The 48,884-nt window shown below is 57.3% G+C and carries 40 protein-coding genes, 1 tRNA gene and 1 pseudogene (1 of these 42 only partly in view); 30 read left to right on the forward strand and 12 right to left on the reverse strand.

What is annotated here, in order from left to right; genetic code table 11:
• From BM225_RS02425 to BM225_RS02460, 8 genes are all read left to right on the forward strand, one after another.
• A protein-coding gene (locus BM225_RS02425) for an SAM-dependent methyltransferase (protein WP_072706373.1) crosses the window boundary here: on the forward strand, nucleotides 1-56 show its end. It extends 1,153 nt beyond the left edge of the window; the window shows 56 of its 1,209 coding nt (coding positions 1,154-1,209); the start codon falls outside the window, past its left edge; its stop codon occupies nucleotides 54-56.
• Nucleotides 57-58: 2 nt separating this feature from the next.
• Entirely contained in the window at nucleotides 59-499 is a 441-nt protein-coding gene (locus BM225_RS02430) for a TrgA family protein (protein WP_072706374.1), read from the forward strand.
• A gap of 3 nt (nucleotides 500-502) precedes the next feature.
• Nucleotides 503-1,621, forward strand: coding sequence for an NUDIX domain-containing protein (locus BM225_RS02435; RefSeq protein WP_072706375.1), 1,119 nt, complete (start codon nucleotides 503-505; stop codon nucleotides 1,619-1,621).
• Between the two features lie 54 nt (nucleotides 1,622-1,675).
• A complete protein-coding gene (locus BM225_RS02440) occupies nucleotides 1,676-2,710 on the forward strand; it encodes a cysteine synthase A (protein ID WP_072706387.1) in 1,035 nt (344 codons plus the stop codon).
• Complete coding sequence (locus BM225_RS02445; RefSeq protein WP_143095338.1) at nucleotides 2,691-5,078, forward strand: DUF3772 domain-containing protein; 2,388 nt, start codon at nucleotides 2,691-2,693, stop codon at nucleotides 5,076-5,078. The genes BM225_RS02440 and BM225_RS02445 overlap by 20 nt, the downstream gene beginning before the upstream one ends.
• Nucleotides 5,075-5,791 (forward strand): alanyl-tRNA editing protein, encoded by a 717-nt coding sequence (locus BM225_RS02450; protein WP_072706377.1) that lies wholly within the window; start codon nucleotides 5,075-5,077, stop codon nucleotides 5,789-5,791. The genes BM225_RS02445 and BM225_RS02450 overlap by 4 nt, the downstream gene beginning before the upstream one ends.
• Before the next feature lie 47 nt (nucleotides 5,792-5,838).
• Nucleotides 5,839-5,928 (forward strand) — tRNA-Ser (locus BM225_RS02455).
• A 420-nt stretch (nucleotides 5,929-6,348) separates the two neighbouring features.
• The gene (locus BM225_RS02460) at nucleotides 6,349-9,249 is read left to right on the forward strand and encodes a family 16 glycosylhydrolase (RefSeq protein ID WP_092463755.1); all 2,901 of its coding nucleotides are present in this window, start codon (nucleotides 6,349-6,351) and stop codon (nucleotides 9,247-9,249) included.
• 49 nt (nucleotides 9,250-9,298) lie between these two features.
• On the opposite strand, the gene BM225_RS02465 is transcribed toward BM225_RS02460, so the two are convergent.
• Nucleotides 9,299-10,171 (reverse strand): sulfotransferase family protein, encoded by an 873-nt coding sequence (locus BM225_RS02465; protein WP_072706388.1) that lies wholly within the window; start codon nucleotides 10,169-10,171, stop codon nucleotides 9,299-9,301.
• Nucleotides 10,172-10,223: 52 nt separating this feature from the next.
• Nucleotides 10,224-12,059, reverse strand: a complete 1,836-nt coding sequence (locus tag BM225_RS02470; protein ID WP_072706389.1) for a glycoside hydrolase family 16 protein — start codon at nucleotides 12,057-12,059, stop codon at nucleotides 10,224-10,226.
• A gap of 494 nt (nucleotides 12,060-12,553) precedes the next feature.
• Here BM225_RS02470 and BM225_RS02475 point away from each other — a divergent pair, with 494 nt between their 5' ends.
• The 8 genes from BM225_RS02475 to BM225_RS02510 all read left to right on the forward strand — a co-directional run bounded on the left by BM225_RS02475 (nucleotide 12,554) and on the right by BM225_RS02510 (nucleotide 22,345).
• Nucleotides 12,554-13,741, forward strand: a complete 1,188-nt coding sequence (locus BM225_RS02475; protein WP_072706390.1) for a lipopolysaccharide biosynthesis protein — start codon at nucleotides 12,554-12,556, stop codon at nucleotides 13,739-13,741.
• Between the two features lie 262 nt (nucleotides 13,742-14,003).
• The gene (locus BM225_RS02480; protein ID WP_072706391.1) at nucleotides 14,004-16,262 is read left to right on the forward strand and encodes a GumC family protein; all 2,259 of its coding nucleotides are present in this window, start codon (nucleotides 14,004-14,006) and stop codon (nucleotides 16,260-16,262) included.
• 56 nt (nucleotides 16,263-16,318) lie between these two features.
• Nucleotides 16,319-17,368, forward strand: coding sequence for an acyltransferase family protein (locus BM225_RS02485; protein WP_177218562.1), 1,050 nt, complete (start codon nucleotides 16,319-16,321; stop codon nucleotides 17,366-17,368).
• A complete protein-coding gene (locus BM225_RS02490; RefSeq protein WP_072706393.1) occupies nucleotides 17,358-18,536 on the forward strand; it encodes a glycosyltransferase in 1,179 nt (392 codons plus the stop codon). The genes BM225_RS02485 and BM225_RS02490 overlap by 11 nt, the downstream gene beginning before the upstream one ends.
• Nucleotides 18,533-19,558 carry a glycosyltransferase family 2 protein gene (locus BM225_RS02495; protein WP_072706394.1) on the forward strand — a complete coding sequence of 342 codons (1,026 nt, stop codon included), beginning with the start codon at nucleotides 18,533-18,535 and terminating at the stop codon, nucleotides 19,556-19,558. The genes BM225_RS02490 and BM225_RS02495 overlap by 4 nt, the downstream gene beginning before the upstream one ends.
• Nucleotides 19,555-20,442 (forward strand): glycosyltransferase family 2 protein, encoded by an 888-nt coding sequence (locus tag BM225_RS02500; protein ID WP_083595671.1) that lies wholly within the window; start codon nucleotides 19,555-19,557, stop codon nucleotides 20,440-20,442. Before BM225_RS02495 ends, BM225_RS02500 begins: the two co-directional genes overlap by 4 nt.
• A 1-nt stretch (nucleotide 20,443) precedes the next feature.
• Nucleotides 20,444-21,493 (forward strand): acyltransferase family protein, encoded by a 1,050-nt coding sequence (locus BM225_RS02505; RefSeq protein WP_072706396.1) that lies wholly within the window; start codon nucleotides 20,444-20,446, stop codon nucleotides 21,491-21,493.
• Between the two features lie 9 nt (nucleotides 21,494-21,502).
• On the forward strand, nucleotides 21,503-22,345 hold the full coding sequence (locus BM225_RS02510; RefSeq protein ID WP_072706397.1) for a sulfotransferase family protein: 843 nt from the start codon (nucleotides 21,503-21,505) through the stop codon (nucleotides 22,343-22,345).
• 66 nt (nucleotides 22,346-22,411) lie between these two features.
• Here BM225_RS02510 and BM225_RS02515 read toward each other — a convergent pair whose 3' ends face one another.
• The 5 genes from BM225_RS02515 to BM225_RS02535 form a co-directional block, all read right to left on the reverse strand.
• The gene (locus BM225_RS02515; RefSeq protein ID WP_072706398.1) at nucleotides 22,412-23,608 is read right to left on the reverse strand and encodes a polysaccharide biosynthesis/export family protein; all 1,197 of its coding nucleotides are present in this window, start codon (nucleotides 23,606-23,608) and stop codon (nucleotides 22,412-22,414) included.
• A 14-nt stretch (nucleotides 23,609-23,622) separates the two neighbouring features.
• On the reverse strand, nucleotides 23,623-24,990 hold the full coding sequence (locus BM225_RS02520; RefSeq protein ID WP_072706399.1) for an O-antigen ligase family protein: 1,368 nt from the start codon (nucleotides 24,988-24,990) through the stop codon (nucleotides 23,623-23,625).
• Complete coding sequence (locus BM225_RS02525) at nucleotides 24,987-25,871, reverse strand: sulfotransferase family 2 domain-containing protein (protein WP_072706400.1); 885 nt, start codon at nucleotides 25,869-25,871, stop codon at nucleotides 24,987-24,989. The genes BM225_RS02520 and BM225_RS02525 overlap by 4 nt, the downstream gene beginning before the upstream one ends.
• Before the next feature lie 33 nt (nucleotides 25,872-25,904).
• On the reverse strand, nucleotides 25,905-27,908 hold the full coding sequence (locus BM225_RS02530; protein WP_143095340.1) for an acyltransferase family protein: 2,004 nt from the start codon (nucleotides 27,906-27,908) through the stop codon (nucleotides 25,905-25,907).
• 199 nt (nucleotides 27,909-28,107) lie between these two features.
• Nucleotides 28,108-28,656 carry a calcium-binding protein gene (locus BM225_RS02535; RefSeq protein ID WP_072706402.1) on the reverse strand — a complete coding sequence of 183 codons (549 nt, stop codon included), beginning with the start codon at nucleotides 28,654-28,656 and terminating at the stop codon, nucleotides 28,108-28,110.
• A gap of 989 nt (nucleotides 28,657-29,645) precedes the next feature.
• Here BM225_RS02535 and BM225_RS02540 point away from each other — a divergent pair.
• From BM225_RS02540 to BM225_RS02555, 4 genes are all read left to right on the forward strand, one after another.
• Nucleotides 29,646-30,380, forward strand: coding sequence for a dienelactone hydrolase family protein (locus BM225_RS02540; RefSeq protein ID WP_072706403.1), 735 nt, complete (start codon nucleotides 29,646-29,648; stop codon nucleotides 30,378-30,380).
• 54 nt (nucleotides 30,381-30,434) lie between these two features.
• Nucleotides 30,435-30,974, forward strand: coding sequence for a histidine phosphatase family protein (locus BM225_RS02545; protein ID WP_072706404.1), 540 nt, complete (start codon nucleotides 30,435-30,437; stop codon nucleotides 30,972-30,974).
• 85 nt (nucleotides 30,975-31,059) lie between these two features.
• On the forward strand, nucleotides 31,060-32,796 hold the full coding sequence (locus BM225_RS02550) for a hypothetical protein (protein ID WP_072706405.1): 1,737 nt from the start codon (nucleotides 31,060-31,062) through the stop codon (nucleotides 32,794-32,796).
• Nucleotides 32,797-32,913: 117 nt separating this feature from the next.
• Complete coding sequence (locus BM225_RS02555) at nucleotides 32,914-33,774, forward strand: aldo/keto reductase (protein ID WP_218157039.1); 861 nt, start codon at nucleotides 32,914-32,916, stop codon at nucleotides 33,772-33,774.
• Nucleotides 33,775-33,885: 111 nt separating this feature from the next.
• Here the strand turns inward: BM225_RS02555 and BM225_RS02560 are convergent, their stop codons facing one another.
• Genes BM225_RS02560 through BM225_RS02570 form a run of 3 tightly spaced genes read right to left on the reverse strand, consistent with a single transcriptional unit; the run spans nucleotide 33,886 to nucleotide 36,984 of the window.
• A complete protein-coding gene (locus BM225_RS02560; RefSeq protein ID WP_245780396.1) occupies nucleotides 33,886-34,314 on the reverse strand; it encodes a cyclophilin-like fold protein in 429 nt (142 codons plus the stop codon).
• Between the two features lie 40 nt (nucleotides 34,315-34,354).
• Complete coding sequence (locus tag BM225_RS02565) at nucleotides 34,355-36,535, reverse strand: xanthine dehydrogenase family protein molybdopterin-binding subunit (RefSeq protein ID WP_072706406.1); 2,181 nt, start codon at nucleotides 36,533-36,535, stop codon at nucleotides 34,355-34,357.
• Between the two features lie 2 nt (nucleotides 36,536-36,537).
• Nucleotides 36,538-36,984, reverse strand: coding sequence for a (2Fe-2S)-binding protein (locus BM225_RS02570; protein WP_072706407.1), 447 nt, complete (start codon nucleotides 36,982-36,984; stop codon nucleotides 36,538-36,540).
• 383 nt (nucleotides 36,985-37,367) lie between these two features.
• Between BM225_RS02570 and BM225_RS02575 the strand changes: the two genes are divergently transcribed.
• The 4 genes from BM225_RS02575 (at nucleotide 37,368) to BM225_RS02590 (ending at nucleotide 40,252) form a co-directional block, all read left to right on the forward strand.
• Entirely contained in the window at nucleotides 37,368-38,297 is a 930-nt protein-coding gene (locus tag BM225_RS02575; RefSeq protein WP_245780397.1) for a LysR family transcriptional regulator, read from the forward strand.
• 99 nt (nucleotides 38,298-38,396) lie between these two features.
• A complete protein-coding gene (locus BM225_RS02580; RefSeq protein ID WP_072706408.1) occupies nucleotides 38,397-39,158 on the forward strand; it encodes a carboxymuconolactone decarboxylase family protein in 762 nt (253 codons plus the stop codon).
• 50 nt (nucleotides 39,159-39,208) lie between these two features.
• A complete protein-coding gene (locus BM225_RS02585; RefSeq protein ID WP_072706409.1) occupies nucleotides 39,209-39,841 on the forward strand; it encodes an NADPH-dependent F420 reductase in 633 nt (210 codons plus the stop codon).
• A 12-nt stretch (nucleotides 39,842-39,853) separates the two neighbouring features.
• A complete protein-coding gene (locus BM225_RS02590) occupies nucleotides 39,854-40,252 on the forward strand; it encodes a (R)-mandelonitrile lyase (protein WP_072706410.1) in 399 nt (132 codons plus the stop codon).
• 45 nt (nucleotides 40,253-40,297) lie between these two features.
• On the opposite strand, the gene BM225_RS02595 is transcribed toward BM225_RS02590, so the two are convergent.
• Nucleotides 40,298-40,771: a DUF2938 domain-containing protein gene (locus BM225_RS02595; RefSeq protein WP_072706411.1), complete on the reverse strand. Its 474-nt coding sequence runs from the start codon at nucleotides 40,769-40,771 to the stop codon at nucleotides 40,298-40,300.
• A 61-nt stretch (nucleotides 40,772-40,832) separates the two neighbouring features.
• Nucleotides 40,833-41,768, reverse strand: coding sequence for a LysR family transcriptional regulator (locus BM225_RS02600; RefSeq protein WP_177218563.1), 936 nt, complete (start codon nucleotides 41,766-41,768; stop codon nucleotides 40,833-40,835).
• Nucleotides 41,769-41,915: 147 nt separating this feature from the next.
• Here BM225_RS02600 and chvE point away from each other — a divergent pair, with 147 nt between their 5' ends.
• The 6 genes and pseudogenes from chvE to BM225_RS02630 all read left to right on the forward strand — a co-directional run.
• Nucleotides 41,916-42,977, forward strand: a complete 1,062-nt coding sequence (gene chvE / locus BM225_RS02605; protein WP_072706413.1) for a multiple monosaccharide ABC transporter substrate-binding protein — start codon at nucleotides 41,916-41,918, stop codon at nucleotides 42,975-42,977.
• Nucleotides 42,978-43,059: 82 nt separating this feature from the next.
• The gene (mmsA, locus tag BM225_RS02610; RefSeq protein ID WP_072706414.1) at nucleotides 43,060-44,577 is read left to right on the forward strand and encodes a multiple monosaccharide ABC transporter ATP-binding protein; all 1,518 of its coding nucleotides are present in this window, start codon (nucleotides 43,060-43,062) and stop codon (nucleotides 44,575-44,577) included.
• A gap of 12 nt (nucleotides 44,578-44,589) precedes the next feature.
• Nucleotides 44,590-45,801, forward strand: a complete 1,212-nt coding sequence (gene mmsB, locus BM225_RS02615; RefSeq protein WP_072706415.1) for a multiple monosaccharide ABC transporter permease — start codon at nucleotides 44,590-44,592, stop codon at nucleotides 45,799-45,801.
• A 4-nt stretch (nucleotides 45,802-45,805) separates the two neighbouring features.
• Nucleotides 45,806-46,771 (forward strand): AraD1 family protein, encoded by a 966-nt coding sequence (gene araD1 / locus BM225_RS02620; protein WP_072706416.1) that lies wholly within the window; start codon nucleotides 45,806-45,808, stop codon nucleotides 46,769-46,771.
• Between the two features lie 18 nt (nucleotides 46,772-46,789).
• Nucleotides 46,790-48,538, forward strand: a complete 1,749-nt coding sequence (gene araD, locus BM225_RS02625; RefSeq protein ID WP_072706417.1) for an L-arabinonate dehydratase — start codon at nucleotides 46,790-46,792, stop codon at nucleotides 48,536-48,538.
• 116 nt (nucleotides 48,539-48,654) lie between these two features.
• Nucleotides 48,655-48,884, forward strand: a pseudogene (locus BM225_RS02630) (aldehyde dehydrogenase (NADP(+))); the annotation flags it as partial.

The raw sequence follows: 48,884 nt of genomic DNA on the forward strand, positions 1-48,884 counted from the left end.
CGTTCAAAGGCGGTATTTGCGATGTAACGCAAATGACAATCGAAAGACCTGCTTAAAAATGCCTACCGCGTCCCGCCTGATTGCAGCACTTCTGATGGCAGGGACGGGTATCATTCTGGCGCTTGAGTTGCGCGAGCTGCGGGACAGCTTGCGCTTCTATCCATTCTTTATCGAGTTTAACGCTTTGCTCGGGGCAGTCATCGGTTGGAAACTGGTCGGCGCGCGCGTTGGACATGGATGGGCACGGGCCGCAGCCACAGGGATTAGCGGCGGCTTCGTGACCCTGATCCTTGTCGTATTCGGATTGGCATTTCGGGAAATGCTAAATCGATCGTTTCGAAAATTCTACGATCATGCTTTAGAGGCCATTCTAGCCGCAGTGAAAATTGGAATAACCGACTTGTTGGCGATTTCTGCGACTGCGATGATCTTGCCCGTGATTATGGGGGCAGTGTTGTCCGGTTTGGGGGCCGAAGCCGCAGAGCGCCGCTGGAGATAAAAAATGAACGACTTTTTCGTTTATGGCACGCTGCGCCATAAACCCCTTCTCGATCTGGTAGCAGGCGCCCCGGTCGAGGCCACCCCCGCACGTATTTCGGGCTTTGCCGTATATTGGGCGGCGGGCGAAAGCTTCCCCATGATTACTGCCGAAGAGGGTGGCCAAGCCGAGGGCCTGTTGCTGCGCAATCTCACAGGCATTCAGCGCGATCGACTGGACTATTACGAACTGGCTTTCGGGTATCAGCGCGCAGATGTCTGCGTTGACGCCGGAACGGGCCATGAGATGGCGTCATGTTACATCGCCGCGCGGCAGCTCTATTCCCAAGGTGAACCGTTTGATTTGGACGCATGGGGCGGAAAATGGGCCCCGACGTCCATGCGTGCAGCCGAAGAGGTCATGATGTCTTTTGGCAACGAGGACCCGCGCGATGTTGGGGCACGCTTTGGAACCATCAGGATGCGCGCCGCAAGCTATGCCAATGCGCAGGCTGATCCCAGCGCGCTGACCCCGTCTGGCCTGACAGCGCAGAATGTGATCAGCCATCGCCGCATGATCCCCTATGCGAACTATTTTGCGGTGGATGAGCATGACCTGTCGTTTCAACGCCATGATGGGTCCCCCAGCGAAGTGGTGAACCGTGCGACGTTTATGGCGGCAGATGCGGTAATTGTGCTGCCCTATGATCCGGTGCGGGACCGCGTTTTGCTGGTCGAACAATTCCGTGCAGGACCTTATTTTCGTGGTGATCCGCATTGTTGGGCGCTGGAACCTGTCGCAGGCCGTATCGATCCGGGCGAAACTGCGATCGAAGCTGCCGAGCGCGAAACCCGCGAGGAAGCACGGCTGGAGATGTCGCGCCTGATTCCGGTGAATCGCGGATATCCATCGCCCGGATGTTCCAGCGAGTATTACCACCTGTTTGTTGGCCTTGCGGACCTGCCCGATGACATCGTTGGCGTCGGCGGCGAAGAAACCGAGGCAGAGGATATCCGGACCCATCTTTTCAGCTACACAGAGCTGATGGAGATGGTCGACAACGACCGGATTAGCACCCAGCCGACCTGCCTTTTGGCGCTTTGGTTATCACGGGCACGCGACGGATTGCGCCAGACGGGTTGAGTTCGCCCACAGACACCCATATTCATGTCGCTGTAACACGAGAAAGGGCGCATGATGCGAATTGCACAGGATCTGGCCGGAGCCATCGGGAACACCCCTCTGATCAAGCTGAAGAAGGCCAGCGAAGAGACCGGGTGCACGATTCTGGGCAAATGTGAGTTCATGAACCCCGGTCAGTCGGTCAAGGACCGCGCGGCGCTTTACATCATCAAGGATGCGCTGGAAAAAGGCCTGCTGGAGCCCGGTGGCACCATTGTCGAGGGCACAGCCGGTAACACCGGTATTGGTCTGGCGCTGGTTGGCGCGTCTATGGGCTTCCGCACCGTGATCGTCATCCCGGAGACCCAGTCTCAGGAAAAGAAGGACATGATCCGCTTGGCGGGCGCAGAACTGGTGCAGGTGCCCGCAGCGCCTTATCGCAACCCGAACAACTACGTACGCTACTCGGGCCGTCTGGCCGAGGAACTGGCGAAGTCCGAAAAGCACGGTGCGATCTGGGCCAACCAGTTCGACAACGTCGCGAACAAGCGCGCCCACGTGGAAACCACCGGTCCCGAAATCTGGGAACAGACCGGCGGCAAAGTGGACGGTTTCGTCTGCGCTGTCGGCTCTGGTGGAACTCTGGCGGGCGTGGCAGAGGCTCTGCAGCCCAAAGGTGTCAAAATCGGTCTGGCTGATCCCATGGGCGCGGCGCTCTATAGCTTCTACACCAGCGGCGAGTTGAGGTCCGAAGGTGGCTCGATCACCGAAGGCATCGGCCAGGGGCGCATTACCGCGAACCTCGAAGGGTTCACCCCCGACATGGCCTACCAGATCCCCGACGAAGAGGCGCTGCCGATCGTCTTTGATACCCTGTCCGAAGAGGGCCTGTGCCTTGGCGGCAGCTCCGGCATTAACATCGCCGGCGCGATCCGCATGGCCAAGGAGATGGGACCGGGCCACACCATCGTGACCATCCTGTGTGACTATGGCACCCGCTACCAGTCGAAGCTGTTCAATCCCAGCTTCCTCAAGGAAAAGGGTCTGCCTGTCCCAGATTGGATGACCGTCGGCCCCAAGAGCATCCCGGGTGTCTTTGTTGACAACTAAGGCCTTTACGATGTTGCGGCGGCTCCTCTGGGCCGCCGTTTTCTTGACACTGGTTCCCTTTGCGGCACTCGCGCAGGCCGACAGGGTAGACTACAGCGCATGGAACGATCTGACCCAAGAGGTCGAGGCCGAGATCGAGGCCGAGCCGCACGATGTGGACGCGCTTGAAACCTTGCGCGGCCGGATCTCTGATTTCCGAAATCAGTTCCAAACCGCCCAAGACGCAAATAGCGAGCGCATTGATACACTCAAGGCGCAGATTAGCGCCTTGGGCGAACCTCCAGCCGAGGGCGAGACCGAGCCCCAAGCCATCGCAGAGCGTCGCGAGGACTTGAATGACCAGCTGCAAGAGGCTGAAGTTCCACGCGTAAAAGCGGATGAGGCTTACCGCCAGGCGGATGGCTTGATCGCTGAAATCGACCGCATCATTCGCCGCGAACAAGCAGAGCGGCTGTTCTCCTTGGGGCCCACGCCGCTTAATCCCGTGATGTGGAACGAGACCAGCAAAGCGCTGATCCGCTATGGCAGCGCGCTGGTCCAAGAGGTGCGCGATGTCTTTGCGGACAGCAACCGCCTGAATGACGCGCGCGAAGATGTTCTTCCTGCGATCTTGTTCATTATCGTCGGAGTTCTGTTTCTGACCCGTGCGCCCGACTGGATCGAGGCGCTGGTCACAACGATTTGGCATCGGATCAGACGTGGGCCAGGTGTGTGGAGCCTACTCATCTCGCTCGGCAAAGTGATTGTGCCGGTGCTTGGGGTGGCCATGATCGTCTCTGGCTTGCAGGTGCTGCAGCTGACAGGCGAGCGGGGGGCCGCACTGCTGTCGGACATGCTACTTTATGTGGGCGTGATCATGTTTGCGGGCTGGCTGTCTGGGCTGCTGTTCCCTGACGGGGATTTCCGTGCCATCACTTCGATCCCTCAGGAAAAGCGCAAAAAAGTGCGGCGCAGTGGCACCCTGCTTGGGGTATGCCTCGCGGCGGATTTGTTGGTGAACGACGTCTCCAACCGAGAGGAATTCTCGGTCGGGGTGACGGCCGTTCTGATTTTCCCGATCCTGCTGGTGACGGCTTTTACGCTGCTGCATCTGGTGAATACCCTACGCCACAGCATGAAAGGCGAGTCCGAGGAGAGCGATGGGACGGCATCAAACGTCGCGCAGATATCTCTTCGGATCATGGGTTTAGCGGCCATTCTTGCACCGATCATCGCAGCAGTGGGCTACCGGAACGCGGCCGAAGGTCTGCTGTATCCGATGGTCGGCTCGCTTGCGCTGTATGGCATCTACGTGGTTCTGCAGCAGTTCATACGTGATCTGTATGCGATGCTCTCGACGCAGCCCGAAAGCGCCGATGACGCGCTGCTACCGGTGCTCTTGGGATACCTGCTGGCGCTTGGTCTGCTACCGGTTCTGGCGCTGATTTGGGGCGCGCGGATCTCGGATCTGACCGAGCTCTGGGCACGTTTTCGAGCAGGCTATACGGTCGGCGATACCAATATCTCGCCCACGGATTTCATCAGCTTTGCCGTGGTTTTTGTCATCGGCTACGGCCTGACACGCCTGCTGCAACGGGCACTGAAAACCTCGATCCTGCCGAAAACCCGTCTCGACCTAGGGGGTCGAAACGCAATGGTGTCCGGCATGGGCTATGTCGGGGTGTTTATTGCGGCAATGGCGGCGGTTGGCGCAGCTGGGATTGACCTGTCGAACCTTGCGATCGTCGCGGGTGCGCTGTCAGTTGGTATCGGTTTTGGTCTGCAAAATATCGTTTCGAACTTTGTGTCGGGCATCATCCTGCTGATCGAACGCCCGATTTCCGAGGGGGATTGGATCGAGGTCGGCGGCGAGATGGGCTATGTCCGCTCTATCTCTGTTCGCTCAACGCGGATCGAGACCTTTGACCGTACGGATGTGATCGTCCCGAACTCGGATCTAGTCAGCGGCAAGGTCACGAACTGGACGCGTGGCAATACGATTGGTCGTGTGATTGTTCCGGTCGGCGTGGCCTATGGCAGTGACACACACAAAGTCGAAGAAATCTTGATGGATATTGCCAAAGAACATCCAATGGTTCTGCTACAACCACCGCCTTTCATCTATTTCAAGGGGTTCGGGGATAGCTCGATGGACTTTGAGATCCGTGCGATCATTCGCGATGTGAACTGGGTGCTCAACGTGAGTTCAGACTTCAACCACGCCATTGCCAAGCGCTTTGCAGAAGAGCAGATCGAAATTCCGTTCCCGCAGCGCGACTTGTGGATGCGTGGAGCCCCCAGCGCGCAGCCTGTTCCGACCGATGACACACCAACACACCAACCGGCAGCGGGCCTGCCGGACGTTTCTGACAATGGAGCTGATGAATGACCGATCCTCTGTTCCGCGACGACTCGTATTTGCGCTCGGCTGATGGCAATGTAACCCGCCTGACGGACGAAGGCGGAATTGTGCTGGACCAAACCGTGTTTTACCCCACAGGCGGCGGCCAACCCGGAGACAGCGGAACACTTGTGTGGGACGGGGGCAGGATCGAGATCGCGACCACCATCAAGGGCGAGGGGGATGAGATCATCCTTGTCCCCGGAGAGCCTGCGCCTTTGCCCTCCGTTGGCTCTGTGGTTCGTCAGGAATTGGATTGGGAACGGCGGCACCATCACATGCGAGTGCACACAGCGCTGCACCTGTTGTCTGTTGTGGTGCCGTTGCCCGTCACGGGGGGCTCTATCTCCGAAGAAAAGGGGCGTCTCGACTTTGACATGGAAGAGGCGCCCGAGGACAAGCAAGCGATTCAGGATGCCTTGAACGCCTTGGTTGATCGGGATCTCATGGTGACCACCCAATGGATCAGCGACGAAGATCTGGACGCGAATCCCGGTTTGATTAAGACCATGTCGGTCAAACCACCGCGCGGGACCGGGCGCGTGCGCCTGGTCAGGATTGGCGACACGACCGAACAAGTTGATCTACAGCCCTGCGGCGGCACCCACGTGCGCTCGACCTCAGAGATCGGATCTGTCCGGATTGGCAAGGTCGAGAAAAAAGGTCGCCAGAACCGGCGGATAAACCTGCATATTGACTGAAATTCGGTGTTGCAGCCGCTGAATGTGTGGATATAAGGGTCCGCACTGGACAGTTGGCCGAGTGGTCGAAGGCGCACGCCTGGAAAGTGTGTAGGCGGGGAACCGTCTCGAGGGTTCGAATCCCTCACTGTCCGCCATACCTCCCTACCTCTGAGCTCTGCTGTGTTGGTTGCATGCTCTTCTGCGCTGTCAGTGTAGAACTTCACTTGAAAAATGACGTCCTCACCCCGCCAGAATGCTGTGCACTCTGATGGTATTATTTGTTATTTAATTCGAATTTCGAACAGTTTTGCAAATACGTCCAATCAAGCCCTTTCATTTTTATTTGTATCAAATTAATACTAATAATTGATTTGATCGTTGAATCGGTTCAATTGTTTATTTTGATTGACGCAACCTGAATTTCCCAGGCTTTTATCAAAAATCATGCCCTAGGGCTGAAATCGTGCAGACTAGCGTTAGATGCGTGGCTGCTCAGGGTTACGCTTCGATTTGATGCCAGAGTGCCATTTTATTGTTTTTAATAAAGAAATTAAAACATCTGAAACAGGATTGATATGCTGATTACCGGAACCAGCGAGCGTGACACTCTCAGGGCAGAGGAAGAGGGCGTCGTTGTAGATGCGCTTGGCGGGAATGATTTCATCTTTAATAACGTGGCAGGCACAACGCTGATCGGCGGCGCGGGAAACGATCACTATCGTTTGTATAATGGCGATACGACAATCATCGAAGAGCTCAACGGCGGCTATGATGTCATCTGGGCCTATGATCATGTGGTGATGCCCGACAATGTCGAGGCTTTGGAATTCAAACGGACGTCGAATTGGTACACGATCCAAGGGAACGCGCTCGACAATAGCATCATCGCAGGGGCAGGCGACCAAGCCATCGCTGGTGGTGCTGGCGATGATACCATGACGGGCGGCGAAGGGCGCGATCAGTTCTCGTTCTCTTTGGAAGACGGGCACGACATCATCACGGATTTTGCAGTAGGTGAGGATATTCTCACTTTCTGGGATATGGGGGTAGATCAGTTCTCGGACTTGATAGCGTTGGCCTCAGACACGACGGACGGGCTTTTGTTTACCTTTTCTGCCGAGCAATCGGTTCTGCTAGAAGGGGTCACTTCGGATAGCTTCTCTGAAGCGGACGTTCTGGTTGAAACGCTGGATCCCGCGCGTTTCGAGAATGCTGAGATCGTGTTCGAGGATAACTTTGATAGCGAGGCATCGTTGACCAGTGGCCTCTGGACGACGACACCTGCGAACGGTCATCCAGTGACCAATGCGATCGCACGTGGGAACCGGTTCCAGCAGTATGTCGATGCTGACTCGACCACAAGCGACGGCACTCCGATCAACGTGAACCCGTTCAGCGTCGAGGATGGTGTTCTGTCGATCACTGCGACACGGACGCCCGAAGCCCTGCAGGATCAGATCGAGGAGGAATGGCTCTCAGGAAGCCTGGAGACCCACGGAACCTTTGAACAAACCTACGGATATTTCGAGGTCCGCGCCAAAACGCCTGCGGGGCAAGGGCTTTGGCCGGCCTTCTGGTTTGTGCCGTCTGACTACACTTGGCCCCCGGAGTCTGACGTTCTTGAGGCGCTTGGGAGCTTGCCCAATGTGTATCGTGCAGCGACCCACGGGGAACTCTGGGGGGATAAGGTCACGATGGCGGATTCGTGGCTTGTCCCAGATACCAGCGAGTCGTTTCACACCTATGGGGTTCTCTGGACACCGGAAAAGCTGGTCTACACCTTTGATGGAAAGGTCATGCTCGAAACACCTACGCCAGCGAGCATGCACAAACCTCATTCGTTGCACCTAAACCTAGCTTTGGGCGGATGGGACGGCGACCCCGACGAAACGACACCAGATGGGGCCTCGTTCGACGTTGATTACGTAAGAGTTTGGGACATTCCTGAACTGGCAGAACAAGCGGCCAATACCGACATGAGCGCTTACGGCGATCTGGAGAATGGCATCCTTTATACCAGCGAATTTGGTGAGACTGATTTGTATGGCGATGACGTCGTGCGCGCTTCTCAAGGAGAGCCCGACCTGACGCTGACTGTGGACGGCCAGAGCACTCTGGTCGGCACCGCAGACGCAAATGTCTTGACCGGCAACCATCAAGGTACGGTATTTAACGGACTGGCAGGACATGACAAAATCGTCGCTTTTGGTGGTGCGGATTACCTAATTGGCGAATCTGGAGACGACACCCTTGATGGGGGCCAAGGGGCGGACACGCTGGTTGGCGGCGCAGGGGACGATACCTACATTCTGCGCGCGGGTGACGGTGGAGATGCCCCATCAGCCGAGCTGATCATTGAGACCGCGGGCGAAGGCATCGACCAGATCGTTTTTGCAGATCTAAGGCCAGATGATGTCCGCAGCTACATCGATTGGGCGCGTTGGCATATCGTGGTTGATGGTGCGGATGGTCCCGAGTACTTTTCGGTCAAGGTCACACCCGGACTCGGGGGGCACGATGTCGGCTCGTATATCGAGCAAGTGGTCTTTGCAGATGGGACTGTTTGGGACATGACTGGCGCGCTCTATCTGCGCGGCGACGACGAGGCGAATGTCAGCTCCGGTTCGGTTCATGACGACACCATCCTTGGCGAAGGCGGAGATGATACGCTGGTCGGTATGAATGGCGACGATACGATCGACGGCGGGGATGGCGTAGATATGCTCTACGGCTGGAAGGGCGCAGACGTACTGACAGACAGCGGCTTCGAAGATGGCGACCGGATGTACGGTGAGGGCGGCAATGACACGCTGACTGGCGGTGTTGGCTACGACTCACTGTACGGCGGGGCTGGTAAAGACACTCTCAGGGCCAGTCGGGACGCCGATTTTCTGGATGGTGGCGCGGGCGATGATACCTTGCTCGGGAATGGCGCTCGGGACACGATGAATGGCGGTGCCGGAGACGACATGATCAAGGGCAACGGCAACCGCGACTGGATTGACGGCGGCGAGGGCGACGACAAGCTGGTCGGCGGCGGCGGCAACGATATCATGTCGGGGGGCGCAGGTAACGACGTTGTCAGTGGCGGTACGCGTCATGACCTACTGTATGGCGATGATGGTAACGACAAACTCGTCGGTCAAAAAGGCGATGACACCCTGTATGGCGGCGAAGGCCGTGATGTTCTGACCGGAGGTGAAGGTGCGGATTTGTACATTCTGGATGTGACGCAGACGGATGATTTGGATTTCATTCAGGGCTTCGATCAGTCCGAAGGAGATCGCTTCAATATTATCGGGCTGACCGCTGGCGACATCCTAAGCTTTGACGTCTTCGAGCATCAGAACGGCAATATCTTCCTTGAAGTCGATATCAATGGCGAAACAACACGGCTGGCCAAGATCACAGACTTCGTCGCCAGTGATCTGACGGTTGAAATGCTTGCGGATCAAACCGAGGCCTATCTTTTTTGATGTGATTAATGAAACTCTGCCCGGTGCACTACTGGGCAGAGTCGTCTGTTTACGCCGTAGTCACGTCTGCGAGGGCGGCAAAACGGCGCCACGGAGTTTGGCGGCCGATTAAACGCTCCAGCTTCTCGACATCACGGGCATAGTAGTCGGTTAGATAGCGCTCTGTGTCCGCGGTCATAGGCGCCACCACATCGCGGATCGACTGGCGGTTTGACGCGCGGAGTTGTTTGATCGGAGGTACGCCTTTGGCCGTTTCAACAATTCTTCCCATGCCGTTTTTTCGCGCGAAATTTCCGAACTTCCACAGGGTCTCTCCAACAGTGGCATTCTTGTAGCGCACGCTCTCGTTCGCGCGCAGATCCAAGAAGTCGTCCAAGGGCCTCAGGCCCAACGCATCCGTGACCTGCCGCGCCATGGCAGCGCGGTCGATATGGATGTCTTCTTGAAACAGCACGTGGATCTGGTCTGCGGGAAAGACATCGTACCATCGCTTAAGGTGATGCGCGTAACGACCCTGATCGCGGTAAAGCGGATTGTTGTCGAGTGCGGTTTCAAAGACGGTATTCTTGCCAGAGACATGCCCTTTGCGAACCTCATGCAAATGGTTGGAAAAGCACCGCGCGACAGGATCCCGCAAGGTGACAAAGACAGTTATTTTGGGGTTGTAGGCATACGCCCGTGCGGGCGCATCTGGGTGGATGAAATATGAAGGCGAGATTTCACCGCGCGCGATGCTGGGGCTGTCACACGCAAAATGACGATCGTACCACTCGTAGCCGCGGTCGAAATAATAGCTAAAGAAATCGACCTCCTTGTCTTCGCTCACCTGCACATCGGGGCTCTGTTGCAGCACCCCATATAGCCAGGTCGACGCGCATTTCTGCGCCCCGATCCCCACGAAGGTTGCCCGTGTATCGTTCATCCGTGTCTCCAAAAAATCTTTGCTTTTAAATGTCGTGTGGTGGTCGTCATCACTAACTGAGCCCAATCATTTGGCGCAGCGCTTCCTGACCGATCCCCTCGACGAGCAGGCTGTCCTCGTCCGAAAAAATAATCTGAGTCCCCTCGGGGACGTCGCGGAACCGCCAGTCCGCTCGGGTCGCGTTGAGCGCGTCCGAAAACAACAGGCTGTGGTTCGGCCCAAAGCCACGCAGCTGATCTTGCGCGCTGGGCAGATCAATTCTGACCCTCACATTCGCTAGGTCTTGAGGAAGGACAAATAAGTCATTTCCCACGCTGCCTTCTAGTGTGACGTTCTTTACCGTCGTCTCGAGCCTGCTTCCTTCTGGTCGCGCGGTGAGCGTGATGCCTTGGGCCTGTGCGATCGCGCGTTCAATGTTCGCAGGGACCACCATGTCGATGCGCGAGATGATTTCGTCAACGCCGCCGTCTACGGGTTCGTCGATCACGGTTTCAGGGTGCGTGACAAAATAGCGGTCGGAGCCAGCCGTCCCAACCATCCTAACCGGTGCGCCATCGTCTGTGTACCACGCCTCTGGGCCATCGCTGTTTAATACGCCATCGTCGTCGGTATCGCTGAGCGCAGCGCTGGGTTTCAGGGCATTCACCCGCCAATGGTCCAAAGGCACCGGCCATTTGACGTCAAACTGATGAGGAGAGAACGCTTCTACGGTCGTCTCTTTGAAAATAACGGTATGCGGATCACCAGGGTCCGCACCTGTCGGCAGCCAAACGTCGGGACCTACCTGAGTCAGACGCTTCATCGCACTCGCTGAGGAGGCAAAGGGATATCCCTCTAGCGTCACAATATCATCGGGCCCAAAACCCGAAATCACCTTGTTAAAGCGACTTCGGGTCAGTCCAATCTGGTCGCGCCCACCAGTTAGGTGAACCACATCAAAGCCATCACCTGGCGCGATATAATCGTCACCCAGCGTGTCGAACACCTCGGTGCTACGATGATCGAAAGCAGAGGCCCCGTCCGCCAAAGAGATTTTGGTTTCAGGACTCAAGGCGCGCACCACGACGCTTTGCACGACGAAAGCGTTTTGAGGATCGAGAACACGGTCAATCGCGTTCGGGCGCGGGGACCAGAAGCCCCCGCGCGCCGTAAACTGGTCATTCGCGATCAAAAACATGGGATCGTGCACGTCATCGGGCGTTGGTGTCCGGTAAACTTCCCTTAGGCTGTCGCGGTCCTTGCCGAAGTAAAAGACGATGCTCTCTGGCGACCACATGACCGCATACGTATGAAAGTCATCGTAGATATTCGCTTTGAACTCGCCTTGCGCGTCAACCAGCCGCCAGAAATTATAGACAGTCGTGTTGCCGCGCTCTTTTGACTTAGGGACGGCGTTTTTCAGCTGCTCGGCAAAGGGGTTCGTGATGTTGACCTCGTGGGTCTCTTCCATGTTCCGATCCCGTGCATCAAAGAACACGGCGGTGTTGAAAGTGTTGTCTTTGGGCGTCGGCTGATCGAGACCCGCGCCATACGCTTCGACGACATCGATCTCTGGCGGCCAGCCAAGTCCGGCGTGGGTTAACCAAAAAGCTGGCCATCGGCCTTTGCCCCGTGGAAACCGCGCGACAATCTCGAAATACCCATATGTCTGCGCCCACGTTTGCGACGTTGTGATCTCGGCGCTCGCATAGCGCACGCGCTGCGCTTGTTTTCCTTGGCCGGTGCGGTGCATGTAATCGTGCACAGCCTCTTGGGTCACGGCAGGTAAACGCGCAGACCGAAGGTGGAGTCCGTCCTTCGTTGGCGCGTGAAGAACAGGCAGCGCGTCATCGGCATCTCCCTCAAGAACGCCATGATCCAGAAATACCGCTTCGGCTGCGTTGGTCATGAGCCGTCCATTTCGGGGTAGGGTGCTCCACAGTCCTTTCACGCCGTCAAATCGGTTCAGCCCCTGTTCAAACCGTTCTTCCAAAATAAGAATCGTGTTCGATAGGTCTGGCCCCGAATGACCTGGCGCACCCGTTACCCCTATCGAAATGATTGTCGCCCAAAGGCGGAGATGTTTCGGGAAATGTACGGCGAAATGCATTGTCTGACGTCCAAATCGATACATTGAAAATTGCAAATACAACTCTGCCGCGATATTGATAAATGCGGACTATTGTCATTTCACTAGCATTATAGCAAAGGCTCTGTCATTAAGAAGCTATTAATTGGCAAATATACGGCATCGTGGATTGCATCATGCAGGCGGATACTTCGGCGGGCGCTGCGCCCCGTTCTCCATTTCGAGAGATATTTAAGAAAGCTGCGTCTTTGCTTGGGGCGCGGGTATTTGGCAATATACTGACATTAGGATATACCGTTCTGATAGCAAGATTGGTGCCCGCAGCGGAATTTGGTGTCGTCATGGCCGGGTTCTCTTGGGCGATGCTCTTGTCTATTGTTCTGTCTCTGAATGTTGAATCCGGATCTATTCGTTTCCTTGTTGGATACATTGATGCTGGAAATCGAAGCCTTGCGACTGGCTTTGTTCAATATAATCGTCTGCTGATTGGTGCATTCAGTGGTCTGTCACTTGTTGCTTTCGCACTGCTGTGTTGGGCAGATGTTCTCGATGCGTCTCAAGAGGTCGTGCAAATATTTGGGGTCGCGTTGATCGCCGCGCCAATCGTTGCTCTGACCCGCGTGTACGGTCGTCACGCAACAGCTTTGGGCCAAGTCTTGCGGGGCGGATTGCCGATCATGCTTGCACGGCCGGCAACAATTTTCTGTCTTGTAGGGATCGTTTGGCTGAGTGGTGCGCAACCAACTGCTCTGCAATTGATCTGCCTTATCTTGGCTGCTTTTGTTGTGACAGCGGGCATGCAGGCCTACCTACTTCGTCAAACCTTCCGGTTCGCCCAAGGTGCCGCTCCAAATTATGCTGACCAACGCAAGTGGCTCGAGACCGGCTTGGCGATGGCGCCCTTGCTTTTGCTGCGTGACAACCTGAAACACGTGATCGTCGCGAGTGCGGGGCTTGTTTTGAACGCTACGGAAGTTGGTCAGGTTGCCCTCGCGCTGTCGATCATGAGCCTGCTGTACTTTGCGATCAAGGCGGTCGATATCTCTTTGAGCCCGCAATTATCCAGAGCCCTGCAGGCCAAGAATACCCAGCGTGTTACCGAATTGGTTGGCGCCTCTGCCAAGCTCAAGCTCGGCGTTTTGATGTCTGGTGCCATAGGGGTGATCGTTCTCGGCGATTGGGTCTTGGGACTGTTTGGAGAAGAATACCTTGCGGCTCACATGGCATTGTTGGCCGCAGCGATCATCCCGCTAGCGGATGGCCTGTTTGGGCCAGCGCAAATTGTTCTGAATGTAAGCGGGCATCAGCGATACGTCTTCGTGGTCGCGGGTTTTGGCGCAATACTGTTGTTCTTGGCGACACTCTTGGGGGGCTGGGGCGGTGGCGCCATCGGTGCAATCATTGGTGCAAGTCTAGCCTACACAATTCAACAATACCTTTTGTGTTTAATGTCAAATCGATCCGCAGGGATCGACACTTCTGCTTTAAGTGTTTTGCGTTAATAATCGATCAATCGACTCCTTGCGTTTATTTAATCTTCTGAATGTGGATTTTGGTCGATCTTCGGGGCTGTATTAACCAATTTGCAATTCCAACTGCATTTATTCAATTGCCTACAAATATCATTTAGGTACATTGATTGGGAATCGGATGGTTAAATGCCTCTGAAGTCAATTTCGTAATAATTAATTACACAATTCGTTTGTGTCCCTATTTCGTGGAGAGAGTGCCGTGCGCTTTGATATGACGGAGCGAGATCGTTTCATGCCCGAAGTTGATCTAGGCGACGTGCTTCGGAATATGCAGCAAAAGCTGTTCCGTAGATGGCACCTGATTGCGGTATTCGTTTTCGTTGCGGCTGCTTTGGCTGTGATCTACGTGGCGCGTGCAACGCCGCAGTACACGGCGAATGCGTCGATCCTGATTGACCCACGAACCGGGCTGAACCCTGGTCAAAACGAAGGTTTGGCGCCGGGGCTTCTGACCTCTGACGGACTGACCGTGGATTCCGAGCTTCGCATCCTGGGTTCTCGCGAGGTCACTGCCCGTGTTGTCAGTGCGCTCGGCCTGGAAGAGGTGGAAGCAGACAGCGAGGAAAGCTCTGGTTTTGGTTTGATGGATCTGGTCAGAGGTCTGATGGCGGGCCTGCGCGGTTCCGAAGCAGACGCGGATCCAGAGGGATTGTCTGATGAGCTGGTCCGCCAGCGCAAACTCGAAGTGCTGAGGACCGAGTTTGTCCGCGGCCTTGAGATCCGCCGATCAGGCGACAGCTATATCATCGACATTTCCTATACCTCACCCGATCTGGAATTTGCGCCTTTGGCGGTGAATACGCTGATCACCGAATACCTTGAGTTATCGCGCGAGCAGAACATCGCAGGGGTTGAGCGGAACCAGCAGTGGCTGGCTGGCCGTATCGAAGAACTTGGCAAAGACGTGGAGGAGGCGGAAAACGCAGTCTCTGTCTTCCGCCAAGAGAACAATTTGCTGAGCCCCGAAGGATCGCTTCTGCCGATCGAGGTTGCGCTAAATGCTGCGATTGACGAGCAGGTCCGCCTGAGCACGCAGGCGCTGGCGCTTGACGTCCAGATCGAGCAACTTGGCGAACAGATCGCTGCAGGGCAGTTGGACGCTGTCCAGGTCCAGCCCGAAGACCGCACCAAAGCGCTCGAGGAATTCGAAGCGATCTATGTGGAACTGCTGCAGCAAGAGCGGATCGTTCTGCTGAACCGCGACGAAGAGTCTGCGGCAGCGATCAACTTGCGCAACCGGATTGAGCAGCAAGAAACGCTGATCCTAGAAGAATACGGCCAAGTGAAAGAACGGCTCGAAGCGAGAAGTGCGTCCTTGCACCGCCAGATCGCTGCGACCGAAACCCTGATCGAAGGGCTTAGCGCTGATTACGGGGATGACTCGCAGAAGACCGTGGAATTGCGAGGCCTAGAGCGCGAAGCCAACGCCAAGCGCGAACTCTACGAGCGTCTGCTCGAGCAATACAACAGCGCCTCGCAGTTGGTTAGCTTTGACGCGACTTCGGCACGGGTGATTGCGTGGGCCGTGCCGCCGGACAGCAAGTCGGCCCCCCGGTCCAAGCAGATCGTCGCAATCGCAATCTTCAGTGGCTTGGTTCTGGCTGTCGGTTTGATCGTTGTGCTCGAGGCTTGGGACAACAGCTACCGCAACAAACAAGACATCTCTCAGGAGTTGGGGCTCGACTTTCTTGGCATTTCGCCGCGCTTCGGCTCTGATCGTAGCTTCCGCCGGAATGCGCTGTCGACCAAGTGGAAAGCATTGCGGTCTCGTGGCGGCGCGCTGTCGCAGATGGACCGCAGTGCCATGTGGTTTGACTTTGCTGCATCCCATCCAACGTCGATTTTCGCGCAAACCATGCGGGCGATCCACTTCAACCTGACGATGCTGCGGCGCAAAGCTTCTCAGACGCGGCAAGGGATGGTTGTTGGTGTCACTTCGTCTGTCAAAAACGAGGGCAAGACCAGCACTGCGCTGAACCTTGCGACCTATCTGGCAAGCCAAGGCGAGCGCACTGTTTTTGTGGATCTCGACGTCATGTCGTCCGAGGCAACGCATCTGCTGAACCCTGCCGTGCCGGAAACGAACAGCCTGTCCATGTTGTTACAAAACGCAGAGCAGACGGCTGCGCGGCTCGAGCCGGTGCCTGACACCCCGAGCCTGACCCTGATTGGCAATTTTGACCAGATTTCCAGCCTTGGTCCGCAGCATAGCGATGCTTTGGCCGAAGCACTGGCGCACCTGCAGACCAAGTACGACTACGTGGTCGCGGACTTGCCTCCGTTCCACGGGGTTGCAGAGACGACATTCCTGTCTGGTCTGTGCTCGAGCCTCGTCTTCGTCGTCAAATGGGGGGGCACACAGCGGCCAGAAGTGAAGTCCGCCCTCCGCAAGGCAGGCGATGCCAAGTCCAAGATAATGGGCATCGTGTTCACCCAAGTGCGCCTCAAGGCCTACGACGCCACCAGCCGCCACGAAAGCTACTACCTCTGAACCGTTCATGGGGCCCAGAGACCCGACACGCCAATTTTGAACCGATTGAGACGATGATGAAACTTCATTCCATTCAATACCTGCGCGCATTGGCGGCGCTGGCGGTTGTGGGCCTTCATGCCAGCAAGCGGGTCGAGGATCAGCTGCCTGAAGCGGCGTTGCCGCTTTTCCAGCTGGGGCACGCGGGCGTGGATTTGTTTTTTGTGATCAGCGGTTTCATCATTTGGTTCATTGGCAGAGGCTCACAGCAAGATCCCGCCACGTTCCTGATGCGCCGCGTCCTTCGGATCGCACCGATGTACTGGGGGGCAACGTTGGTTTGGCTTTTGATGGTCCAAGCGACTGGCGCTGGATGGATTTCGATCACGCCAGAGCACGTGATCCAATCGCTGACGTTCATACCGCATTTCAACCCAACATTTCCCGAGCGGATTTGGCCTGTGCTCATTCCCGGTTGGACGCTGAACTATGAGATGTTCTTTTATCTGGTCTTCGCTTCGATGCTTATTCTGCCAGAACGTCAGAGGCTCCTCGGGATCGTATCTGTGATGATGGGTCTTGTTTCCTTGGGGATGGTGACGTTCCCGAGTTCGGCTTTAGCGCAAGCGTACACTAGCCCGATGCTGCTGGAGTTTGCGGCTGGGTGTCTGGTGGCAGAACTTTGGTTCCGTGCTCAGGGCGGACCGCTGCGCAATGTGCTGATGATTGGACTTGGCGTGTCCTTGTTCGCGATCTACGGGCCCGACGTTGCTGAGAATGACCACTGGAGCAGAGCTTTGTTCTTTGGCATTCCTGCGGCGCTGGTCTTGTCTGGCGTGGTAGGGCTTGGTACGGCAATCCCCGCTATGCCGCGCCTAGAGCAGCTTGGTGACGCGAGCTACGCCATCTACCTCTTCCACGTGATTTTATTGGCCCCCGCAGAACGTGTCTGGTCGATGCTGCCGGCGCTTCATGGGTCACAAAGCGGTTTCGTGTTCATCGCTGTGTATCTCGCCATGACCTGCGTCATCGGTGTCTGGATATTCGAGCGTGTTGAAACGCCGATGCAGCGCTCTCTCGGAAAACTCGTCTCATTCTCTAAAGGAAAGCAAGCCTATGAGAAGTGATAGCCCCACACTCCAAGCCCCCAAGCGAATAGAAGTCTTTGGCTTTGATGTGGCTGAAATCTCACAAATTCGCCGGATCAGAGCGCTGGCTGCGCTGGGTCACCAAGTGCACAGCTTTACCATGCGGCGTGAGAACATGAACAAGGCGTTCGAGCCCGATTGGCCGAACACGCACCTGTTTATGACCGAGAACGAGAACCTACAAAAGCGTGTAGCAGTTGTCGCGAAATCCATCTGGAAAATGCGGCGATACCGCAAGAGCCTCGCGACGGCGGATATGATCATTGCGCGCAATCTGGACATGCTGGCGATCGCCTGCGCCGCGCGTCTGATTGCTGGGGCTCCGCGAACGCCCATTGTCTACGAATGTCTGGATATCAATGGGGCGCTTTGCAGAAACGATCTAAAGAGCCGGCTCATGCGTGCAGCCGAACGGTTTCTGCTGCGACACGTTCAGTTGCTGGTGGTGTCGTCTCCGGGCTTTGTCAGAGAATATTTTGCGCCGATCCAGAACTATGTTGGTCCAACGGCGCTGTGGGAAAACAAGCTGGCGGCTGGGTGCCATTTGCCTGCGCGGCCGACGCAGCGACCATTGGTGGATCGACCGCTCCGGATCGGGTGGGTCGGCACTATTCGCTGTGCGCCAAGCTTGCATATCTTGGCCGACCTCGCGGACAGGCTTGGACCCAAGGTCGAAATCCGGATTCACGGTGTCGTCCATCGCCATGCGCTTCCGGATTTTGATGACGTCGTCGCGGCGCGCCCCTCGATGACGTTTTGTGGCGGTTACGCGTATCCAGATGATCTGACCCGCGTCTACGAGGACTGCGATGTCGTGTGGGCGCAGGATCTGTGGCAGCGGGGGAATAACTCTGACTGGCTCCTCCCCAACCGGATTTACGAAGCCAGTTGGGCAGGGTGCCCCAGCATCGCTCTGGCTGACACCGAAACTGGGCGCCGGATCGAGGCTGATGACTTGGGCTGGGTGATCCCATCGGGTGACGGCAGAGCCTTGGCGGAACTCCTCAGCACCCTTTCGCCTTCAGCAATTCAGGCCAAGGGCCAAGCGCTGCTCGATCGTCCCGAAACCGATTTTGTCCAATCCTACGAAGAGATTGAAACCGTTGTGAGGCAACTGTGCAGCCAGAAAAAAGGATCAATCTCATGAACGCCTTAAGCCAATCCTTTTACACGGCGAATGCGCTTGATCCGCGTTCGGTTTTGGTCGCTATCCCAACTTTTAACGAAGAGGCGCATATCGCTAACACCTTGCACGAGCTATTGGATAACGACGTCGCCATGCTGAGTGTTAAGATCGTGGTCGCGGACGGGGGGAGCACAGACCGCACCTGTGAAATCGTGACCCGATTGGCCGAGCGTTACCCCAATCTAGAACTCATCCATAACCCCGACAGAATCCAAGCCGCAGCAATAAATCGGGTGGTCGAAACATGCGCCGAAGCGCATCACGAGTACCTTGTCCGGGTCGACGCTCATGCCAAGTACCCGCGCGGCTATGTCTTGCGCGTCGCTAAGACACTCATGGTTCACGATGCCGCGGCGGTCGCGACCGTCATGGATTCTGTCGGCGACAATTGCTTTCAGCGTGGTTCCGCATGGGCCATGGAGACGATACTGGGGACTGGCGGTTCCAGCCACAGGGGCGGGCATAAGTCTGGCTATGTCGATCACGGACATCATGCAGGGTTTCGTTTGGACTTCTGGCGCCAGACCGGCGGGTATGACACCACTTTCATTGCGAACGAGGACGCGGAGCTCGACTACCGGCTGGGAATGATCGGCGGGAAGATCTGGCTCGATGCCACGATCCGACTTGATTACATCATGCGGGCCACGGCGATGAAACTGGCCAAGCAATATTGGAACTACGGCACGGGCAGGGCGCAGACGATCCTTCATCACAAGATTCAGCCGCGTCTGCGCCAAATGGTGCCGCCGGTAATTTTTCTGGTGAATTTGTTCAGCATTCTTCTCGCGACGACGTTCCCAATGCTCATCCTTCTGCCCGTCTCATACGTGCTGATCCTCGCTGGAACAGCGTTATTTCTGGCGGCAAAGCATCGCTGTAAATGCGCCCTGATGGCGGCGCCGGCGCTGTTCATTATGCACCAATGCTGGGGGGCGGGGTTCCTTGTCTACATGTTGCGGAACGTGAGGCGCTGGGTATGAAGATCGACGTTTGCATCTGTACCTACCGACGCGCTCATATCCGCGACACGCTGCTTTCAGTTGGGGCGGCAACGATCCCAGACGGTGCGGCCGTGAACATTATCGTCATTGATAACGATGTGACACCCAGCGCATCAGAGCGCGTTGCCGAGGCGGCAAAAGCGATTCAATTGCCGATCTCTTACCATCACGTGGCGGGTGCGAATATCTCGATCGCGCGCAACGCAGCGCTGGACCGCGCAAGCGCGGACTGGATTGCATTTCTGGACGACGACGAGGTGGTTGATCCAGATTGGCTGACCAATCTCATCGCTCGGCAGGTTGAGACTGGAGCAGATGGCGTCTTTGGTCCGAGTTATGCCAACTATGGCAAAGATGCGCCCGCATGGGTCCGCGAGGGCGACTTTCATTCGCAGTTCGCAGCGCCGCGTGATGGGATTGTTCAAACAGGCCACACCTGCAACGGTCTGCTGCGTTGGCGCGCCACCCCTTGGCAATCGCAGCGCTTTGACATCACGCGGGGCAAGTCTGGCGGTGAGGATACCGAGTTCTTTTTCCGTCTTTGGCGTATGGGGGCGGTCTACGCGATTGCCACAGATGCCATTGTCCGCGAAGACGTACCGCCAGCGCGCCTCTCGTTGCATTGGCTCCTCAGTCGCCGTTTCCGCATGGGGCAGAGCTATGCGGCCTCTGCGCAGTCGCCGATGCGTCGGGCACAACTCTTCAGCTTGGCGGCGGTGAAGTCAGCCTACTGCTATCTCCGCACCGTGCCAAATCTGCGTAACCCAGTCAAAAAAGCGTTCTGGATGATGCGCGCAACCATGCACGCGGGCGTTTGCGCGGGGTGCTTGGGGGTGCGTCAACCAGAGCTATATGGAGGGTAAGATGCAGCCAACAAAGCTTGACGGATTGCAATGCGGGCGCGCGGTGGCGGCGCTTATGGTCGCTGTGTTCCACGCCAACGTCTTTCTCTTGCCCGCCAAGTTTTATGATGGCCAAGGCGCAGGAGCGATATTCGGCTTTGGCTATGCAGGGGTCGAGTTCTTCTTTGTTTTGTCTGGATTTATCATGATGTTTGTCCATGGCCGTGACCTTGGACATCCGGACAAAGTGGGCACTTTCCTGTCAAAGCGCATTTTGCGTATTTACCCAATCTACTGGATCATTCTCACGGTCCTACTGCTTCTCTATGTCCTGTCACCTGGCAGCGGGCCGCAACATGCGCAGGATCCGATCGCGATCTTGGCTTCATATCTGTTGTTTCCACAGCCGGACAACGGTCCGATTATGCGGGTGGCGTGGACCCTGCAGCACGAGATGCTGTTCTATCTGATCTTTGCTACTCTCATGATCAACCTCCGCCTTGGCATTGCGTTGAGTGCGGTTTGGGTCTTTGGTTGCCTTGCTGTGCTGGTCTCCGGCGTCGATACCGCGTATCCCGTGGACTTTATCTTTAAATCACACAATATACTGTTTCTATTCGGTGTTGCCGTTGGTGCGGTTGTCCGCCGCGTGCCACAGAGCATGGCGCGCATCTGCTTCTGGGGCGGGGCGCTCGCCTTTGCCAGTCTCGGAGCTTTCGAAAGCCTCAACGACGCGCCGTTTCCCGAAGCTTGGATGCCGATCCCCTATGGTGTGGCTTCGGCATTTATCATTATCGGTCTCGCGAACGGCGGGCTGCCCGCACCGCGCTGGCTGACCCTGCTGGGGGATGCGTCCTACGCGATCTACCTCGTTCACATGCCAACCATGACCATCGCTGCGGTGTTTATCGCGCGATCAGGCCTCCACCACATCTTGCATCCTTTGCCGATGCTCGGGCTCATTCTCCTCCTGGTGAGTGTGGTGGGGGTCTTTGTTCACAGGGCCGTCGAAAAGCCTTTGCTTTCGTATTTTAAGCGGCGTGCCTCTCCTATTGTAAAAGCTCAGATTTAAGAGACTCTTATGTCCAACACACTCAAAAGACTGCCTCATTTTATCATCATCGGTGCCATGAAGTCGGGGACGACCAGCCTCTATCGCTATCTGGCCGAACATCCCGACATCGAGATGTCCCGAGAAAAGGAAACAGACTTCTTTGTCGCGGAGAAGAATTGGGAACTCGGGATGGATTGGTACTCCAGCCAGTTCTCCTCTGATAAGAAGGTGCGCGGAGAGGCGAGCCCGAACTACACCAAACAGCGCGACTTTCCCGGCGTCGCAGAGCGCATGCATGCGTTATGTCCCGAACTGAAGCTCATCTACATCGTCCGCGATCCGGTGTTGCGTGCGGTGTCCCAGTTCAAGCACAGCTTTATTCAAGGCACACTCAATCCGGAAATTCAGACCTTTTACGGGAGCCACGAGTACGAGCACATCATGGACGCGAGCAAATATGCCTCGCAAATGGATGCTTATCTCGCTGTTTATCCCAAAGAATCTATTCTGGTTCTGGATTTCGATGACCTGGCGACGACACCGCAAAAGTGCATGGATCAAATCACCGACCACATCGGGATCGCGCGTCACGCGATTTTCCGCAAAGGCAAGCAAAACGACAGCGTGGAGCTGTCACGCATTCCCGCGCCGATCCTCCGCTTTGCCCAGACACGCAGCGGGCAGCGGATGGCCGCGATGGTTCCGCGTAACGCACGGGACAAAGTGCGCGGTCTGCTCGCACGTGGCAAAGAGCGTCGCGCGCCCGAATTCCCTGCGGATTTGTTGGCAACGATGAAGAGCGAACTTTCCGCGGAAACCGCACGGTTTCGCGCGATGACAGGGCATCAATTCGCGAATTGGTCTGTTTAACCTGACATCTGCAGATGGTCTTGTAACTTTGATGATCCGGCGCTTGATCGCGCCGGTTTTTTCGTTTCAGCCCGCAAGGTCTGCAGATACCACCAGGATATCGCCAGGCATGAGTTCGGTGTTGATCGTGACGACCTGCGGCGCAAAACTCTCGGCGCGCGGCCCCCGAATTTCGAACACAAGGCTCGCACCACCCGTGACGCCCGACAAGCTATCAAGGCCGCCAGTCAGAAGTGCGATTTCGTTCAACGAAAGCAGGTAGTTCTGCTGCGCACTCGCCAAACGGCTTTTGGCGTTTTGCAGTTGGACCAAAGCGGTCTGGCGCTGCTCTGACAGATGGTTCAGCCGCGTCCGCTCTGCCATCCCGATCGCGCGCCGCGCCGTCAATTTCGCATTCTCGAGCGCGAGCAGATCTTCGCGTTCTTCTGCCAGCCGGCGCCATGCTTCGAGCGCGCGGGAATTGGTACTCAGGCCTTTCTGCTGAAGCGCGTTGGTGTTGTCCAATTCACTGGTCAGTTGCGCGATGATCTCGCCCTTGAGGGCGATGCGCTGATCCAAGAGCTCGATCTGCTTGCCACCCTCTGCGATCTCTTGGTCCCATGACTGCATCAACGCGGCATCGCTTTGCCGTTTGCTGGTCAAGATGATGTTCTCTCCTTCGAGCCGCTGCTCGATGTCGGCGTCTGTTAGGTTCGGGATGGCGTCGCGCATTTCGTTCGTCAGGGTCGCAGGCTGGTCATCTTCTGAAAGAAAGGCATTGAGCCGTGCCATCAGCAGGATGTTCGCAGCGATCTGGTCCGCATGCTCCATCGACCTGCGCCGCGCCGCCATTGAGGCGACCTCGAGTCCGTCGCCACTACGATGCAGTGTATCGCTACCGCCCGCCATCGCGAGCGCGACCCCGACTGTCATACCGGGCACGAAATCATACGCGCCGCCTTTTTCTGCCAGACCTGCGATGATCACGGGAGCGTACTCTATGATCTCGACCGACACTGTCGGGATGCCGCTAAACCCTGCATCCAGCATTTGACCCGAAATTTCCTGCTCCATTTCATCGAGCGTCCAGCCTTGGGCAGGAATGCTCCCGAGCTCTGGTAAACGCAGGTTGCCGTCCAGATCGATGGTTGAGGTGCGGGGGCTTTCGATCAGGTCGTATTGCAAAGAGAGTTGATCACCGACGGCCAACCTGTAGGGCTCTGCTTGCGCGCTAGCACCGAAAGAGATGGCAACAAGAGCCGATGTGAGCATGAAAAAGCGCATGATTTGATGCCTCCCTAATAAGAGTGCGACGTGGATGTTATTGGGTCAGTTTCTATTGGTTTTAGTGGGTCGCGCCGTCCGCTGGCCTGCACCGGAAAGCGCGGGTAGAAGTGCTTCTTGTACTGACGCATGTCTTCTTGGGCGGACACGGTAATCGCGATGATCAAAACGATCATGAATTCGTGCCCGCGGTAGAAGGACGGCCCGAGCAAAGAGGTGATTACTACGGCTGCTAAAATAGTCAGTCCAAGAGCGGCCGAGACGGACTGATAGCGCGCCAGATAGATCCGAAGCCTGCTCCAGCTGGTGAGCAGGATAGCGAGGATCGATAGGACACCGAGCCAACCACAGCCAACCAGAATTTCCATTATAAAGTTGTGAAATGACACGCTGGTCGTTGCGCCCGCGTGCTGGGTTAACAGCCTCTCATACGCAAACTCTGGCGCGGCCCAGAACGCGGAATAGCCCACCCCAAAGATTGGATGCTCTTGACTAACATCAGCCGCGACCGACCACAATTGGGTCCGTCCCGTAAGCGTTGCATCTTTGCCAACACTGTCGAGCACGGTCTGAACAGGATCAATCCCCGCCATAACCAACGCGGCAGGCACGAGCGCAATCGCAAGCCCAGACAGGATCGCCAGCGCCGTAAATAATTGGGACGGGATATGTCTGCGGCTCAGGATGATGAACAGGGCGACCATCGGAGGCAACAACAGCACAGACGTCATGGACCGAGAGAGAGCGAGCGCTAGCACCGTGCCCCCAAGACTGAGAAACGCTGCCGCTTTAAAGGGAAGGGAAGTCTGCCATCGCGCCATCAACAGTGTTGCAGTGATCGCCAGCGCACAGAACAGCGCTCTTTGGCCAAGCATGTTCTTGTGGGAATAGATTCCAACCAGTCCGCCTGCATTGCTATACACTTTCCATGGAAAGACGCCGCTGGCCCAGTGCAGCAGAGACAGCGCGACTGTGATGCTGAGCACAACGACGACCGCTTTGACAATCACATCAAGCGAGTAGCGCCATCCCAGATAAGAGGCGATCAGGAATGTTATGGTCAGCTGAAACGCTGAAACCATCGTCTCTGCCGGTGCTTGGGACCACACAACAGAAGCCAGACACGTCAACGGGTAGGCGAAGAGCACCTTGTTCCGCATCAACATCTCAAAAACGAGTGGCCAGTTCATAAGGACGCGCAGCAAGGTGAGCGCGTAACACAGCAGCCAAATCAAGGACTGGCCAAACCCCAAGTAAATCAGTGCATCGGAACTCACCAACATAACAGCGAACAGCAGCCCAACATCCACCAGCGCCCAGAATGGCGTCGTGATCTGTTGCATGGGCATGGGTGCCGGACTGATATCCAGAAACTGGGTCATGAGGACTGTGGCGCCGTGGCGTTGCGAACAGCGCTCGCGGTTGTTCTGGGCTTCGACGCGCGTAGCTCTTTGGCGAAATCGTAGATTTCCAAATCTGGCGAGCACAGCTCTTTGAACTTCGCCATCTGACTGTCGCTATAGGGTGGTTTCTTGTCCGGTGCAGAATTCAAACGTGCCATCTTGAGCGGGACGCCAAAGATCTTTTTGTAGTTTGCGAAGAAGCTCTCCGTATCGTCCAGAAAACCGACCAGCGCGAAGCCTGCCAGTCGCTCCTTGGCCATAGCGACCATACGGTCTGTGCCGGCGGGATCGATGTCGTTTCGGCCCGACAGGTAGCGCAGATACACCTGAGCGTGTCTTCTGGCGACGGGGCTTTCCAGATATTCATCAACGTCTTCGCCGACGATCCCCGCTCGCTGAGTCATCCGGAAATTGGAGACCATCCGTGCCACCGGATCCCGCAGCAGCGTCACATATTTGTAGGAATTGCCAAAGTGCGTCTGCGCCTTGTCAGACCAGAAGACATGGCCGTGGATGAGCATCGTCCCCCAAGCCATATGCTGCAGCATCATCGCCTCGCGCAGGTCAAATGTGTGCTGCCCATGCTCTAGATCTTCATGGCACAGGAAACGATCGTTTTGATCAAAATGCATCATGGCAGCCGCCGAGCGGGTGGAAACTGCGTCGATCACCCCAATCCGTTCATTGAACGGAACTGTGGCATACATTGCCTCGGATAGAGAAGTACCCCCACATTTTGGCATGTGAACAAAGACACTTTTGTGGTTTGGCGCCGCGCCGGGCAGGCTGCGACGGCTCCGGCCCCGAAGGATCGCCAGTCGCCGGGTCAGTCGTTCGGTGAAGGGGGCATTGCGTGCCATGAAAATTCCTTGGTGCTCGTTAAATCTGCTGTTTCAATCTCGTATTGCGAGGCGTTCGCTGAACCAGCCAGCCTCGGCGGCACGCTGTCCAAAGAGTTGCGCGCCCTGTAGCGTCCAGTGGGTGTCGTCATACATGGTCTTCAGCCCTTTGGGCGTCACCAACGTGCATTCTTTCAATGTTGGGCATATTAAATCACGTCTTGATAGGAATTGCACATTGGCATTTTTTGAAACTAGGCGAATTCTTTCTTCAAGAGATTTGCTGCTTGGGCGCTCGTACTTTGGTGCGATCCGATTCAACGTGTGTATCGGACTTGATCCAGTAGACTTCTGAATGAACCAATCAAATAAAGGTTGCGATCCACCGGCCTCGAATTCAGCACTTGGGCCTAGAATGATGATCTTCTTGCCTGTCGGTACAAGTGTCGACAACATGCGCTCTAATGATGTCGCGTATTCGCGGTAATAACGCGATGCGATAACAATCGTGTCCGATTTGGAAAAATTAGGCGTATTCCTGAGCTGTTCGAGCCCTTCTGGCACCGATTTCCGGTGAATGTTGAACCGCGCGACTTCGATGTCAGGAAAAAGATCTGCGTTGAGGGTCAGAGCGTTGTAGACGTCTTTGGAATGAGAATCCCCGATCAGAAGGACCTTTCGAGTAGGCGCATCGCTAAACCAAAGGTCATTCAATTCGTGCTGCGACGGCCGCAGTGCATTCCAAGACCCGATATCCTCGTCAGGAGATAGCGCGTCCAGCAACGACCAACTCGCCTGTGCCAACATCTTGTTGTCGATTTCATTTTCACCATAAAGCTCGGCGAGAGACTGCATTTTCGAGGTTTGTTGCAGCGTGCCACTCGTGACCAATGCCGCGCCCCCGATGATCGGGAGAAGAGCGGCCCCGCAAATCGTAGCAAAGCGCATAGGTGGCATCGAGAAGCGGAAGGGACGTTCGATGAAACGATAGCCCAGATAGGACGCCCCGTATGTGGCTGCGACCCAAATACCCATCTCTGAAAGCGTGGGAGAGCCGACTGTGCTGAGGCGTCCGAAAGCAAAGATCGGAAAATGCCAGAGGTATAGGGAGTACGAAAGCTTACCAATCTCGACCATCGGTTTACTTGAAAGTAGACGGGTGAGTGGTTGATGAGGCGTCAAAAACCAGAGAAGCGCGCAGGTTGCGATAACCACAGGCAGAGTAACGAAACCCGGATGAGAGATTTTACTCAGATGCAACGTCGCGATGGAGACGCCAAAGACCATAAATGCGAGAGGTGGCGCGACCCGTTCTATCACCCCGCCAATGAGCGCTTCTGGTCTCTTTAGCCTGAGGATCGCCAAAAGTGCACCAGCGAGCATTTCCCACGCTCGGCTGGTGGGAGCATAGAACGAAAATGCAGGATGGAAGCGCGTGAGGCCCTCTGCCGCAACAAGGCTTAGGACCAAACCGACAGACACCACCCAGAAAACAGTTCGGACTGTCCCGAACTTAAAGAGGATGATCAGAAGCGGGGGGAAGATCAGATAAAACTGCTCTTCGATCGCGAGGCTCCATGTATGCAGAAACGGCTGGAGCAGTCCAGATTGAGCGCCATATTCGCTCAGTTCAAAGAACCAGAAGAAATTGCTGACAAATCCGAGGGCGCTCAGCAAAGAAAGGGCGAAACGATCTAGCTCGCTCGGGAGCAGGATCATCCACGCTGCCGGCAGAGACGCCAGCATCACGAGAAGCAACGGCGGCAGAATGCGCTTGGCGCGGCGCCAATAGAAATCTGCGATACTGATACGCCCTGTGCTCTCGAATTCTCGGATCAGGATTTGCGTGATCAAGAAGCCCGACAGCACGAAGAATAAATCGACACCGAGAAATCCGCCAGGCAGCAAGCTTCCACCGCCGATAGGTATTTTCAGGTGGTACACGATGACCGAGAGCACCGCGATCGCGCGCAGCCCATCAATTTCAGGTCGGTAAGCCAGTGAATGATGCTGAGAGGCCATGGTGCATACTGACGCCAGTAAAAAGATCTTGGGCACAGTTCACATCGGGCCCGAAATTGGCCCGCATCTAATCCGTGCACCGTGGTCCCAAGACCGCAGTTGAAAATCTGAGTGGCTCGCTCCAGAGACACGAAGGATGAAAGCCGGAATGGGCAAGATCCCAGAGCGAGATTTAATAAGACCCAAGGGCCAACCACGAAGGGCGGCCCCTGAAATTTTTATCGCGAGATGGCGATTACATGACCCAGTCGACTTCTGCGGCCAGTTCTGCGGCGGTCAGGCCTTCGAACAGGACGGTCGAGCCGTTGTCCAGTTCCATCACCGCGCCTTTGCTGGTTTCGGTGATGTCTGCAACGGTCACACCATCTTCAAGACGGATGACGTCCTCGTCGATGGTGAAGTCTTTGACCTTGCTGTTGCCGTCGGTTTCGTCACCGAAGACAAAGGTGTCAGAGTCTGCGCCGCCAAACAGGATGTTGTTGCCGCCGCCACCATAGATGATGTCGTTGCCGTTGCCGCCAGCGATACGGTCGTTGCCGAGGCCACCAACCAGCTTGTCGTCGCCGTCGCCACCGCTCAGGGTGTCGTTGCCTTCGCCGCCAACGAGCGTGTCGTCGCCGGTGCCGCCTTTGATGGAGTCGTCGCCAGTGCCACCTTTGACAAAGTCGTCGCCGCCAGCGGTCGAGATGGTGTCGTCACCACCTTCGCCATTGATGACGAGCGACACGCTTTCAGTGACGGCAAGTTCTTGGTCGCCGAGGCCGAGATTCAAAGAGATGCTCATTTCGTAGCCTTCCTAAATTTAGGTAAAGAATCTATTCCAAAATTTATCCAGCCTTTCCACTCGCGCTAACGAGCTTCAGTCGGACAATTCATAGTTATTTAATTTTGATAGAATTCGCAATTGTCCAAATTGCATATTTATACATTTTGTTTTTGTTTATTTCGACTACAGATTGGGGTGCGTTGCATTATTAGTGATCGGCGTAAATTGCAGGTATAATTTGACAAATATGCAAAACTTTGTTGATTAACCTATGCAGTCTAATGAGTATTGCTATGATTTGAGTGCGGATGCGAAGTATGTATCGTAAGCTATACTGTCATAATGCTATTATTTCGCCAATATATTCATCTAAAAGCTGATGATTCCAATATCTGAGAGTGATCCGTTTTTTGGGCCGGTCCGATTCGAATATCATCGAAATTTGAATAAATTGACCGTGCTGTGGCCGCTTAAATTTGCTTCATCCGAATGTAATGCGTTCTAGGTGCGGCAAGGGCGCACGCGCGATGCCCGAGAGAAACCGTACAATCCCGCCTCAAAGTTATCGTAAAAATGTAATATTGAAGCACAATCAAAGGTTGCATGTCCCTGTGCGCTCGTTTTCGAGCAAATAAGTCGATCGAGTTTAATGCCAGACTGACGCTTTGTTGCAGTAGTCGCAGTGTCATTGTGGGGCTATTGCGGCTTTGTGGTGGTGCATCTCGCGATATCTGGGGCAGAAAGATTCTGTGACGATCTCGCATAATGATCAACGCATGGGACACCTGTGGTCACACCAGAAGTTTCGTTTTCCGCGATCGCAGGGGGTGCTCAGACCCTGCAAACAAGCCCCGCTTGCCATCATTTCGGGCAAACCGGTCAGGACGCAGGACGCTATGGCTACGAACGAGGTCAGCGTTACGCCTTGCCTCTTACGTCCTTTGCGCCATCTCCAAACGCATGGCCCACGCAAAAAGGGGCCGCGACACCCAAAGACTGGAGGATCTATGCGTTTCGTATCTACGTTCCTGGCAGCCACCGTGTTGGCCGCCCCCGCGCTTGCAGAAGATGTTGCCTATGAGGTGGATGGTGAAAGCTTCACCGGATACTGGGCCGAGGCTGAAGATCCCAAGGGGCTCGTCCTTATTGTACATGACTGGGACGGCATGACCGACTACGAGCGCCAGCGCGCCGATATGCTGGCAGAGATGGGCTACAACGCTTTCGCGTTGGATATGTTTGGGGACGAGACCCCGACGGAGACAATGGATCATCGACGCGCCGCGACAGGCGCTCTTTATCAGGACCGCGCGCGCATGCGCGCCTTGATCGAAGCGGGAATCGCCCAAGCGACGGAGCGCTCGAGTACAGATCAGATGGTCGTCGCAGGCTACTGTTTTGGCGGCGCCGTGACCTTGGAAATGGCGCGCAGTGACATGGCAGATACGGCAGCAGGATATGCGACATTCCATGGCGGCCTTGGAACGCCCGAAGGGCAATCTTGGGACGGTGACGAGCCGCCCGTCCTAATTTTACATGGCGGCGCTGACACCTCAATTACAATGTCCGATGTCGCCACGTTCGCCGAAGAGATGGAGGCCGCGGGCGGCACATATACCATCGAAGTCTATTCCAAGGCGCCCCACGCCTTTACCGTTTTCGGCTCTGATCGCTATCAAGAGCGTGCAGACACCGAGAGCTGGGAGGCCTTCACCAGTTTCCTAGGTGCCCAGATGAGCTAAATTCGATTGGGCCCGCGCGATAAACGCCGGGCCTTTTCCATGTCTGGAGGCACTATGAAACGGTTGCTCTTTGCACTGCTGTTCCTGCCATCTCTTGCGGTTGCCAATGACTGGGACGTTCTGCGCCAAGAGGGCACGATCGCGATCATGCGCCACGCTTTGGCGCCCGGCGTTGGCGACCCCGAGCCGTTCCAGATCGGCGATTGCAGCACCCAAAGGAACCTTGATGATCGGGGCCGTGAGCAAGCGCGGACAACCGGAGCAGAGCTTCGAGAGCGCGGGATTGCCTTTGATCGCGTCCTGACCAGTCAATGGTGCCGGACTCGCGAGACAGCGACATTGTTGGACGTGGGCCCAGTCGAGGATGCGCAGGCGCTCAATTCCTTTTTCCGCGACTTTTCGGGTAGGGAAGCGCAGACCAAAGAAGCGCTCGCGCTGATCGACGAGCTGAATGGCAAGCTCATGCTGGTGTCGCATCAGGTGAACATTTCAGCGCTGACGGGTCAAAGCACGCGCTCTGGCGAGGTGCTGCTGGCCGAGCGCAGTGGCGACGGGCTGAAGGTGATCGGAAGTATTCTGATCGCCCCGGATTGAGGAACAAGACGCTCCAAAAGAATCTGATCGGCGGCTCCGAATACATGTTATGGTTGTATCTGTAACTGTGTTAGGAGGGCGTGCGATGTCTGGACGGACAGTTGGATTAACCGTAGGCGCGCTGTGGCTGGTCGCCGTCTTGATGTTGGCCGTGATGCAGCCGACCGCGCCGGATCCGGAAGCAGATCCCGACACCCCAGAAACACCGAGCGAAGATGATGTTGGCCGCTATATAGCAGAGGCACTTGCGTCCCGTCCGACCGCGCCTAGCAGCAAACCGATTGAACAGCAAAGGCGCCGAGACCAAGATGCGCCCGATCCGATTGCGATTTTGCTCGCACCGGAAACGGGGGTAAGTCTGGGCTGGGGGTGGAACGCCTTTCATGGCGAGGCAATCCCGACCCGCTGTGTGGAGTTCACGACGGCCAGGCCCTTTGAGGGACAGACCAGCGCTCTGGACTTCACAGAGGTGAACGACCAATTCGAGCTTCAGCAAGCGATGGATATGAGCGCCGAAGCCTCGGTCAAGACGTTGGCCTACGAGGCCAAAGGCGAAGCAAAGTTCAGTAAAACCGCCAAAGTGACCCAGTCCGCGCTCACCTACCTGATCGAGGCCGAGGTGCTGAATGCCCCGCATATGGCCATGCCCCCCGAAGCGGCCGAAAGCAGATCGGTCACGCTGACCCCTTATGCGGAGCGCCTCGCCAATCGTGACATTGACCTGTTCAAAGACGTCTGCGGCACAGGCTACATCTCGGGCACATATGGCGGCGCCAAACTTTCGGTGCTGATTTCGATCACGGCCAGCAGCCGACAAGAGCGCGAGACCGTATCGGCCGAGGTCGAAGGAAAAGGGTGGGGCGCCAAGGTCAATGCCGCGATGAACGGTGACTCGCAGACTGGAAGCAGCGAAGCCAAGCGCGAAATCCATTTTTATCAATCGGGCGGCAAGCCCCAGAAACTGCCCACCGAGCCGGACGAATTGATCGGGATGGCCGAGGATCTGGCGCTTCAGGCCGATCAGGCAGAGCGCATTTTCCGCATCTCCGTGACCCCATACGAAGTTCTGCAGAACTGGCCACGCGAGGAAAACCTGTCTGGTTCGGAGATTGAGTACGAGGAGCTGGCAGCTCTTTGGGGCAGTTTCCAGTCCATGTACTCAGACATTCAGGCGGCTTTGGACGAACCCGACCAATATGTCGTGCCAGAACAGCTCTGCGCGGGCGCGGGCTGTGAGACCCGCTTTGTGCCTGTCACGTCAGGGGCGGCCCGATCGCGGTTGCGCGCGCTCCAAGACGATGTGCTGATCTGGCTTGATCGGCTCGAAATCGCAGCAAGGGACTGCATCAGCGCCGAGGAGATGTGCGAAACCAACATGGCGCACTACCGAACGCCCTATGCTTATCTGACGCAAATGCCTGTACTCGCATCGCTTCTGACCGCCGAAGAGGGTGCGCCAGAGGTGCCGCCACTTGCGCTCTACAAGACAATGTTGATCGAAGAGCCCGCCAAAGGACGCTGCGCGCTGGGCTCTTTAACACCGGGATGCCTGAGTAATAGTGCGATCGACGCGTGGGGCGCACGGATCGGGCAGGTTTCCATCATTCTGGAAAGCCGGTCGGATATCGACGCTTTGCGCGCAACGCTACCTGATCGGCCATCTTCGACCTTCTCGGGCTCAGGCCCCAATCTGCGCGCAGAGGGTGACGCCCCCGTTTGTTACGCAGATGTGTTTCACACCGCTGATCCCGAAACCGAGCTGACCTCGAGCCTGTGGGGACCGCCTGCCTGCATTGAGAACTTGCAGCGCACGCGGGATTAATGAGCGACCCTCATCAGTGCCTTGATGATCACGATGATTATTATCTGCCACCAGACGCCATAGATCACAATCAACGGCGGGGGACCCCGCCAGAGACCTATGGAAAGGAGACAGATTATGATCCTGCAAGAGACACAAACCCTGCCGAACGGCGTGGATATCCCCAAGCTTGCTCTGGGCACTTGGATGATCGACGACGACAAAGTGGCCGACGCGGTCAAAGCGGCGGTTGAAATTGGCTACCGTCATATCGACACCGCCCAAGCTTATGGTAACGAGCGCGGCGTGGGCGAAGGCGTTCGCACCTGCGGCATCCCCCGCGAAGAGCTGTTCGTGCAGACCAAGCTGGCCGCAGAGGTCAAAGATTACGAAGGTGCCAAGGCCGCCATCGACGAGTCGCTCAAGACCATGGGTCTGGACTACCTTGACCTGATGATCATCCACAGCCCGCAGCCTTGGGAAAACTGGGCCGGCGAAGACCGCTTTTTCGAGGGCAATCTGGCCGCTTGGAAAGCTCTGGAAGAGGCCGTAGAGGCGGGCAAAATCCGCGCGATTGGCGTGTCGAACTTCCAAAAGCAGGATCTTGATAACCTGCTAGAGAATGCGACGATCAAGCCGATGATTAATCAGGTTCTGGCGCACGTCGGCAACACCCCGTTTGATCTGATCGACTACGCGAAATCCAACGGCATGCTGGTCGAGGCGTATTCGCCCATCGCCCACGGCAAAATCCTTGATAACGCCGAGATTGGTGCCATCGCCGAGAAGTACGATGTGAGTGTTCCGCAGCTGTGCATCCGCTACATCCTGCAACTGGACCTGCTGGCACTACCCAAAACCGCGAACCCTGACCACATGAAGAGCAACGCGGACGTGAATTTCGAAATCTCGGCCGAAGATATGGATGCTCTGAAATCGCTGACCGCCAAGGACTATGGCGACGCATCAGTCTTTCCCGTGTACAGCGGCGCGGCCTAAACCAAGAGCTTTTTGACCTCGGGTGAAGAGCGGCTTCATCCGGGTCAGAAAGAAAGGGGCGCTTCCTTTGCAACCAAGGAAGCGCCCCTTTTTTGTATCATCCCGTTGTGATCAATCCGCGCGTTCTATCCGGACCTCGATTGGCCCAGACCGGCTGAGCGTCGAAAAATCACCGTCAAACTCTCCCAGCCGCACCAGCCCGCGCGACGCTTGAAACGGAGCGACAAAAATCGCGATGTTTTTCCATGGGGCGTACTGAGTGATGTCGCCAGCCTTGGGCGCATAGCTGTCCGGATTGTCCGAGGCATCCAGCTTGCGGCCCAGATCGGCGACCTTTTCGATACCGTGGTAATCTTCGAGCGTCAGGGTGAGTGGCAGCATGGACGCAAAGTCCTGAGCGGCGGCGGTGTCGTCGAGCGTGGCGCTCAGCGCTGTGTCGCCAGCGTGTACAGTAATTTTCATCTGGTCGGTCTTGTCTTGGGAGAGGGCCATGGCGGGGACGAATGTCATCGCGACCATGGCCATTAGGAACTGTTTCATTGCAAAGAAGGCGGGGACCGTTTGAGCCCCCGCCTTCATATTAACCAAAGCTGTGCTTTGACAGAGGCAGACTGCGGATGCGCTGACCGGTGAGGGCCGCAACCGCATTGACGATTGCCGGACCGACTGCGGGCAGGCCAGGCTCACCCACACCGCCCATCTCGGCACCGCTTTCAACGATTTCGACATGCACCTCGGGCATCTGGTCCGGACGCAGGATCGAGTAGAGGTCAAAGTTCCGCGCAGTGGGTTCGCCATTCTCGTAGATCAGCTCTTCGGCCAAGGTTTGCGATACGCCAAGGGCCGTCGCCGACTGCACCTGTGCCTCGATCACCGCAGGGTTCACGATCTGGCCGGGGTCAATCGCGGTCCAGATGTTGTGCACCTTGACCTCGCCGCCGTCGATAGAGACTTCGGCGATGGTTGCGGCTTCGGACCCAAAGGGCGAGGCCATGGCAACACCGCGCGCGCGGGTTGACCCATCTTCGGCCTCATAGGTGCCAGCCTTCCAGCCGCCGGACAGAGTGCCGACTGTTTGCAGCAAGGTGTGGTGGCGTTCCGAGCCGGACAGCAGGGACAACCGCATTTCGAACGGATCAAGGCCCGCCGCCTCGGCCAGTTCGTCGAGAAAGCTTTCGTACATGAAGTCGTGCATCGAATGCCCGACCGCGCGCCAGTAGCCGATCACCGCAGGGTTATCGGTGTAGACCTGACCGATGGCTTTGTTCGCAATGGCGTAGGGTTTCCCAGACAGACCTTCGGTGGCCGATGGGTCCTTGCCCGCAGGGGCGCCATACCAACGGCCCGTGGGGCCTTCGCCCACCGCTTCGATGCTGAGGGCAGTGGGGCCTTCTGGTCCGACTGTCGCACGGAACCGCGCCAATCCCAACGGACGGGGCGCATCGCGCAGGAAGTCCTCTTCTCGGGTCCAGATCAGCTTAACCGGGCGGCCTGTGGCTTGGGTCAGAGCAATCGCTTGGGGGAACGGGTTCGCGGTTTCATACAGGAAGTGACGGCCAAAGAAGCCACCGAGCATCTGCGAATGCAGCTTAACTTGCGAGGGATCAATGCCCGCCGCCTCTGCGGCGCGGCCCACAAACTGTTCGGGCGCTTGGTTCGGCAACCACAGGTCCAGAGAACCATCTTCGTTCATGCGCGCCGTGGCCGACGGTGGCTCCAACTGACCATGCACCACGTAGGGTGCGTCATATGTGGCCTCGATCACCGTTTCGGCGGCGTCCAGCGTCCCAGCGGCATCGCCTTCGCTTTCGACCGACACCACATCGCCCGTGAAGCCCGCCAGCGTGTCGCGGAACCCTCGGGACGAGAAATCTGCGGGCATGGGCCATTTCGCATCGCCCTCGGTCCACTCAATCTCTGCCGCGTCGATGGCCTTGCGGGCCTGCCAAAACTTATCGGCAACAACCGCGACCGCACCGTCCAGCATGTGGACCGAATGCACGCCGCGCATGGCTTCGATATCGGATTGGTTGGTAACTGCAGACGGGGCCATCCCCAGACGGGGCGCATGACGGACGGCCGCCAGCAGCATACCCTCGACCTCGACATCAATCGAGTATTGCGCCTTGCCCGTTGATTTGTCGCGGACATCAATCCGCGGGGTGCCGCTGCGGATATAGCGGAAGTCTGCGGGATCGCGCAGCGCGACATCCGCGGGGACAGGCATATCCATCGCAGCCTCTGCCAACGCGCCATAACCGATCTTCCGGCCCGAGGCGCTGTGCACCACTTGGCCCGGCTCGGTCGTCAGTTCAGACGCCTCAACGCCCAATTCCTGCGCCGCAGCTTCGATCAGCATTGCACGGGCTGACGCACCGAGGCGCCGCATCAGGGTATAGGAGCTACGGGTCGAGGCACTGCCACCGGTGATACGGAAGCCGCCCATGACACCGAACGGACCGCCCGGCGGCGCAATCTCGACACTGAAATTCTCTGGTGCGAGGTCCAGTTCTTCGCCGACAATTTGTGCCATTGCGGTGTAGACACCCTGACCGCCTTCGATCCACGGGCTCATGAGGTGGGCCGTGCCATCGGGGCGCAACTCTAGGAATGCGGGAACGTCAGGCCCGGCCTCGGACTCTTGGCCGCGCACCGGGCGCGAGGGCAGGGAGGTTGCCAGCACAAGCGAGCCCGCACCAGCCAGAAACCCGCGGCGGGACACATTGATCGGGGTCTTTTTCAACAGATCCATCACACCCATGATTACGCCTCCGATGCGTCGCGCACAGCGGCACGGATCTTGTTATACGTGCCGCAACGGCACAGGTTGGTCATCGCATATTCGATGTCCTCGTCCGTGGGCTGGGGTGTTTCGGTCAGAAGCGCGGTCGCGGCCAGCACCTGACCCGACTGGCAGTACCCACATTGCGGCACTTGATTTTCAACCCAAGCTTCGACCACGCGGCGACCGGTTTCGGTCTCTTCGACGGTTTCGATGGTTGAAATGCTTTGACCAGCCACGGACTCGGCGGGGGTGACGCAGGACCGTGTTGCAACACCATTGACCAAGACAGTGCAGGCCCCGCATTGCGCGATCCCGCATCCGTATTTCGTGCCGGTCAGGCCCAATTCTTCGCGGATGACCCACAGTAGCGGGGTGTCTGGATCGACGTCGACCTCGTGTGATGTTCCGTTGACGGTCAGTTGCATGAAAGCTTCCTTTGTCGGTTGATCTCGGATGGGCATAGCGCCCGATACATAATGAATGTGGGCGCACGGACACGCAGGACAATGCAGATAGATCGATAGGAGTGATGAATCGCACTCATGACCGGAGTTGCACTTCTGCGCGCGCGAAGCCCGAATTGATGAGATCGCTTCATCATTGCATCCCAATTTGGACCAAGGACTTTGCCTGTCCCGCAGCTTACCGTTTCCAGTGCGCAGGGCGCTCTGGACAAGCTGCTTTCTCCTCCCAGGTGGAACCCATTGTCCGGTCCGTCTTGCGTGCCCGTGGCGGCGCAGAACGCAGAGCAGCTATCTGAAATAATCCGTCGACCTTATGAATTTTCATCATATATAGAGAGGGGTTGATGATTACCGAGCCAGAGGCTGTTACCTCCCCCATGATCCGCGAAAATATTACCGATCTCATTGCCTTTGCTGCCGTCGCAGAAGAGCGCAGTTTTACCCGTGCTGCCGCAAGGCTAAATGTCTCGCAATCCGCTTTGTCCCACACAATCAAGGGGCTAGAGCAGCGTCTTGGCTTGCGCCTGTTGACGCGCACCACCCGTACGGTGGCTCCGACGCTCGAGGGCGAAGACTTGCTCGCCACGCTCAATCCCTGTTTCGAACGGATTGAAAACCGTCTGCAAGCACTGAACGAGACCCGCGACGAGCCGACGGGCACGGTACGGATTGTCGCCGTCGAATATGCGATCGAGAGCATTCTGTGGCCTAAACTTTCGCCGATGTTGCGCAAGTATCCAGCGGTAAATGTCGAACTGGTCATGGAATACGAATACACCGATCTGGCGCATTCTCGCTGCGATGCGGGCGTGCGATATGGTGATCAGGTGGCCGAGGGCATGATTGCCATGCGGATCGGACCGGACGAACGGATGATCTGTGTCGGCGCGCCGTCGTATTTCGCAACGGCCAAGACGCCAGAGCATCCCAACGACCTGACGGAGCACGCCTGTATTAACCTGCGCTTGTCGAACCATGGCGCGCTTTATGCGTGGGAATTCGAGGACGAAGAGGGCAAAGAAATCCGTGTAAAGGTCGAAGGACAGGCGACTTTTAACACGATCAATACGGTGATCCGCGCGGCCTTGGACGGCCATGGGTTAGCTTGTGTGCCCGAACGGTTGGCCAAGCCGCATCTCGATGCAGGCACGCTAAAAACGTGTCTGGACGCATATTGCCCCAGCTTTCCGGGGTTTCATCTGTACTATCCCAGCCGTCAGCGGTCCTCTTCGGCGTTCGAAGTTGTGCTCGAAGCGTTGCGCCATCGGGATTGATGATCTGCTCTCATCATTGTGCTGCGGGATTTCTGCATTAAGTTTTCCGCTAGGGAAACCACCTCTGTGGGGTAACGCCGAACAAAAAGGAGTCACCCCATGAAAACCCATCTCGCCGCCTCTGCAATCGCTTTGATGGGCACCCAGTCCTTTGCTCAGGACCTGAGTAACACACTCCCCGATAGCGTCGCGTCTGTCGCGCCTGCGCTTCAATCCTATGCTGCCAAAGATCTGTTTGGCACGGTCTGGAACGCAGAAACACTCTCCGTGCGCGATCGTGCGCTAGTCACATTTGCCGCGATGGTTACACGCCACGAGGCGGATCAACTTGGCCGCTTTACCGAACTTGCGCTTGATGCCGGAGTGACCGCACCAGAGCTTAGCGAAACCATCACGCATCTGGCCTTCTACACCGGTTGGGGCAATGCCACTGCCGCCGCCGAAGCCATGGCACCTGTTTATGCCGAGCGCGGCATCACCGCTGACGACCTGCCCGGCGCCGATCCTGAACTGCTCCCCTTGGACGAAGAGGCCGAAGCCCAGCGTCAGAACATGGTCCAAGACAATTACGGCAGCACGAGCCAAGGCGTCGTGGACTACACTGAATCCTATCTCTTCCGCGATCTATGGCTGCGTCCTGATCTGGCGCCCCGTGACCGCAGCCTCGTCACCGTGGCAGGCCTGATCGCCGCCGGTCAGCCTGAACAGATGACCTTTCACCTGAACCGCGCCATGGACAACGGCCTGACCCAAGAAGAAGCGGGCGGCATGCTGGCCCATCTGGCCTTCTACGCTGGCTGGCCGCGTGTGTTCTCGGCGATGCCGGTGGCCAAAGAAGTCTTTGCCAACCGCGCGGAATAACCCATTGATGGCGCGCAGGAACATTGCGCGCCATCCACTTGGAGACACTTATGAAGATCGCAATTCTTGGCTCTGGTTTGATGGGCGCGGCGCTAGGCCGCGTCTGGGCCAAAGCAGGCCACGACATTATTTTCAGCTATTCCAGAAGCGCCTCGAAACTAGAGCGGCTTGCCTCTGAGACAGGCGGCGCGGCGGCCTCGGTTGCGGATGCGGTAGACCAAGCGGACGCGGTTCTGCTGTCGGTGCACTGGTCGAATGTCGATGACGTTTTGACCCAAGCAGGCGACTTGGCGGGCAAGGTTGTGCTGAACTGCTGCGTGCCCCTCGACGATGCCAATGACTCGCTCGTTCTAGGTCCCAAAACGTCTGGTGCTGAAGAGTTGGCGCGCTTGCGTCCTCAAGCGATTTGGGTCAGCTGTTTCAACACCGCTCCCTCCGAAAGCTTCGCGCCCGTGTACGCGAACAAGGGGCAGGGCACGCCGCCAGATCTCTTGATGTATGGCGATGCCCCGCAGGCCAAAGCCGTCGCGAAACAACTGATCAAAGACGCGGGGTTTGCCCCGCTCGAGGCTGGCGGATTGAAAACAGGTCGCTACGCCGAACCTTTCGCCATGGTCACCGCCGTGCTCGCTTACGGACAACCGGGCGGGCCAGCCCTGACCTATAACTTTAAGAAACTCTGAAAGGAGAAACTCATGAAAATCACTCGTTCTGGCGCAAACGCCTCTGTCCCTGGCCCCGAAGATTACTTCACCGGCACCGTCCGTATCGATCCCATGTTCCAAGCCGAAGATCCCGGCCGTGTGGCGGGCAGCCATGTGACCTTTGAACCCGGTGCGCGCACCGCATGGCATACGCACCCCGCGGGCCAGACCTTGATCGTGACCTTTGGTCGGGGCCGCGTGCAGCGCGAAGAGGGTCCTGTCGAGGAAATCAGCCAAGGCGACGTGGTGTGGTTCCCCGCAGGTGAAAAACACTGGCACGGCGCGGCGCCCGACACCGCCATGAGCCACATTGCTGTACAAGAGGCCATCGACGGCGAAGCCGTGACATGGTTGGAAAAGGTCTCTGACGCCGACTATAGCGTCGAGTGATCCATCAAAGCCCCGCCTATGCGTCCCATGGGCGGGGCTTTTTAGTTAAACAATCAGCGCGCCGATCCACAGGCCGATGCCAAACCACGTATGGGCAATCAGGCCGAACAGGCGGCCTTTGTTCGGGTTTGGCGTTTTAGACAGCGCCACACCAAGGCCCATGCCTGGCTGCAGTAGGAACCACCCAGCCGCGATGGTCAGCAGCGCATAAATCCAAACGGGCAGGAAGGTTGGCTCGGCAAGCCACGCGGCGCCCGCGATGAGCGCAAAGAAGATCCCGTAGATGATCCCGACCACGTAGTGCACTGCCCATCCCAGCGCTAACTCGTTTTGAACTGGCGCAGCAGCGCTGATGTCATCGTGAAAGACCTTGCCCGAGGGTAGATGGCCTGCCCAACGCCCGACCATTGCCCAATTTGGCATAGGCATGCCCGCGAATTGGCGCAGGACCAAAGCCCAGATGTCCATGACGATGGTCGCCACGAGGCCCATCACAATTCCTTCGATCACCGCACTCATCGGGGGCTCCCTCCATTCCGCCGGTCGTTTGCGCTATCAAAGGCGCAATCGGCCCGCATGTTCAACCCGTCATGGGCGAACTTGGATGCGAGAGCACTCTTTCACGGACCATCCGAAGCAGTGTCACCGCCGCCGCTGGCAAGACGCGGTGGCGTTTGGTGACGATCTGATAGGGGACCACAGTGACGGGACGGGTCAGGGCGAGTTTCTTGAAATTCGCAGAAACGGGCGGTTCCAGCATCATGTCCAAAACTTCTTGGGACATGGGGGCGACCGCGTCGGACTGGCTGACCAGAGCCACGATCACCAGAAGCGACGAGGTGGTGATTACATCTTTAGGGGAATGCAGCCCCTCTTCGGCAAAGGCGGTTTCGATGGCAGCGCGGATCGGGGTGCCGCGGTCCTGCAGAATCCAAGGCAGGTTCTCTAGCGCCGCCATGTCCACGGGCGCCTGACAGAGCAGCGGATGCCCATCGCGAACCAGCAATCGCACCACTTCGTCTTGGGCAATCTCTACCGCAAAATCCCGCCAGTCGGCCGAGGCTGGGACCCGCCCCAAGACGAAATCCAGATCGCCGCGATCTAGCGCTTGGATCAACTGCACAGATGGCGCCACTTCCACCGAAATTTCGACCCCCGGCGCGTCGGACTTCAGTTTCTGGATCGCGGGAACCAGCTGGCCAAGGGCAGGGCCGGTCACCGCCCCGACCCGCACAGTCCCACCCAAGCCGTCCTTCAGGTCATTGAATTCTTGTGACATCTGCCAGAGGTCGTTCGCGATGCGTTCTGCATGGCGGACCATCACCCAGCCTGCGGGTGTCGGCTCCATCCCCTTGGGCGTGCGGTCAAAGAGTTTGGTGGACAGGTTCTTTTCGATCTCGGCCAACATGCGCGAGGCCGCAGGCTGGGTCATCTGGCAGACACCGGCGGCCACCTGCAATTGACCGTGCGACGCTACCGCCGCAATCAGCCGCGCCTGTGCGGGCCGCAAGTTCATCAGGTAGTCCATCAATCACTTACCAATATTGGAATGCAGAATAATTGTATTGGTATTTGAATGGTATGTCACGCCTCTCTACGGTTTTGGGCACGGCCAAAAGGTCGACAGGGGTGCAGGAGGACGCACCCACAGGGAGGATACAAAATGAAATTCATGAAATTCGCGGGTGCGCTCGCGATCTCTGCTGTTGCATTTGCAGCTGCCGCTGACGCCGCAGACAAAGGCACCGTTGGCATTTCCATGCCCACCAAGTCGTCGTCGCGCTGGATCTCGGACGGCAACTCGATGGTCGAACAGTTTCAGGCCGCGGGCTACGAAACCGACCTGCAGTACGCAGAGGATGACATTCCGAACCAGCTGGCGCAGATCGAGAACATGATCACCAAAGGTGTGGACGTTCTGGTCATTGCAGCCATCGACGGCACCACTCTGTCGAACGCGCTGGCGAACGCAGCCGCGTCTGACATTGACGTGATTGCCTATGACCGCCTGATCCGCGACTCCGGTGACGTCAGCTACTACGCGACCTTTGACAACTTCAAAGTCGGCGTGCAGCAGGCGACCAGCGTTGTTGACGGCCTGAAAGAGCGCTTTGGCGATGGCCCCTATAACGTCGAACTGTTCGGCGGCTCGCCCGACGATAACAACGCCTACTTCTTCTACGACGGCGCGATGAGCGTTCTGCAGCCGTTGATAGACAGCGGCGAGATCGTGATCCAGTCCGGCCAGATGGGCATGGACAAGGTCGGCACCTTGCGTTGGGACGGTGCGGTTGCTCAGGCGCGCATGGATAACATCCTGTCCGCCAACTACACCGACAAAGAAGTCCACGGCGTTCTGTCGCCCTATGACGGTCTGTCGATCGGTATTCTGTCCTCGCTCAAGGGCGTTGGCTATGGCTCGGGCGATCTGAAGATGCCGATCGTCTCCGGTCAGGACGCCGAAATCCCCTCGGTCAAGTCGATCCTGGCTGGCGAACAGTACGCGACCGTCTTTAAGGACACCCGCGAACTGGCCCGCGTCACCGTGGGCATGGTCGAAGCGGTCCTGAACGATGCAGAGCCCGAAATCAACGACACCAGCACCTATGACAACGGCGTCAAAGTTGTGCCTTCCTACCTGCTGGAGCCGGTTCCGGTCGATGCCAGCAACTGGGAAGAGGTGCTGATCGGTTCGGGTTACTACACCGAAGACCAGATCAAGTAATACCTCCCAAGGGGCTGGCCGCCTGCGTCCTCGGGTGTGGGCGGCCTTTTTTATACAATTCCCACAGACGAGGGTCCGCCCCATGTCGATCCTTCTCGAAATGCGAGAGATCACCAAGGAATTCCCCGGCGTCAAAGCGCTGGACCGCGTGAACCTGCAGGTGGCCGAAGGGGAAATCCACGCCATCTGCGGCGAGAATGGCGCAGGCAAGTCCACCCTGATGAAGGTGTTGTCGGGCGTGTATCCCGCAGGCAGCTACGACGGCGAAATCCATTATGACGGCCAGTTGGCCGAGTTCCGCACCCTGCGCGACAGCGAGGACCGCGGCATCGTGATTATCCACCAAGAGCTTGCTCTGGTGCCCGAACTGTCGATTGCAGAAAATCTGTTCATCGGCAACGAGCGCGCCCAAAAGGGCGTCATGAACTGGCACGAAACCTTTCAGGAGACCGAGCAACTCTTGAAAAAGGTCGGGCTGAAGGATTCCCCAGGCACGCAGGTCGATAAAATCGGCGTGGGCAAACAGCAGCTGGTCGAGATTGCCAAAGCCTTGGCCAAAGACGTGCGCTTGCTGATCCTCGACGAGCCGACAGCGGCCCTGCAAGAGAATGACAGCCGCAAGCTACTCGATCTGATGCTGGAGCTGAAGGCGCAGGGTGTGACCTGCATCATCATCAGCCATAAGTTGAACGAAGTCCGCTATGTTGCTGATAGTGTGACAGTTATTCGCGATGGCATGACCGTCTCGACTTTGGATGCCAAGGCCGGATTGTCCGAAGATGACATTGTCCGTGACATGGTGGGCCGCGATATGTCCAACCGCTATCCGGACCGCGAACGCCGCGCTGGCGATCTGCTGCTCGAGGTCGAAGGCTGGAACGTCTGGCACCCCGAACACTCGGAACGTCAGGTGATCAAGGACATCAGCTTTAACGTCCGCGCGGGCGAAGTCGTCGGGATCGCGGGGGTGATGGGCTCGGGACGCACTGAATTGGCTATGTCGATCTTTGGCCAAAGCTGGGGGCGCAACATCAGCGGCACCGCGAAACTGCGGGGAAGCGCTATGGATGTCTCCACCGTGGACCGCGCCATCAACGGCGGCTTGGCTTACGTGACCGAGGATCGCAAATCGCTGGGGCTCGTGCTGGACGAAACGATCCAGTTCAACACCACGCTGGCAAACCTCGAGGAGGTGTCGGCCAAGGGCGTTCTGAACCCGAACGAAGAAACCAAGGCCGCCGAGTACTATCGCAAGGCCCTGCGCACCCGCACCCCCAGCGTTTTCCAGAAGGTCGGAAACCTGTCGGGCGGAAACCAGCAGAAGGTCGTCCTTGGTAAATGGCTGTTTACCGGACCAGAGGTTCTGATCCTCGATGAGCCGACCCGCGGCATCGACGTGGGCGCCAAATACGAAATCTACGCGATCATCAACGAGCTGTCCGCCCAAGGCAAAGGCGTCGTGATGATCAGCTCTGAAATGCCCGAGCTACTGGGCATGTGCGATCGCATCTACGTCATGAACGAAGGGGCCTTTGTCGGCGAAATGCCGGCCGCTGAGGCCACCCAAGAGCGCATCATGTCGCTCATCGTCACGGAATAAGGGAACACCGGAATGACGAGCCAAAACAACGGTTTAAAATCCTATCTTTCAGCACATATGAAAGACTACGGCCTCTTGTTCGCGCTGATCGCGATCATGGCGTTTTTCCAGATTATGACGGACGGCACGCTGATGCGGCCCGTCAACATCACCAACCTGTTCCTGCAGAACAGCTACATCATCGTGATGGCGCTGGGGATGCTGATCGTCATTGTCGCGGGGCATATCGACCTGTCCGTGGGGTCCGTCATGGGCTTCATCGGGGCGTTGGCGGCGGTGATGATCGTGAATTGGGACATGCCCGTGTGGGTGACCATTCCGATTTGCGTGGCCTTGGGCGGCGTCATCGGCGCGGCGCAGGGCTACTGGGTGGCCTATTGGAAAATTCCCAGCTTTATCGCGACATTGGCGGGCATGCTTGTGTTCCGTGGGGCGTCCCTCTGGCTGCTCGAAGGGCAATCCGTGGGTCCGTTCCCCCAAAGCTTCCAAGTCCTCTCGACCGGCTTCATCGGCGACTTCTTTAGCCGTGAAACCACTGCTCCGATCGCTGAACTTGTCGGGTCGCGCAACTTCAACGTCCTGAGCCTGTCGGTCGGTGTCATCTCAGCCATGGTCATCGTATGGCTCGGTCTGCGCCAACGCGCACGGGGCAAAGCCTACGGGATCGAAGGTGAACCCAGCGCGTTTTTCTGGGGCCGGAATATCATCGTCCTTGGCGCGCTGATCTTCCTGTCGTTCAAGCTGGCGACCTTCCGCGGCCTGCCGAACGTGCTGCTGACCATGGGGATCCTCATCGTCTTCTACGCCTTTGTGACCGAAAAAACCGTGATTGGCCGCAGGATCTATGCCCTTGGCGGCAACGAGAAAGCTGCGAAGCTGTCTGGGATCAAAACCGAACGCCTGACCTTCTTTGCCTTTGTGAACATGGGCGTTCTGGCGGCGATCGCGGGCCTGATCTTTGCGGCGCGTCTGAACACTGCGACCCCCAAAGCCGGTTTCGGCATGGAGCTGGACGTGATCGCGGCGGTCTTTATCGGTGGTGCGTCGATGTCCGGCGGCTCTGGCAAGATCGTGGGCGCTGTGGTCGGAGCCTTTATCATGGGCGTTCTGAACAACGGCATGTCCATCCTTGGCATCGGGATTGATTACCAGCAGATGATCAAAGGCCTCGTGCTCTTGGCTGCGGTTGTCTTCGACGTCTACAACAAACAGAAACAGGCCTAAGATCATGCATTTGTCCGAACTCAAAGCCGGTGGTGTGATCGTCCGCGATGGCGACGACGCCCGCCTGATCCCCGCGATCAAAACCGTTTACGCCTTGGCCGAACTGGCCGTGAACAAGGGCTGCAAGATCGCCGATGTGATCCCCGATGGCGGGGAGCCTGTCGACGTGGCGGCTCTGGCATCCGAGGGCAAGCTGGATGTCCCCGTCCGCCATCCTGAACCGGCTCGTATGTACCTGTGCGGGACGGGCCTGACCCACCTTGGGTCCGCCTCAACCCGCAACGCGATGCACGCAGCGGCCACCGAAGATGTGTCCGACTCCATGAAAATGTTCCAGATGGGTGTCGAGGGCGGCAAGCCTGCGGATGGTGCGGTCGGCGCGCAGCCCGAATGGTTCTACAAAGGGCCGGGCACCGAGGCTGTCGCCCCCGGCGATCCGCTGCTGAGCCCCGGTTTTGCGCTGGACGGCGGGGAGGAACCCGAGATCGCGGGATTCTACCTCATCGGTGCGGACGGCACGCCCAACCGCATCGGCTTTACCCTGTCGAACGAATTCTCAGATCACGTGACCGAACGGATCAACTATCTGTTCCTCGCTCATTCGAAACTGCGTCCGGCATCCTTTGGTCCCGAGCTTCTGGTGGGCGAACTCCCTCGTCACATTGAGGGCCGCAGCCGCATCCTGCGCGGGGGCGAGGTGATCTTTGATCAGCCCTTTGTGTCGGGTGAGGACAACATGTCCCACACCATCGCGAACCTTGAACACCATCATTTCAAGTATGCGCCGTTCCGGCGGGCAGGGGATCTGCACGTCCACATGTTCGGCACCGCCACTTTGTCCTTCGGGGCTGGTGTGAAAACCGAAGATGGCGATGTGTTTGAAATCAGCGCGCCCGCGTTTGGTGCGCCCCTGCGCAATGCACTGCAGACGCAGGCCGATAGCGGTCTCGTCACCACCCGCACTCTCTAACGCTCCGGAGCTGACCCCATGTCGACAAACTTTACGCCCGCCCCTTGGCCCCGTCGTCTGCGCTCGCAGGAATGGTACGCGGGCAATTCTCGGGATACGATCTATCACCGCGGCTGGATGAAGAACCAAGGCTACCCGCACGATCTGTTCGACGGACGCCCGATTATCGGCATCCTGAATACATGGTCGGACCTGACCCCCTGCAACGGCCACCTGCGCGAGCTGTCGGAAAAGGTGAAGGCCGGCATCTGGGAAGCTGGGGGCTTTCCGGTTGAAGTGCCCGTGTTCAGCGCGTCCGAAAACACCTTCCGCCCCACGGCGATGATGTTCCGCAACCTTGCCGCCCTATCGATCGAGGAAACCATTCGCGGGCAGCCCATTGATGGCGCGGTTCTGCTGGTCGGCTGTGACAAGACGACCCCAAGCCTGATGATGGCGGCGGCCTCCTGTGATATTCCGTCCATCGTTGTGACCGGCGGGCCAATGTTGAACGGCTATTTCCGTGGGGAACGCGTTGGCAGCGGAACGCATCTTTGGAAATTCTCCGAGGCGGTGAAAGCCGGAGAGATGACCCAAGAAGACTTCCTAGAGGCGGAGCAGAGCATGTCGCGCTCCTCTGGCACCTGCAACACGATGGGGACCGCTAGCACGATGGCCTCGATGGCCGAAGCTCTGGGTATGGCCCTGTCCGGCAACGCGGCCATTCCGGCGGTGGACAGCCGCCGCCGCGTGATGGCGCAGCTTTCGGGGCGCCGCATTGTGCAGATGGTCAAGGACGATTTGAAGCCTTCGGATATTATGACCAAAGAGGCCTTTGAAAACGCAATCCGCTGCAACGGTGCAATCGGCGGTTCGACAAATGCCGTGATCCACTTGCTGGCGGTCGCTGGCCGTGTTGGCGTTGATTTGACGCTGGACGACTGGGACCGATGCGGTCGGGATGTGGCGACAATTGTGAACCTTATGCCGTCAGGTGAATACCTGATGGAAGAGTTCTTTTACGCGGGCGGTCTGCCTGTGGTCCTCAAACGCTTGGGCGAGGGCGACCAGCTTCACAAAGAGGCTCTGACTGTATCTGGTGAAACGATCTGGGACGAGGTCAAGGACGTCGTCAATCACAACGAAGATGTGATCGTGCCATTGGACAAGGCCCTGACCGACCAAGGCGGCATCGCTGTTCTGAAGGGCAATCTCGCGCCAAATGGCGCGGTGCTGAAGCCGTCGGCGGCGAGCCCGAACCTCTTGCAGCACCGCGGGCGCGCTGTCGTGTTCGAGGATATCGATGACTACAAAGCCAAGATCAACGATCCGGATCTGGATATCGACGAGACCTGCGTGATGGTGCTGAAAAATTGCGGTCCCAAGGGCTATCCTGGCATGGCAGAAGTCGGAAACATGGGTCTGCCGCCAAAGGTTCTAAAGAAAGGCATCACCGATATGGTGCGCATTTCGGACGCGCGCATGTCGGGCACAGCCTATGGGACCGTGGTTCTGCACACCTCGCCCGAGGCGGCGGCAGGGGGGCCTCTCGCGGTGATCCGCGACGGGGACATGATCGAGATGGACGTGCCAAACCGCCGTTTGCACGTCGATATTTCCGAGGAAGAGATGGCCGCCCGTCTGGCCGCGTGGCACCCTGCGCATGAGCAGGCCGGCAGCGGGTATGCATGGCTGCATCAGACACATGTGCAAGGTGCTGACACTGGTGCTGACCTCGATTTCCTGAAAGGGTGCCGTGGGAATGCTGTCGGAAAAGACAGCCACTGAGTGTGCTCTTGGCTGGGGGCGTGTGCCTCCGGCGGGAGTATTTTTTGCAAAGATGAAAGATGGAGCGTTTTGTGGGTTGGCTTTTGGGCTGGCTTGGAGCGCGGAGGAGATGAGAGATGGGATTTGAACCGCACGGCAAGCATTTGGTGGCCGGAGAGTGGGTCGCAGGCGACGCGACGTTCAAGAACGAGCCGGTGAGCGGCGCTGCGTTTGAGTTTAGTGTCGGGACGCCTGAGCTGGTGGATCAGGCTTGTCAGGCCGCCGAAGAGGCGTTCTGGGAGTATGGCTATTCCAGCCGCGAGACGCGCGCGCAGTTTTTGGAAGCGATCGCCGACGAGATTGATGC

This window comes from Donghicola eburneus (assembly GCF_900115865.1).
In the GTDB taxonomy this organism is placed as follows: Bacteria; Pseudomonadota; Alphaproteobacteria; order Rhodobacterales; family Rhodobacteraceae; genus Donghicola; species Donghicola eburneus.

Bases quoted from the DNA above. Each gene is read 5' to 3' on its own strand.
- BM225_RS02430 (WP_072706374.1), top strand. From the start codon at position 59: ATGCCTACCGCGTCCCGCCTGATTGCAGCACTTCTGATGGCAGGGACG.
- BM225_RS02435 (WP_072706375.1), top strand. From the start codon at position 503: ATGAACGACTTTTTCGTTTATGGCACGCTGCGCCATAAACCCCTTCTC.
- BM225_RS02440 (WP_072706387.1), top strand. From the start codon at position 1,676: ATGCGAATTGCACAGGATCTGGCCGGAGCCATCGGGAACACCCCTCTG.
- BM225_RS02450 (WP_072706377.1), top strand. From the start codon at position 5,075: ATGACCGATCCTCTGTTCCGCGACGACTCGTATTTGCGCTCGGCTGAT.
- BM225_RS02460 (WP_092463755.1), top strand. From the start codon at position 6,349: ATGCTGATTACCGGAACCAGCGAGCGTGACACTCTCAGGGCAGAGGAA.
- BM225_RS02465 (WP_072706388.1), bottom strand. From the start codon at position 10,171: ATGAACGATACACGGGCAACCTTCGTGGGGATCGGGGCGCAGAAATGC.
- BM225_RS02470 (WP_072706389.1), bottom strand. From the start codon at position 12,059: ATGACCAACGCAGCCGAAGCGGTATTTCTGGATCATGGCGTTCTTGAG.
- BM225_RS02480 (WP_072706391.1), top strand. From the start codon at position 14,004: ATGCCCGAAGTTGATCTAGGCGACGTGCTTCGGAATATGCAGCAAAAG.
- BM225_RS02485 (WP_177218562.1), top strand. From the start codon at position 16,319: ATGAAACTTCATTCCATTCAATACCTGCGCGCATTGGCGGCGCTGGCG.
- BM225_RS02490 (WP_072706393.1), top strand. From the start codon at position 17,358: ATGAGAAGTGATAGCCCCACACTCCAAGCCCCCAAGCGAATAGAAGTC.
- BM225_RS02495 (WP_072706394.1), top strand. From the start codon at position 18,533: ATGAACGCCTTAAGCCAATCCTTTTACACGGCGAATGCGCTTGATCCG.
- BM225_RS02500 (WP_083595671.1), top strand. From the start codon at position 19,555: ATGAAGATCGACGTTTGCATCTGTACCTACCGACGCGCTCATATCCGC.
- BM225_RS02505 (WP_072706396.1), top strand. From the start codon at position 20,444: ATGCAGCCAACAAAGCTTGACGGATTGCAATGCGGGCGCGCGGTGGCG.
- BM225_RS02510 (WP_072706397.1), top strand. From the start codon at position 21,503: ATGTCCAACACACTCAAAAGACTGCCTCATTTTATCATCATCGGTGCC.
- BM225_RS02515 (WP_072706398.1), bottom strand. From the start codon at position 23,608: ATGCGCTTTTTCATGCTCACATCGGCTCTTGTTGCCATCTCTTTCGGT.
- BM225_RS02520 (WP_072706399.1), bottom strand. From the start codon at position 24,990: ATGACCCAGTTTCTGGATATCAGTCCGGCACCCATGCCCATGCAACAG.
- BM225_RS02525 (WP_072706400.1), bottom strand. From the start codon at position 25,871: ATGGCACGCAATGCCCCCTTCACCGAACGACTGACCCGGCGACTGGCG.
- BM225_RS02535 (WP_072706402.1), bottom strand. From the start codon at position 28,656: ATGAGCATCTCTTTGAATCTCGGCCTCGGCGACCAAGAACTTGCCGTC.
- BM225_RS02540 (WP_072706403.1), top strand. From the start codon at position 29,646: ATGCGTTTCGTATCTACGTTCCTGGCAGCCACCGTGTTGGCCGCCCCC.
- BM225_RS02545 (WP_072706404.1), top strand. From the start codon at position 30,435: ATGAAACGGTTGCTCTTTGCACTGCTGTTCCTGCCATCTCTTGCGGTT.
- BM225_RS02550 (WP_072706405.1), top strand. From the start codon at position 31,060: ATGTCTGGACGGACAGTTGGATTAACCGTAGGCGCGCTGTGGCTGGTC.
- BM225_RS02555 (WP_218157039.1), top strand. From the start codon at position 32,914: ATGATCCTGCAAGAGACACAAACCCTGCCGAACGGCGTGGATATCCCC.
- BM225_RS02560 (WP_245780396.1), bottom strand. From the start codon at position 34,314: ATGAAACAGTTCCTAATGGCCATGGTCGCGATGACATTCGTCCCCGCC.
- BM225_RS02565 (WP_072706406.1), bottom strand. From the start codon at position 36,535: ATGGGTGTGATGGATCTGTTGAAAAAGACCCCGATCAATGTGTCCCGC.
- BM225_RS02570 (WP_072706407.1), bottom strand. From the start codon at position 36,984: ATGCAACTGACCGTCAACGGAACATCACACGAGGTCGACGTCGATCCA.
- BM225_RS02575 (WP_245780397.1), top strand. From the start codon at position 37,368: ATGATTACCGAGCCAGAGGCTGTTACCTCCCCCATGATCCGCGAAAAT.
- BM225_RS02580 (WP_072706408.1), top strand. From the start codon at position 38,397: ATGAAAACCCATCTCGCCGCCTCTGCAATCGCTTTGATGGGCACCCAG.
- BM225_RS02585 (WP_072706409.1), top strand. From the start codon at position 39,209: ATGAAGATCGCAATTCTTGGCTCTGGTTTGATGGGCGCGGCGCTAGGC.
- BM225_RS02590 (WP_072706410.1), top strand. From the start codon at position 39,854: ATGAAAATCACTCGTTCTGGCGCAAACGCCTCTGTCCCTGGCCCCGAA.
- BM225_RS02595 (WP_072706411.1), bottom strand. From the start codon at position 40,771: ATGAGTGCGGTGATCGAAGGAATTGTGATGGGCCTCGTGGCGACCATC.
- BM225_RS02600 (WP_177218563.1), bottom strand. From the start codon at position 41,768: ATGAACTTGCGGCCCGCACAGGCGCGGCTGATTGCGGCGGTAGCGTCG.
- chvE (WP_072706413.1), top strand. From the start codon at position 41,916: ATGAAATTCATGAAATTCGCGGGTGCGCTCGCGATCTCTGCTGTTGCA.
- mmsA (WP_072706414.1), top strand. From the start codon at position 43,060: ATGTCGATCCTTCTCGAAATGCGAGAGATCACCAAGGAATTCCCCGGC.
- mmsB (WP_072706415.1), top strand. From the start codon at position 44,590: ATGACGAGCCAAAACAACGGTTTAAAATCCTATCTTTCAGCACATATG.
- araD1 (WP_072706416.1), top strand. From the start codon at position 45,806: ATGCATTTGTCCGAACTCAAAGCCGGTGGTGTGATCGTCCGCGATGGC.
- araD (WP_072706417.1), top strand. From the start codon at position 46,790: ATGTCGACAAACTTTACGCCCGCCCCTTGGCCCCGTCGTCTGCGCTCG.